This window comes from Streptomyces sp. NPDC001843 (assembly GCF_042891955.1).
Lineage (GTDB): Bacteria > Actinomycetota > Actinomycetes > Streptomycetales > Streptomycetaceae > Streptomyces.
Genome location: NZ_JBIATQ010000009.1, coordinates 318,486 through 372,892 on the forward strand (window position 1 = coordinate 318,486; position 54,407 = coordinate 372,892).

At 70.9% G+C, this 54,407-nt stretch carries 56 protein-coding genes (2 of these 56 cut by a window edge); 35 read left to right on the plus strand and 21 right to left on the minus strand.

Going from position 1 to position 54,407, the window contains the following annotated elements:
- The 3 genes in view from ACFYZQ_RS24050 to hutI are tightly spaced (at most 41 nt apart) and all read left to right on the plus strand, a layout consistent with a single transcriptional unit that may run on beyond the window.
- A protein-coding gene (locus ACFYZQ_RS24050) for an allantoate amidohydrolase (RefSeq protein WP_389151187.1) crosses the window boundary here: on the plus strand, positions 1-775 show its 3' portion. Its footprint begins 428 nt before the window's first position; 775 of the gene's 1,203 nt are visible here — the last part of the coding sequence; the start codon falls outside the window, past its left edge; the stop codon is at positions 773-775.
- Positions 772-2,121: a formimidoylglutamate deiminase gene (locus ACFYZQ_RS24055; RefSeq protein ID WP_389151190.1), complete on the plus strand. Its 1,350-nt coding sequence runs from the start codon at positions 772-774 to the stop codon at positions 2,119-2,121. The genes ACFYZQ_RS24050 and ACFYZQ_RS24055 overlap by 4 nt, the downstream gene beginning before the upstream one ends.
- A 41-nt stretch (positions 2,122-2,162) precedes the next feature.
- Positions 2,163-3,338, plus strand: a complete 1,176-nt coding sequence (hutI, locus tag ACFYZQ_RS24060; protein ID WP_389151192.1) for an imidazolonepropionase — start codon at positions 2,163-2,165, stop codon at positions 3,336-3,338.
- A gap of 68 nt (positions 3,339-3,406) precedes the next feature.
- Here hutI and ACFYZQ_RS24065 read toward each other — a convergent pair whose 3' ends face one another.
- On the minus strand, positions 3,407-3,958 hold the full coding sequence (locus ACFYZQ_RS24065) for a DUF664 domain-containing protein (RefSeq protein WP_389151195.1): 552 nt from the start codon (positions 3,956-3,958) through the stop codon (positions 3,407-3,409).
- A 177-nt stretch (positions 3,959-4,135) separates the two neighbouring features.
- Here ACFYZQ_RS24065 and ACFYZQ_RS24070 point away from each other — a divergent pair, with 177 nt between their 5' ends.
- Both ACFYZQ_RS24070 and ACFYZQ_RS24075 read left to right on the plus strand, forming a co-directional pair.
- A complete protein-coding gene (locus ACFYZQ_RS24070; protein ID WP_389151197.1) occupies positions 4,136-4,609 on the plus strand; it encodes a carboxymuconolactone decarboxylase family protein in 474 nt (157 codons plus the stop codon).
- Positions 4,610-4,679: 70 nt separating this feature from the next.
- Positions 4,680-5,603 (plus strand): RNA polymerase sigma-70 factor, encoded by a 924-nt coding sequence (locus ACFYZQ_RS24075; protein ID WP_389151200.1) that lies wholly within the window; start codon positions 4,680-4,682, stop codon positions 5,601-5,603.
- Here ACFYZQ_RS24075 and ACFYZQ_RS24080 read toward each other — a convergent pair.
- Positions 5,596-6,330 carry a helix-turn-helix domain-containing protein gene (locus ACFYZQ_RS24080; RefSeq protein ID WP_389151203.1) on the minus strand — a complete coding sequence of 245 codons (735 nt, stop codon included), beginning with the start codon at positions 6,328-6,330 and terminating at the stop codon, positions 5,596-5,598. The genes ACFYZQ_RS24075 and ACFYZQ_RS24080 overlap by 8 nt on opposite strands.
- 223 nt (positions 6,331-6,553) lie before the next feature.
- Here ACFYZQ_RS24080 and ACFYZQ_RS24085 point away from each other — a divergent pair, with 223 nt between their 5' ends.
- From ACFYZQ_RS24085 to ACFYZQ_RS24100, 4 genes are all read left to right on the plus strand, one after another.
- Positions 6,554-7,225: a DUF4097 family beta strand repeat-containing protein gene (locus ACFYZQ_RS24085; protein WP_389151206.1), complete on the plus strand. Its 672-nt coding sequence runs from the start codon at positions 6,554-6,556 to the stop codon at positions 7,223-7,225.
- A gap of 183 nt (positions 7,226-7,408) precedes the next feature.
- Positions 7,409-7,621, plus strand: coding sequence for a DUF4287 domain-containing protein (locus ACFYZQ_RS24090; RefSeq protein ID WP_389151378.1), 213 nt, complete (start codon positions 7,409-7,411; stop codon positions 7,619-7,621).
- A 204-nt stretch (positions 7,622-7,825) separates the two neighbouring features.
- The gene (locus ACFYZQ_RS24095; RefSeq protein WP_389151208.1) at positions 7,826-8,323 is read left to right on the plus strand and encodes an SRPBCC family protein; all 498 of its coding nucleotides are present in this window, start codon (positions 7,826-7,828) and stop codon (positions 8,321-8,323) included.
- Positions 8,320-8,829 (plus strand): DinB family protein, encoded by a 510-nt coding sequence (locus ACFYZQ_RS24100; RefSeq protein WP_389151211.1) that lies wholly within the window; start codon positions 8,320-8,322, stop codon positions 8,827-8,829. The genes ACFYZQ_RS24095 and ACFYZQ_RS24100 overlap by 4 nt, the downstream gene beginning before the upstream one ends.
- Positions 8,830-8,851: 22 nt before the next feature.
- On the opposite strand, the gene ACFYZQ_RS24105 is transcribed toward ACFYZQ_RS24100, so the two are convergent.
- From ACFYZQ_RS24105 to ACFYZQ_RS24115, 3 genes are read right to left on the minus strand one after another with little or no spacing between them, the layout of a single operon-like run.
- Positions 8,852-9,262, minus strand: a complete 411-nt coding sequence (locus ACFYZQ_RS24105; RefSeq protein ID WP_389151213.1) for a DUF6234 family protein — start codon at positions 9,260-9,262, stop codon at positions 8,852-8,854.
- A gap of 48 nt (positions 9,263-9,310) precedes the next feature.
- A complete protein-coding gene (locus ACFYZQ_RS24110) occupies positions 9,311-9,508 on the minus strand; it encodes a DUF397 domain-containing protein (RefSeq protein ID WP_389151216.1) in 198 nt (65 codons plus the stop codon).
- A gap of 7 nt (positions 9,509-9,515) precedes the next feature.
- Positions 9,516-10,334, minus strand: coding sequence for a helix-turn-helix domain-containing protein (locus tag ACFYZQ_RS24115; RefSeq protein ID WP_389151218.1), 819 nt, complete (start codon positions 10,332-10,334; stop codon positions 9,516-9,518).
- A 237-nt stretch (positions 10,335-10,571) separates the two neighbouring features.
- On the opposite strand from ACFYZQ_RS24115, the gene ACFYZQ_RS24120 reads away from it, so the two are divergent.
- Both ACFYZQ_RS24120 and ACFYZQ_RS24125 read left to right on the plus strand, forming a co-directional pair.
- Positions 10,572-10,973 carry an ATP-binding protein gene (locus ACFYZQ_RS24120; protein ID WP_389151221.1) on the plus strand — a complete coding sequence of 134 codons (402 nt, stop codon included), beginning with the start codon at positions 10,572-10,574 and terminating at the stop codon, positions 10,971-10,973.
- Between the two features lie 33 nt (positions 10,974-11,006).
- Positions 11,007-11,894 (plus strand): hypothetical protein, encoded by an 888-nt coding sequence (locus ACFYZQ_RS24125; RefSeq protein WP_389151223.1) that lies wholly within the window; start codon positions 11,007-11,009, stop codon positions 11,892-11,894.
- A gap of 54 nt (positions 11,895-11,948) precedes the next feature.
- Here the strand turns inward: ACFYZQ_RS24125 and ACFYZQ_RS24130 are convergent, their stop codons facing one another.
- On the minus strand, positions 11,949-12,842 hold the full coding sequence (locus tag ACFYZQ_RS24130) for an RNA polymerase sigma factor SigF (RefSeq protein ID WP_389151226.1): 894 nt from the start codon (positions 12,840-12,842) through the stop codon (positions 11,949-11,951).
- Between the two features lie 281 nt (positions 12,843-13,123).
- Here ACFYZQ_RS24130 and ACFYZQ_RS24135 point away from each other — a divergent pair, with 281 nt between their 5' ends.
- From ACFYZQ_RS24135 to ACFYZQ_RS24160, 6 genes are all read left to right on the plus strand, one after another.
- Positions 13,124-13,501 (plus strand): STAS domain-containing protein, encoded by a 378-nt coding sequence (locus ACFYZQ_RS24135; protein WP_389151228.1) that lies wholly within the window; start codon positions 13,124-13,126, stop codon positions 13,499-13,501.
- A gap of 374 nt (positions 13,502-13,875) precedes the next feature.
- A complete protein-coding gene (locus ACFYZQ_RS24140; RefSeq protein ID WP_389151231.1) occupies positions 13,876-14,430 on the plus strand; it encodes an ATP-binding protein in 555 nt (184 codons plus the stop codon).
- A gap of 268 nt (positions 14,431-14,698) precedes the next feature.
- Positions 14,699-15,394 (plus strand): LPXTG cell wall anchor domain-containing protein, encoded by a 696-nt coding sequence (locus ACFYZQ_RS24145; RefSeq protein ID WP_389151234.1) that lies wholly within the window; start codon positions 14,699-14,701, stop codon positions 15,392-15,394.
- A gap of 28 nt (positions 15,395-15,422) precedes the next feature.
- On the plus strand, positions 15,423-16,292 hold the full coding sequence (locus ACFYZQ_RS24150) for a hypothetical protein (RefSeq protein WP_389151237.1): 870 nt from the start codon (positions 15,423-15,425) through the stop codon (positions 16,290-16,292).
- Positions 16,289-17,416 (plus strand): hypothetical protein, encoded by a 1,128-nt coding sequence (locus tag ACFYZQ_RS24155; protein WP_389151240.1) that lies wholly within the window; start codon positions 16,289-16,291, stop codon positions 17,414-17,416. Before ACFYZQ_RS24150 ends, ACFYZQ_RS24155 begins: the two co-directional genes overlap by 4 nt.
- A gap of 71 nt (positions 17,417-17,487) precedes the next feature.
- The gene (locus ACFYZQ_RS24160; protein ID WP_389151381.1) at positions 17,488-18,690 is read left to right on the plus strand and encodes a hypothetical protein; all 1,203 of its coding nucleotides are present in this window, start codon (positions 17,488-17,490) and stop codon (positions 18,688-18,690) included.
- An 80-nt stretch (positions 18,691-18,770) separates the two neighbouring features.
- On the opposite strand, the gene ACFYZQ_RS24165 is transcribed toward ACFYZQ_RS24160, so the two are convergent.
- Positions 18,771-20,267: an oligopeptide:H+ symporter gene (locus ACFYZQ_RS24165; protein WP_389151243.1), complete on the minus strand. Its 1,497-nt coding sequence runs from the start codon at positions 20,265-20,267 to the stop codon at positions 18,771-18,773.
- A gap of 412 nt (positions 20,268-20,679) precedes the next feature.
- On the opposite strand from ACFYZQ_RS24165, the gene ACFYZQ_RS24170 reads away from it, so the two are divergent.
- Complete coding sequence (locus ACFYZQ_RS24170; RefSeq protein ID WP_361443697.1) at positions 20,680-21,357, plus strand: response regulator transcription factor; 678 nt, start codon at positions 20,680-20,682, stop codon at positions 21,355-21,357.
- A 161-nt stretch (positions 21,358-21,518) separates the two neighbouring features.
- On the plus strand, positions 21,519-22,790 hold the full coding sequence (locus ACFYZQ_RS24175) for an ATP-binding protein (protein ID WP_389151246.1): 1,272 nt from the start codon (positions 21,519-21,521) through the stop codon (positions 22,788-22,790).
- Positions 22,791-22,975: 185 nt separating this feature from the next.
- Here ACFYZQ_RS24175 and ACFYZQ_RS24180 read toward each other — a convergent pair whose 3' ends face one another.
- Complete coding sequence (locus tag ACFYZQ_RS24180; RefSeq protein WP_389151248.1) at positions 22,976-23,479, minus strand: GtrA family protein; 504 nt, start codon at positions 23,477-23,479, stop codon at positions 22,976-22,978.
- A 162-nt stretch (positions 23,480-23,641) separates the two neighbouring features.
- On the opposite strand from ACFYZQ_RS24180, the gene ACFYZQ_RS24185 reads away from it, so the two are divergent.
- Genes ACFYZQ_RS24185 through ACFYZQ_RS24195 form a run of 3 tightly spaced genes read left to right on the plus strand, consistent with a single transcriptional unit; the run spans position 23,642 to position 26,483 of the window.
- Positions 23,642-24,781 carry a 5-(carboxyamino)imidazole ribonucleotide synthase gene (locus ACFYZQ_RS24185; RefSeq protein WP_389151251.1) on the plus strand — a complete coding sequence of 380 codons (1,140 nt, stop codon included), beginning with the start codon at positions 23,642-23,644 and terminating at the stop codon, positions 24,779-24,781.
- Positions 24,778-25,299 (plus strand): 5-(carboxyamino)imidazole ribonucleotide mutase, encoded by a 522-nt coding sequence (gene purE / locus ACFYZQ_RS24190; RefSeq protein ID WP_389151254.1) that lies wholly within the window; start codon positions 24,778-24,780, stop codon positions 25,297-25,299. The genes ACFYZQ_RS24185 and purE overlap by 4 nt, the downstream gene beginning before the upstream one ends.
- 5 nt (positions 25,300-25,304) lie before the next feature.
- Positions 25,305-26,483: a dipeptidase gene (locus ACFYZQ_RS24195; RefSeq protein WP_389151383.1), complete on the plus strand. Its 1,179-nt coding sequence runs from the start codon at positions 25,305-25,307 to the stop codon at positions 26,481-26,483.
- 6 nt (positions 26,484-26,489) lie between these two features.
- Here the strand turns inward: ACFYZQ_RS24195 and ACFYZQ_RS24200 are convergent, their stop codons facing one another.
- Together ACFYZQ_RS24200 and ACFYZQ_RS24205 are read right to left on the minus strand one after the other, a co-directional pair.
- The gene (locus ACFYZQ_RS24200) at positions 26,490-26,894 is read right to left on the minus strand and encodes a VOC family protein (RefSeq protein WP_389151257.1); all 405 of its coding nucleotides are present in this window, start codon (positions 26,892-26,894) and stop codon (positions 26,490-26,492) included.
- 14 nt (positions 26,895-26,908) lie between these two features.
- Positions 26,909-27,268, minus strand: a complete 360-nt coding sequence (locus ACFYZQ_RS24205; protein WP_389151260.1) for a VOC family protein — start codon at positions 27,266-27,268, stop codon at positions 26,909-26,911.
- A gap of 106 nt (positions 27,269-27,374) precedes the next feature.
- Between ACFYZQ_RS24205 and ACFYZQ_RS24210 the strand changes: the two genes are divergently transcribed.
- On the plus strand, positions 27,375-27,881 hold the full coding sequence (locus tag ACFYZQ_RS24210) for a CGNR zinc finger domain-containing protein (protein ID WP_389151263.1): 507 nt from the start codon (positions 27,375-27,377) through the stop codon (positions 27,879-27,881).
- Between the two features lie 126 nt (positions 27,882-28,007).
- On the opposite strand, the gene ACFYZQ_RS24215 is transcribed toward ACFYZQ_RS24210, so the two are convergent.
- The gene (locus tag ACFYZQ_RS24215; RefSeq protein ID WP_389151266.1) at positions 28,008-29,351 is read right to left on the minus strand and encodes a UDP-glucose dehydrogenase family protein; all 1,344 of its coding nucleotides are present in this window, start codon (positions 29,349-29,351) and stop codon (positions 28,008-28,010) included.
- Positions 29,352-29,532: 181 nt separating this feature from the next.
- Here ACFYZQ_RS24215 and ACFYZQ_RS24220 point away from each other — a divergent pair, with 181 nt between their 5' ends.
- The 3 genes from ACFYZQ_RS24220 (at position 29,533) to ACFYZQ_RS24230 (ending at position 32,081) form a co-directional block, all read left to right on the plus strand.
- Positions 29,533-30,690 (plus strand): acyl-CoA dehydrogenase, encoded by a 1,158-nt coding sequence (locus ACFYZQ_RS24220; RefSeq protein ID WP_389151268.1) that lies wholly within the window; start codon positions 29,533-29,535, stop codon positions 30,688-30,690.
- A gap of 112 nt (positions 30,691-30,802) precedes the next feature.
- Positions 30,803-31,624, plus strand: a complete 822-nt coding sequence (locus ACFYZQ_RS24225; protein ID WP_389151270.1) for an SAM-dependent methyltransferase — start codon at positions 30,803-30,805, stop codon at positions 31,622-31,624.
- A gap of 85 nt (positions 31,625-31,709) precedes the next feature.
- Positions 31,710-32,081, plus strand: a complete 372-nt coding sequence (locus tag ACFYZQ_RS24230) for a four-helix bundle copper-binding protein (protein ID WP_389151273.1) — start codon at positions 31,710-31,712, stop codon at positions 32,079-32,081.
- Between the two features lie 73 nt (positions 32,082-32,154).
- Here the strand turns inward: ACFYZQ_RS24230 and ACFYZQ_RS24235 are convergent, their stop codons facing one another.
- Positions 32,155-33,465, minus strand: a complete 1,311-nt coding sequence (locus ACFYZQ_RS24235; RefSeq protein WP_389151276.1) for an LCP family protein — start codon at positions 33,463-33,465, stop codon at positions 32,155-32,157.
- A gap of 119 nt (positions 33,466-33,584) precedes the next feature.
- Between ACFYZQ_RS24235 and ACFYZQ_RS24240 the strand changes: the two genes are divergently transcribed.
- Positions 33,585-34,142 carry an acyl-CoA thioesterase gene (locus ACFYZQ_RS24240; protein ID WP_389151278.1) on the plus strand — a complete coding sequence of 186 codons (558 nt, stop codon included), beginning with the start codon at positions 33,585-33,587 and terminating at the stop codon, positions 34,140-34,142.
- Positions 34,143-34,233: 91 nt separating this feature from the next.
- Here ACFYZQ_RS24240 and ACFYZQ_RS24245 read toward each other — a convergent pair whose 3' ends face one another.
- Positions 34,234-35,601, minus strand: a complete 1,368-nt coding sequence (locus ACFYZQ_RS24245) for an LCP family protein (RefSeq protein ID WP_389151281.1) — start codon at positions 35,599-35,601, stop codon at positions 34,234-34,236.
- 215 nt (positions 35,602-35,816) lie between these two features.
- Here ACFYZQ_RS24245 and ACFYZQ_RS24250 point away from each other — a divergent pair, with 215 nt between their 5' ends.
- On the plus strand, positions 35,817-36,845 hold the full coding sequence (locus tag ACFYZQ_RS24250) for a glycosyltransferase family 2 protein (protein WP_389151283.1): 1,029 nt from the start codon (positions 35,817-35,819) through the stop codon (positions 36,843-36,845).
- A gap of 28 nt (positions 36,846-36,873) precedes the next feature.
- Here ACFYZQ_RS24250 and ACFYZQ_RS24255 read toward each other — a convergent pair whose 3' ends face one another.
- From ACFYZQ_RS24255 to ACFYZQ_RS24270, 4 genes are all read right to left on the minus strand, one after another.
- Positions 36,874-38,460 (minus strand): LCP family protein, encoded by a 1,587-nt coding sequence (locus tag ACFYZQ_RS24255; protein WP_389151386.1) that lies wholly within the window; start codon positions 38,458-38,460, stop codon positions 36,874-36,876.
- Positions 38,461-38,871: 411 nt separating this feature from the next.
- On the minus strand, positions 38,872-40,638 hold the full coding sequence (locus tag ACFYZQ_RS24260; RefSeq protein WP_389151286.1) for an LCP family protein: 1,767 nt from the start codon (positions 40,636-40,638) through the stop codon (positions 38,872-38,874).
- A 231-nt stretch (positions 40,639-40,869) separates the two neighbouring features.
- Complete coding sequence (locus ACFYZQ_RS24265; RefSeq protein ID WP_389151289.1) at positions 40,870-42,081, minus strand: LCP family protein; 1,212 nt, start codon at positions 42,079-42,081, stop codon at positions 40,870-40,872.
- A gap of 138 nt (positions 42,082-42,219) precedes the next feature.
- Positions 42,220-42,975, minus strand: a complete 756-nt coding sequence (locus ACFYZQ_RS24270; RefSeq protein WP_389151292.1) for a TIGR03089 family protein — start codon at positions 42,973-42,975, stop codon at positions 42,220-42,222.
- Positions 42,976-43,086: 111 nt separating this feature from the next.
- Here ACFYZQ_RS24270 and ACFYZQ_RS24275 point away from each other — a divergent pair, with 111 nt between their 5' ends.
- The 5 genes from ACFYZQ_RS24275 (at position 43,087) to ACFYZQ_RS24295 (ending at position 48,303) form a co-directional block, all read left to right on the plus strand.
- Positions 43,087-44,490 (plus strand): peptidoglycan recognition protein, encoded by a 1,404-nt coding sequence (locus tag ACFYZQ_RS24275; protein WP_389151389.1) that lies wholly within the window; start codon positions 43,087-43,089, stop codon positions 44,488-44,490.
- Positions 44,491-44,660: 170 nt separating this feature from the next.
- A complete protein-coding gene (locus tag ACFYZQ_RS24280) occupies positions 44,661-45,743 on the plus strand; it encodes a sugar phosphate nucleotidyltransferase (RefSeq protein ID WP_389151295.1) in 1,083 nt (360 codons plus the stop codon).
- A gap of 107 nt (positions 45,744-45,850) precedes the next feature.
- Positions 45,851-46,675, plus strand: a complete 825-nt coding sequence (locus tag ACFYZQ_RS24285; protein ID WP_389151298.1) for an NmrA family NAD(P)-binding protein — start codon at positions 45,851-45,853, stop codon at positions 46,673-46,675.
- Between the two features lie 68 nt (positions 46,676-46,743).
- A complete protein-coding gene (locus ACFYZQ_RS24290) occupies positions 46,744-47,745 on the plus strand; it encodes an AraC family transcriptional regulator (protein ID WP_389151300.1) in 1,002 nt (333 codons plus the stop codon).
- Between the two features lie 15 nt (positions 47,746-47,760).
- Positions 47,761-48,303 (plus strand): DUF1772 domain-containing protein, encoded by a 543-nt coding sequence (locus ACFYZQ_RS24295; RefSeq protein WP_389151303.1) that lies wholly within the window; start codon positions 47,761-47,763, stop codon positions 48,301-48,303.
- A gap of 3 nt (positions 48,304-48,306) precedes the next feature.
- On the opposite strand, the gene ACFYZQ_RS24300 is transcribed toward ACFYZQ_RS24295, so the two are convergent.
- From ACFYZQ_RS24300 to ACFYZQ_RS24315, 4 genes are read right to left on the minus strand one after another with little or no spacing between them, the layout of a single operon-like run.
- The gene (locus tag ACFYZQ_RS24300) at positions 48,307-49,317 is read right to left on the minus strand and encodes a DNA-3-methyladenine glycosylase family protein (protein WP_389151306.1); all 1,011 of its coding nucleotides are present in this window, start codon (positions 49,315-49,317) and stop codon (positions 48,307-48,309) included.
- 60 nt (positions 49,318-49,377) lie between these two features.
- On the minus strand, positions 49,378-50,688 hold the full coding sequence (locus ACFYZQ_RS24305; protein ID WP_389151308.1) for a coenzyme F420-0:L-glutamate ligase: 1,311 nt from the start codon (positions 50,686-50,688) through the stop codon (positions 49,378-49,380).
- Positions 50,685-51,644, minus strand: coding sequence for a 2-phospho-L-lactate transferase (gene cofD / locus ACFYZQ_RS24310; RefSeq protein ID WP_389151311.1), 960 nt, complete (start codon positions 51,642-51,644; stop codon positions 50,685-50,687). Before cofD ends, ACFYZQ_RS24305 begins: the two co-directional genes overlap by 4 nt.
- Before the next feature lie 33 nt (positions 51,645-51,677).
- On the minus strand, positions 51,678-52,184 hold the full coding sequence (locus tag ACFYZQ_RS24315) for a cysteine dioxygenase (protein WP_389151314.1): 507 nt from the start codon (positions 52,182-52,184) through the stop codon (positions 51,678-51,680).
- Positions 52,185-52,794: 610 nt separating this feature from the next.
- Between ACFYZQ_RS24315 and ACFYZQ_RS24320 the strand changes: the two genes are divergently transcribed.
- A complete protein-coding gene (locus ACFYZQ_RS24320; protein WP_003975777.1) occupies positions 52,795-53,058 on the plus strand; it encodes a WhiB family transcriptional regulator in 264 nt (87 codons plus the stop codon).
- A 233-nt stretch (positions 53,059-53,291) separates the two neighbouring features.
- Positions 53,292-54,407, plus strand: the start of a protein-coding gene (locus ACFYZQ_RS24325; protein WP_389151317.1) for a glycosyltransferase. 2,586 nt of this gene lie beyond the right edge of the window; 1,116 of the gene's 3,702 nt are visible here — the first part of the coding sequence; it begins with the start codon at positions 53,292-53,294; its stop codon lies beyond the right edge, outside the window.

Consider the following 54,407-nt stretch of genomic DNA (forward strand, 5'->3'; position numbering starts at 1 on the left):
CGACGGCGACGGCATCACGCTGCCGCAGGCCATGGAGGCCGCCGGGTACGACCCCGACGCCGTCGGACCCGACCCGGAGCGGCTCGCCCGGATCGGCGCCTTCGTCGAACTGCATGTCGAGCAGGGCCGGGCGCTGGACCTGTCCGGCGACCGGGTCGGCATCGCCAGTGCCATCTGGCCGCACGGACGCTGGCGCTTCGACTTCCGCGGCGAAGCCAACCACGCCGGCACCACCCGGCTGGTGGACCGCCGCGACCCGATGCTGTCGTACGCCGAGACCGTGCTCGCCGCCCGTCGGGAGGCCGAACTCGCCGGCGCCGTGGCCACCTTCGGCAAGATCGCGGTGGAGCCCAACGGGGTCAACGCCATCCCCTCCCTGGTGCGCGGCTGGCTCGACTCCCGCGCCGCCGACCAGGAGACCCTCGACACCGTGGTCACGGGCGTGGAGACGGCCGCGCGCGAGTACGCCGCCGCGCACGGGGTCGACCTCGACGTCGTTCGCGAGTCCTTCACGCCGGTCGTCGAGTTCGACCACGCCCTGCGTGACGAACTCGCCCGCATCCTGGGCCGGGACACGGACCTGCGGGTACCCGTGCTGGGCACCGGCGCCGGACACGACGCCGGAATCCTCTCCGGGCACATCCCGACCGCCATGCTGTTCGTACGCAACCCCACCGGCGTCTCGCACTCCCCGGCCGAGTTCGCCGCCGAGGACGACTGCGTGGCCGGGGTGACCGCGCTCGCCGACGTACTGGAAGGGCTGGCCTGCACGTGACGACGACCGATCCGACGCGGACGTACTGGCTGGAGCACGCCTGGCTCGACACCCACGTCGAGCCCGGGGTGCTGCTGGAGGTGGCGGACGGCCGGATCACGGCCGTCCGCACGCAGACCCCCGCCCCGCCCCCGGGCGCGGAGATCCTCCGGGGCCTGACCCTGCCGGGCCTGGCGAACGCCCACAGCCACGCCTTCCACCGCGCCCTGCGCGGCACCGTCCAGGTCGGCTCGGGCACCTTCTGGACCTGGCGCGAGGTGATGTACTCCTTCGCGGACCGGCTCACCCCGGACACGTACCACGCCCTGGCCCGCGCCGTGTACGCCGAGATGGCGCTGGCCGGCGTCACCGCGGTCGGCGAGTTCCACTACGTGCACCACGCCCCCGGCGGCACCCCGTACGCCGACCCCAACGCCATGGGCGAAGCCCTGATCGCGGCCGCCGCCGAAGCCGGGATCCGCATCACCCTCCTCGACACCTGCTACCTGTCCTCCGGCTTCGGACAGCCGCCCGACAACCACCAGCTCCGGTTCTCCGACGGGACCGCCGAGGCCTGGGCCGAACGCTGTTCAGTTCTCAAGGAGCGGGATCACGCGCGGATCGGGGCGGCGATTCACTCCGTACGGGCCGTGCCCGCGGACCAGTTGGCGACGGTGGCACGGTGGGCCGAGGAGCGGCGGGCCCCGCTGCACGTGCACCTGTCGGAGCAGACCGCCGAGAACGACGCCTGCCTCGCGGCACACGGCCGCACCCCCGCCCGGCTGCTCGCCGACCACGGCGTCCTCGGCCCGCGGACCACCGGCGTGCACAACACCCACCTCACCGACGAGGACATCGCCCTGATCGGCGGCTCGCGCACCGGCACCTGCATGTGCCCGACGACGGAACGCGACCTCGCCGACGGCATCGGCCCCGCCGCGGCCCTCCAGCGCGCCGGCTCCCCGCTCTCCCTCGGCTCCGACAGCCACGCCGTCATCGACCTGCTCGAGGAGGCGCGCGCGATGGAACTGAACGAGCGGCTGCGCACCCGCGCGCGGGGCCACTGGACCGCCGCCGCCCTGCTGCGCGCGGCCTCCGCGGACGGTCACGCGGCGCTGGGCTGGGACGGGGCGGGCACCCTCGAGGCCGGGGCGCTCGCCGACCTCACGACGATCGCCCTCGACTCCGTCAGGACAGCAGGGCCGCTGCCCCGGCTGGGCGCCGAGACGGCCGTATTCGCCGCGACGGCAGCGGACGTACGGCACACGATCGTGGCGGGACGGCACGTCGTACGGGACGGCGTCCACGCCCTCGTACCCGATGTGCCGTCGGCGCTGGCAGAGGCGATCGAAGCCCTGCGGGGCTGAGGCCGGGCAGCCGTCGGACCCCCACCACCCACGAGGACGCCATGAGCAGCAGCACCGTCATCACCAACATCGCCACGCTGGTCACCAACGACCCCTCCCTCGGTGACAACTCTCCCCTCGGCCTGATCCAGGACGCGGCAGTCGTCATCGACGGCGACCGTGTCGCGTGGACCGGTGAATCCAGCAAAGCACCCGCCACTGACAACCGGGTCGACGCGAGCGGCCGGGCAGTGCTGCCGGGCTTCGTCGACTCCCACTCGCACCTGGTCTTCGCGGGCGACCGCACCGCCGAGTTCAACGCGCGGATGTCGGGGCGGGCGTACAGCGCCGGCGGCATCCGCACGACGGTCGCTGCGACACGGGCGGCGACGGACGCGGAACTGGAGGCCAACCTCACGCGTTATCTCACCGAGGCCCTCCGCCAGGGCACCACCACCTTCGAGACGAAGTCCGGCTACGGCCTGACGGTCGAGGACGAGTCCCGCGCCCTGCGCATCGCGGCCGCGCACACGGACGAGGTCACCTACCTCGGCGCGCACATCGTGTCGCCCGACTACGCCGAGGACCCGGCGGGGTACGTCGCCCTGGTCACCGGCGAGATGCTCGACGCCTGCGCCCCGCACGCCCGCTGGATCGACGTCTTCTGCGAGAAGGGCGCCTTCGACGGCGACCAGGCCCGCGCGATCCTCACCGCCGGCAAGGCGAAGGGCCTCCACCCCCGCATCCACGCCAACCAGCTCTCCTACGGCCCCGGCGTGCAACTGGCGGTCGAACTCGACGCGGCCAGCGCCGACCACTGCACCCACCTCACGGACGCGGACGTCGACGCCCTGGCGAGCGGCCGCACGGTGGCCACACTGCTGCCCGGCGCCGAGTTCTCCACCCGCGCGCAGTGGCCCGACGCCCGCCGCCTCCTGGACGCGGGCGTCACGGTGGCCCTGTCCACGGACTGCAACCCCGGCTCCTCCTTCACCTCCTCGGTCCCCTTCTGCATCGCCCTCGCGGTACGGGACATGGGAATGACCCCGGACGAGGCGGTGTGGTCCGCGACGGCGGGCGGGGCGGCGGCGTTGCGCCGCGAGGACATCGGCCGCGTCAGCCCGGGCGCGTACGCCGACCTGACTCTGCTGGACGCGCCGAGTCACGTGCACCTCGCCTACCGGCCGGGGGTGCCGCTGGTCAGCGGGGTGTGGCGGAGGGGCGTGCGGGTGGTCTGAGGGCGGTGGTCCGAGGGCGGTGGTCTGAGGGCGGTGGTCTGAGGACGGTGGTCCGAGGGCCGCCGCGATCACACCCCGACCGCTCCGTCGATTCGCTCGCGGATCAGGTCGGCGTGTCCGTTGTGACGGGCGTACTCCTCGATCATGTGGATGAGGACCCAGCGCAACGACACCGTGCCCCGCCAGGCGTCGTGACCCTCGATGTCGAGATGCGGGGCCTCGGCGACGAACGCTTCCGCGAAGGCGACTTCCGCGTGCCAGGCCGCCCAGGACGCCTCGACGACCTCGGGGTCGGGACCAGCGCCGTCGAAGTCGCCCTCGGGGACTTCCGTGGAGGAGAAGCGCAGCTCGACGTCCTGTCCGGCGAGCACGGCCCGGAACCAGCGGCGTTCCACGTCGGCGAGGTGCCGGACCAGGCCGAGCAGGGAGAGCGAGGACGGTGACACGGACCGCAGGGCCAACTCCGCTCCCAGTCCGGCGCACTTCAGCCGCAGGGTGGCGCGCTGGGCGTCGAGCATCGCCACCAGCATGCTCCGTTCGTCACCGGTGGCGGGCCCGCTGAACCGGTGCTCGCTGCCGGTCCCGGTGAACAGTTCGATCCGTCGGTCGGGAATCTTCATACCCACATCATGGGTTCGGAGCGACCGCCCCCGGAACCCTCGCTGGAGTCACGGGACTTGAGCAGGTTCCGACTCGGCCGACACAGTGCGACGCGGGTCACATTCCCCCATGTCACAGGAGGCCGGGCTGTCTCGTCTCGGGGGTGTAGCCACTCACGAGCAATCGAGGAGCCCCTCATGGACGCGCGACTGAACTACTTCGCCAGCCCCACCGCCGGCAAGATCCTCAAGCACTTCATGTCGGCGGGCAAGGCCCTCAAGGACTCGCCGCTGCCGGCCGCGACGCAGGAGCTGGTGGCGTTGCGCGTCAGCCAGATCAACGGCTGCGCCGTCTGCATCGACATGCACACCAAGGATGCCGCCGCGGCCGGTGAGACACCGGTGCGGCTGAACCTGGTGGCGGCATGGCGGGAGGCCACCGTCTTCACCGAGGCCGAACGGGCGGCGCTGGCGCTGGCGGAGGAGGGGACCAGGGTCGCGGACGCGGCCAAGGGGGTCAGCGACGAGGTGTGGGCGCACGCCGCCAAGCACTACGACGAGGAACAGCTCGCCGCCCTGGTGATCCTGGTCTCCTTCATGAACACGGCGAACCGGCTGAACATCATCGCCCAGCAGCCGGCCGGCGACTACGAGCCCGGACAGTTCCACTGAGACGGCGCCACTGAAGCGGCGTGAGCTCAGCACGGCCGGGTGAGAAGGTGCCAAGGGGAGGGGATTCGGCGTGAACAAGGTGGAGGAGTTCGAGGAGCTGCGGTCGCTGCTGTTCTCGATCGCCTACCGGATTCTGGGCAGCGTGAGCGAGGCCGAGGACGCGGTGCAGGAGACATGGCTGCGCTTCGACGGCTCGTCGACCCCGCCCACGTCGGCCAAGGCCTTTCTGTCCGCCACGGTGACACGGGTCTCGATCGACGTGCTGCGCTCCGCGCGCGTGCGGCGGGAGGCGTACGTGGGCCCGTGGTTCCCCGAGCCGCTGCTGAGCGACCCGTACCAGGATCCGGCGCGCTCGGCGGAGCTGGCCGACTCGGTGTCGATGGCGGCGCTCCTGCTGCTGGAGCGGCTCAGCCCGCTGGAGCGGTCGGTGTTCGTGCTGCGGGAGGTGTTCGCCTTCGGCTTCGACGAGGTCGCCGCGGCGGTGGGGCGTTCCGAGGACGCGTGCCGGCAGCTGCTGGTGCGGGCACGGCGGCACATGCAGGCCGGACGGCCACGGTTCGAAGCGGACCGCCGGGAGCGGCAGGAGCTGGCGGCGCGGTTCTTCGACGCGTTGAGGGACGGCGACGTGGGCGCGCTGCAGAACCTGCTGGCCGCCGACGTCCAACTCGTCGGCGACGGCGGCGGCAAGGCCCCGCAGCTTGCCAAGGCCGTCAACGGGGCGGAGAACGTGGCCCGGCTGCTCGCCTCCGTCTTCCCCTGGCTGGCCCGGATCGACGTGACGTTCGAGCCGTGCGAGGTCAACGGCCAGCCCGGCGCGGTCTTCCGCGACCGGGACGGCAGAGTCCTGCACACGCTGACCCTCGATGTGCTCGACGGACAGATCCAGACCATCCGCACGGTCATCAACCCCGACAAGCTCGGCCACCTCGGCCCGGTCGCCGACGCCTGGGCCGTCGACCGGGAGCTGAAGCGGGCCCGCCGGTCGCTCAGGTAGCGCTGTCCGAGGTCGTTTCGGGCTTCGTGTAGAGGACCTCGCGGGCCTGTTCGGCCGCACGGATCATGCTCTCGCCGACGAAGTCGACGAAGCGGGCGATGTTCTCGAGGCGGGCGGCGGCGGGGGAGTCACGGCCGAGGATGCTGACGCCCCGCCGTGCGGTCTCGGCGAGCTGTGCGTGGGACCGGGCGGCGGCGATCATGCCCTGGTACCAGACGTCGTTGTCGGCGACGTAGCGCTCGCGGCGGTGTTCGTCGCGTTCCCGGCGGACGAGGCCCTGGCCGTCGAGGAACGTGACCGCCTTGGAGACGGACGCCGGGCTGACCTGGAGGCGCTGGACGAGTTCGGACGCCGTGAGACTGCCCGCGTCGCTGGTGTAGAGGGACACCAGCACACGGGACATCATCTTGGGCAGGCCCTGCTGCATGAGGAGGGTCGTGAACGCCTCCTCGTACTCGCGCACGGCCTCCATGTCGTGTCCCTGGTCCTGCGCACGGCCCTGAGGCCCTCGGGGCGCGGCCTGCCTGCGCCGGTGGGCGCGGCGCTCGGTGGCGCGGTGGGCCAGGTCGGCGCGGTAGGCGGTGGGGCCGCCGTTGCGTATCACCTCGCGCGTGATCGTCGAGGTGGGGCGCTCCAGACGTCTGGCGATCTCCGCGTAGGCGAGGCCGTCGGCCAGCCCCAGCGCGATCTGCTGGCGTTCCTGCTGGGTGAGCCTGCCTCCCGGCATCGCGGTCTCCTTTTGGTGCGTGGTGCCTTCAGAATAGCGTTCACTATCGACTCATTGCAACGCATGAAAGGGTGGACGTTGCGTTGAATCCAGAGCCGTTGCAACGATTTAAAGCCTCTGAGCTGTATTTTCTTCACTTAAGAGCAACAAGCTTGTTGCCGTACTCATGAACGCAACGTAGCGTTTCCAACGTCAGAAACAACGACGAACGCAGGAGACCACGATGCAGAAGTTCGACACCCCCGCCCCGATCGCCGCCGTCCTCGACATCCCCGCCGGGAGCATCCGGTTCATCGCCGCAGACCGGACCGACACCACGGTCGAGATCCTCCCCGCGGACGCCGCGAAGGGCCGCGACGTGAAGGCGGCGGAGCAGACCGAGGTCGCTTACGCCGACGGCGTCCTGCGCATCGAGGTCCCGGCGGCGAAGAGCCGGGTCCTCGGCCCTTCCGGATCCATCGAGGTGACGGTCCAGCTGCCCGCCGGCTCGAGCATCGAGGCGAAGGCGGCCAGCGCCGAGCTCCGCGGCGTCGGGCGGCTCGGCGACGTCGTCTTCGACGGCCAGCAGGCCACCGTCAAGCTCGACGAGACCGCCGGTGCCCGTCTCAGCGTCCTGTCGGGCGACATCTCGGTCGGCCGCCTGGGCGGTCCCGCGCAGATCAGCACCCAGAAGGGTGACCTCCGCATCGCCGAGGCCGTGCAAGGCACGGTCACCCTGCGCACCGAACACGGCGAGATCTCGATCGGCGCCGCTCACGGAGTCTCCGCCTCCCTGGACGCCGGCACCACCTACGGCCGCATCCACAACGCGCTCAAGAACTCCGACGGCGCCGACGCCGCCCTGAACATCAGCGCGACCACCGCCTACGGCGACATCACCGCCCGCAGCCTCTGAGAGAGGGGCCTCGCGGTGCTGCTCTCCTGGCGCCCCAGCGGCGTACTCCGACACCATGTCGGAGTACGCCGCCTCGCAAGCCGCGGCTGTGATGCAGCACACTCCAAGCGGCCGATGACATGGGCCGTGTCCACCAGTCATACGAGCGACAACACCGCCTCGTACAGACGGGACACCGCCGACATGACCGACACCACCAAGGGCCCTGCCAGCTACTTCCCTTCCATCGAGAAGAAGTACGGTCGCCCGATAGCGGAGTGGAAGGACCTCATCCGCTCCTCGGCGCTCACCAGACACATGGAGCTCGTGAACTGGCTCAAGGCCGTGCACGGGCTGGGCCATGGCCACGCCAACGCCCTTGTCGCACACACCCTTGCTGAGACTCACGGCGAGTAGAAGCGGGGCTCGAAAGTCGTCGCGGGCAATGGCGTTGCGGTCCGGCTTGCGCGGCGAGCAATTCGGAGGGTCCCCCTGCCGCCCGACGGGGGGCCTGATCGACCCGCAGTGGACTGGCGAGTCGGCCACTCGGCCGCGTCGGCGAACGGCGAAGCGTCCGGGTCATAGTCGGGTTCATGCTCTGCGGTTGACGGAGGCGCGCGGATGACGAGTACGACAGGTGAGCCCGTGGTGATGATGTCCCGGCGCATCGGCGCCCCGGCGGAGGAGATATTCCGGATCCTGGCCGACCCTCGACGGCATCCGGATTTCGACGGCTCGGGGATGCTGCGCGGTGGCATCTCCGGCGCCGTGGTCTCGGGCGTCGGGGACGTCTTCGTGATGCGGATGCACTACGAGCGTTACGGCGACTATGAGATGAACAACCACGTCGTCGAGTACGAGCCGGACCGCCGCATCGGATGGGAGCCGAGGCCCGGTCGCGGGCACCCGGACGCCACCGCGCCCGCGGCCGCGTGGGGCCACCGTTGGATCTTCGACCTGGTCCCGGACGGGGCCGGGGCGACGGTCGTGACCGAGATCTTCGACGGTTCGCGCATGCCGGAGGACAAGCGCGCGGAAATGGACAGCGGACGCGCCTGGTGGCAGACGCAGATCGCGGGCACCCTGGATCGCCTCGCTGAACTGTGCACCGCCCGGTGAACGCGGAACTCGAAGCCCTCAAGGGCGCTCTGGACCGTCAGCGCGAGCATGTCCTCGGAGTGCTGGAAGGACTCTCGGAGGAGGATCTGCGGAGGCCTGTGCTGCCCAGCGGCTGGAGCTGTCTCGCATTGCTGCGCCACCTCACCCTGGATGTCGAACGCTTCTGGTTCCCCGGGGTGATCGCGGGCGAACCGGACATGGCCGGACAGCTCGCGGCAGGCGCGGAGGCGCACTGGTACGTACCCGAGGGAATGAGCACCGGGGAGGTCTTCGCCAACTACCGGACGGCCATCGCGCGCGCGGACGCCGTGCTCGTCGTCGCCGAGCCCGAGCAGGAGCCCGCCGCCTGGCCGGTGGAGATCTGGCCGGACTGGCGGCTGCCAGACGTGCGACACATCCTGATCCATGTGCTCACCGAAGTTGCTTGCCACAGTGGCCACTTGGACGCGGCGCGCGAAATGATCGACGGCACCACCTGGCTCGGCGGGAACCCCTACGGCGGATAGTTCTGTGACATGCGGTAGGGCACTAGCCGTTGCACCCCGACGCCGTCGGTATGTCACGGCACAACCTGTCCTGGTGGGACTGCGCCGCGGCCCCGCCGAAGAGGATGACGCAGATCAGGGCCGCCATAACGCCCTGGCTGGCGACGGTCGCGACGGCTCCGGCCCGGGCGGCGACCCCGTCCGCCGCGACGGCGAGGACCGCGACTCCACCGGCGGCGGCCAGGTATCCCCATAGGGAGTCGGTGTGCACGGTCTTGGCGGGGTCGAGGTTGAACCCGGACAGGAACCAGAGCCCGAAGATCACCACCAGGGCGATCAGCTCTAGGAGCACGAGACCGCACCCGGCTCCGATGTCGGCTCCCCGGTCGGCATGGTCGCTTCGTTGAGGGCCTGTGGTGGCGTCGAAGGCCGGCGGGGCTACGGGCAGGTTCATAGCGCCACCCTCGCTGCGCGGGCGAGGTGGGCGCATGAGTACGGGTACCTAACGCATGCTCAACCGGCCCGACTTCAGGCAGCGTATGAGGTGGGCCAGCGGTGCGGGCGTCGTGATGAGTTCGGTGGTGGTGTCGTCGCTCTCGCGGAGGTGGAGGGTGGTATGGGTGGCGGCCAGTTCGACGCAGGTGTTGCCGTCTCCACCATCGGAGAATGTGGACTTCTGCCAGCGCAGGGTGCGGTCCATGGGGTTCTCACAGCTCCTTCGTGAGGCGGTGGATGAAGTCCCGTGAGGCAACGGGGTCCAGCGCCGCCTTCTCCACCTTACGGAAGAGCGTTCGAAGCTGGGCCAGTTGGGGCTCGGCGTCGATGAATGCGGTTCCGGTGGGAGCGTCCCGCAGGCCGGTATCCAATCGAGGCACCACTCCACCCGCGTACATCATCGAAGCCCCGGCTCCGGCGAAGCCGTCCTGGTCGGTGGGGATGACGCGGACGGTGGCGTGTTCCTGCTCGATCTGGTCCAGAATTCTGAGCAGTTGAGCGCGGGACGCCTGGCGGTCGGCTACGCGGATACGCAGGGCGAACTCGTGGACGATCGTCTCGTAGGGGGTGGCGTTGTCACCTTCGATGACGGCGCGTCGTCGCATGCGGTGTTCGACGCGAGGCGTCAACTCGGTCTCGGGCAGGCCCGGCATCATGAATGCGTACACGGCTCGTGCATAGTCGGCGGTCTGCAGGAGTCCGGGCACGTGTGTGATCACGACCTCCCGAAGGAACGTCGCGTGGTGTTCGACCTCGGCGGTGTCCAGGAACACGGGTGGGAGGACGCCTCGGTACTCCTCCCACCAACCCCGTGTGCGGTCGGTGGCCATGGCCACCAGGGCCTCGACCAACGCCTCATCAGTACAGGCGTAGTGGGCTGCCAGGCGGCGTACGCGTTCCGCGCTCACGCCTGCCACTCCGGACTCGATCTGGCTTATCTGTACTGCGTCAGCACCGAGCAGTGCTGCGGCTTCCCGGGCTTTCATGCCCGTCGCCTCACGCAGTTTGCGCAGTTCAGCGCCCAGTCGCATCCTGCGGGCCGTGAGATGCCTCTTTGGCGGCAAGTGGCACCTCCTCGTCTCAACTGCCCTCATGACGTAGCTCGTTCGAGGGTCAGGATAAGGCAACGGCTTGCATCTTCCTAATGTTAGGAAATACCGTCGGTGACGCATCGCACACGCAGCGGAAGTGCACCACTCCGTCCTGCCAAGACGGCTGCGGCATGCCACCGCCCGCGATCCCACCCCTCACCGCCCTGGAGCTGACGCATGTCCGAACCCTGGGAGTACTGCCTCTCCATCCCCAACGACCCCCGAGCCGTCCCCGTCTGCCGCCGCACCCTGCGCCTGATCCTGACCATCCACGGCCTGATCCGCCTCGCGGACACCGCCGAGCTCATCGCCTCGGAGCTGGTCTCGAACGCCGTACTCCACACCAAGGGGCCCGCCGACCTGAGGGTGCGTTGGGCCGACGGCGTGCTGCGGGTGGGCGCATGGGACGCCGACCCGGCGCCACCCCACCCTCCGGGCCGGCTGGAGGAGCTCACCGACGCCGAGAACGGTCGCGGCATGGCGCTCACGCGCGCGTGCGCCGACCTGTGGGGCTGGCAGCCACTGTCCCGGCACGGGAGCCGGGGGAAGTACGTGTGGTGTGACCTGGCGTCGGCGTAGCTCGTTGATCACATCGGACAGAAAGGAGAGCCGATGGTCGGCTCGTCGCACGAGGCGCTGCATCGCATCTTCCAGAAGGACCCTGCATTGCTGACCAGGGCCATCCAGGATGTCTTAGGCGTTCCCTTCCCCGAGCCGCGCGAGTTCGCCGGGATGAACGTGGACCTCACCGAGATCGAGCCGATCGAGCGACGCGTGGACACGCTGATGCGGGCGGACACCGATGAGGGCACGTATCTCATCGTTGTGGAGTCGCAGGGGAAGAAGGACGAGGACAAGCGGGGCAGCTGGCCGTACTACCTCAGCTACCTGTACGCCAAGTACCGCTGCGAGCCGGTGCTCATCGTCATTACTCAGAGCGTCGCCACCGCTCGCTGGGCGGCGGAGCCCATTCATCTCGGTGTCCGGGAGTTCCCCTCGTTGACCGTACGCCCGCTCGTGCTCAGCCCGGACAACGTGCCCCTGATCGTCGACGCGGGGGAGGCCGAGCGGGACGTACCCCTTGCGGTGCTCTCGGCGATGACACACGGGCGGGGGCCGCAGGCCGGCGCCATACTGGAATCCCTGGCGACCGCTCTGCGGACCATTGACGCGGACAGCGCCGCGGCCTTCGTGCAGTTCGTCGACTCATGCCTGGGTGATACCCAGGCGCAGCAGATGTGGAGGGACCTGATGACGGCGATGCAGTACTTCTGGCGGCACCCGCTGGCCGAGCAGGTACGCCAAGAAGGTCGGGAAGAGGGCATCGAACAGGAACGCGCGTCCATGGTTCTCCGCATCCTCCAGTGGCGCGGCATCGACGTGTCGGAGTCCGTCCGCGACAGGGTCACCTCCTGCACCGATCTGGACCGTCTCGAGGTGTGGGCCCAGAGGGCCGTCCACGCGTCCTCCGCGAAGGATCTCTTCGGCGACGACGTGTGACGGGGAAAGAGGTGAACGAGGTCTCTCCGGGCACCCGGAGAAACCTCGCGGACCTCACTCCTCGACGGTCAGCCCCTTGCGCAGCTTCACCAGCGTGCGCGACAGCAGTCGTGACACGTGCATCTGCGAGATGCCGAGTTCCTCGCCGATCTCCGACTGGGTCATGTTGGCCACGAACCGGAGGGAGAGGATCTTCCGGTCCCGGGCCGGGAGTTCGGCGATCAGCGGCTTGAGCGACTCCACGTACTCGATGCCTTCGATCCCGTGGTCCTCGTAGCCGATGCGGTCCGCGAGCGCACCCTCGGTGTCGTCCTCCTCGGGCTGGGCGTCCAGCGAGGAGGCGGTGTACGCGTTCGAGGCGGCCATGCCCTCGATGACCTCGTCGGTGGAGATGCCCAGCCGCTCGGCGAGTTCGACCGGTGTCGGCGCGCGGTCGAGCTTCTGGGCCAGCTCGTCACCGGCCTTCGCCAGGTCGAGCCGGAGCTCCTGGAGTCGGCGCGGGACGCGCACCGACCACGACGTGTCGCGGAAGAAGCGCTTGATCTCGCCGATGATGGTTGGCATCGCGAACGTGGGGAACTCCACGCCACGGGAGAGTTCGAAGCGGTCGATCGCCTTGATCAGGCCGATGGTGCCGACCTGGATGATGTCCTCCATCGGCTCGCTGCGGGAGCGGAAACGGGAGGCGGCGAACTTGACCAGGGCGAGGTTGAGTTCGACGAGGGTGTTGCGGACGTACGAGTACTCGGGCGTCCCTTCCTCGAGCGACTCCAGTCGCTCGAACAGGGTCTTGGAGAGGGCGCGTGCGTCGAGAGGGGCGATCTCGTCGTACGGGGGGATCTCCGGGAGCCCGTCGATGGGATCCGCGGGATCGATGGGATCCAGTTGTTCCGGTGGGGGTGTCGACGTCGCCGTCCGGGTATGCGATGCGTCGAGCCGGGGTGACATGGGTGTCCTCCATCGTTCTCGGCATAAGGCTGCCGAAGCCGTGCGTGCACTGCGGTGTGCGGCGCCTCCAAAGCCGGCCGTGTCGGGTACGTGTCCTTACTAGCCCTACCCGCTTCCGCATGACTGTCGCAAGTGCATTTTGGTAGGTTATGTCCGTTTGTGTGGGGTTGTTCGGGTGTCGGAGTGCGTGTAGAAGGCGTAGTGTTCGAGGGCATCAACCTGGCTCCGGCCGGGTGTCAGCAGGGCAACAGGCAGCACCACGACCTCGGGAGAGACACGGCATGGACCGCGGGACGGTCGGCAGCGCACAGTCGGGCCGGCTTCTGGTGGAGGTGCGGGAAGAGGGTTCCAGCGCCGTAGTGACACCGGCGGGTGAGCTCGATCACCACACCGCCGATCTGTTGCGTGAACCCCTCGACGACCTCCTCGACAAGGGCTTCTCGCGCCTCGTCGTGGACTGCTCACGACTGGAGTTCTGTGACTCCACGGGGCTCAACGTGCTGCTCGGCGCGCGGCTGCGGGCGGAGGCCGCCGGGGGCGGCGTGCATCTGGCGGGCATGCTGCCGGTCGTTGCGCGTGTGTTCGAGATCACGGGGGCGGAGGCGGTCTTCACCGTCCACGCCTCCGTCGAGGAGGCCCTGGCGGACGAGTCCGGCTGAACGCCGTCGCCCGCGGCGCCACGCCCAACGGAGGGGTGTCGCCCCGGCTCGCCCGGGCAGGAGACATCCTGAACCTGTCGGTTCCGGGGTGCGGGAACATCGGGGAACCGGCGAACGGCCCGCGTGCGACGTACGTACCGAAAGGCATCGGCGGACACGGTGGGTCGCCGGTGGGGTCCGGTGGGTGCGGGCGGGAACCGAGCGGGAACCGAGCGGAACCGGCTGGAATACGTCGGTGCTCACGGTACTGATGGGGATCGGTTGGTATCGGTCGGCCTCGACGGGTGACCCGTTGGTATGTACAGGGATGGGTAACAAGATCTATATGAACGACTTCTGAATCGTGAACGGTGAATCGGTGAGGTGAAGCGCTGATGAGCACCACCCGGCCTTACTCGCCGGGCGACCGCGGCCCGGAGCCCAGCGGCGCTTCCGGGGCGTCCGAGGGGGGTACGCCGGAGGCGGGCGTGTCCGCGAAGGCAGCGGTGCCGTCCGTGCCGGCGGAGGAGGCCCGCATGCCCCGCCAGGAGCGACGGCTGCGTCTTGACGGCGAGAGCGGCGTCGTGCCGCTCGCCCGTGACTTCACCCGCCAGGCGTTGTACGCGTGGGGCTGGCTGCCCGCCGCGTCCGCCGATCAGCGGGCCGCCGCCGAGGACGTACTGCTGGTCGTCTCCGAGCTGGTCACCAACGCCTGTCTGCATGCGGAGGGGCCCGACGAGCTGGTTCTGACCTGCGACAACAAGGTGATCCGGATAGAGGTCACCGACCGTGGCACCGGTCAGCCCGCGCCGCGCACGCCGCACCGTGCCGGACGGCCGGGTGGTCATGGCATGTTCATCGTGCAGCGGCTGTGCCTGGACTGGGGGGTGGTCCGTACGCCGGGGGCGTCGGGCAAGACGGTGTGGGCGGAGCTGGGCGCTCCGGCGTAGGCCTTCCGGGGCGGGGCCGAGGGTTTTCCGCCCCGCCGCCCTTACCCGTTCCCATGCCCAGGGGCTCTGCCCCTTCGACCTCGCTGGGGGCTGCCGCCCCCGGACCCCCGTTTTCGGCCTGGACGGCCTCGTCCTCAAACGCCGGACAGGCTGAGTGATGCCGCACGCCGGATCGTCACAACTCCGCTGTGCGCCGTCTCTTCCTTCCTCACGACCCCGGGCGTACCTTGACGGCCCATCTGATGCGCCGTCAGGAAAGAGGTGGGCCGTGTACCCGAAACGAACCGCCGCGTTCACGTCCGCCGCTGCCCTGGCCGGTTCCGCGGTGCTGTTGGCCGCACCCATGGCCCACGCCGACGTCGTGAACGTCAACTACCAGTGCAAGACGCCTATCGGTGACAAGAGCGCCGTATCGCCCATCGACATCAAGGGCGTCAGGAGCGGCAACGGCTACAAGATCACCATGAGCTGGCAGAAGGGCGTCTCCTCCAGCCCCGTCGAGCTCGGCAAGGGCGCGATGAACCCGAGCGCCACCATCAGGCTCGGCGGCGCCGACAGCGGCACGCTCGCGGTGTCCGGCCCCGCCAACCAGGCCGCGATACCCGCCAACACCCCCATCAAGATCAGCGACCTGAGCGGCACCTACACCCCGGAGAAGTCCGGCAAGGTCACCTTCACGGCGGGCGTGCTCACCATCAAGGCGCTCGGTACGACGACCACCTGCACCCCGACCAACAGCCCCGAACCGTCCCTGACCCTGGACGTCACGGGTGCGGGCGGCGGCTCCGGCGGCTCCGGTTCCCCGTCGTCATCGGGCGGCGGCGCCGACTCCGGCGGGCAGTTGCCCCGGACCGGCCCCGAGGACTCCGCGATAGCGCTGGGCACGCTCGGCGGCACCGTCCTCCTCACGGGTGCGGCGGGTGCGCTGTGGCTGACCCGCCGGAACCAGGCCGTACGCCGCTGAACCCCGGGTACGAGCGCTGGAGCCGCCCATGCCGTCCGCCACCCGCGTCAGCCGCCTGTGCCTGCCGCCGGCCGCCCTCCTGAGCCTGCTCGTCGCCGCCCCGACCGCCTCGGCCGCCGACGCCTGGACCCTCGCTCCCCTGGGCGGTGACCGCCCCTACGTCTACGCCGAAGGCGCCCCCGGGGCGGTCCTGCGGGACACGGTGTCCGTGACCAACCCCGGCGGAAAGCCGCTCGCGGTACGCCTCGTCGGCACCGGCGTCCGCGTGGCCTTCGCCGAGACCCGGGTCCGCGTCCCCGCCCGCACCCGCGCCGACGTGCCCTTCACGGTGACCGTCCCACCCGTCACCGCGCCCGGCGACCGCGCCGGCACCATCGTCGCGCGGGACGGCGAGGGCCGTACGGCGACCGTGGGCGTACGCCTGAGGGCCGTCGTACCGGCGCTGTCCGCGCTGACCGTCGAGCACGTCGCCGTGCACGGCGACCGCATCTCGTACGAGCTGGTCAACCGCGGTACGACCGCCCTCGTGCCGACGCTCGCGGTGCGCGCCGACGGCGTCTTCGGCCGCCGGGTCCTGGACCGGGCCCCGCGCATCCTGCCCGTCCGGCTGCCCCCGGGCGAGCGGCTGCGGCTCGACGAGTCGTGGCCCGACCGGCCCGCGCTGGACGCGGTCGACGTACGGCTGACGGTGACGGCGTCCGGCGGGGCGCACGCCACGGCCGGCGCGTCGGCGCGGTTCGTCCCGTGGGGTGCGGTGACGGGCACGGGGGCGGGGGCCGCGGCCGTGTCGGCCACCGCTGTGGTCGTACGGCGGCGCAGGCGTCGCACGCCGCAGATCGAACCCTCGCTCGAACAGATCCGGTCGACGCACCAGGGACAGGCAGGAGCGGTGCGATGAGCGGCAAGAGGCGGATCCCGGCACTGGTGGCGGTCCTCGCGCTGCTCCTGCTGCCCCTCGCGGGCGGCGCGTCGGCGGCCTCCGGGCCCACCGTCGAGCTGTCCGCGTCGCAGGCGGGCACCGGCGGCTCGATCACCGTCAGCGGCAGCGGCTGGCGGCCGCACGCACTGCTGATGGTGCTGGTCTGCGGACGGGCCACCCCCGCCCGGGGAGTGATCGGCGGCACCAACTCCTGCGCCAACGGGGACGGCCGGGCCGTCACCACCGACGCGAAGGGCGGCTTCAGCAGGAAGCTGCCGGTCGCCGAGCCACCGGTGCCGTGCCCGTGCGTGGTGCACGTGGCCACCGTCACCGGGGCGAAGGCGAACGCCGACGCGGCGCTGAAGGTCGCCGGGCACCCGGTCGAGCCGCTGCCCACCGAGTCCTCCGGCGGCCGGCTCTCCCTCCTCAGCGACACCCGGCTGGCCGGGTCGAGCGGGCTGCTCACCTGGTTCGGGGCGCCGCCGTCCCGCACCCTGGTCTTCACCGTCGGCAACACCGGCCCGGGCGACATCAAGAACCCCGTGTTCAAGGTCGGCACCGCGCACGGTGTCTTCGCCCCCGAATGGGACGACCAGCAGTGGCGCGGCACCCTGGCGCCCGGCGGGAAGGCGCGGATCGAGCTGCCCGTCGAGCTCGCCGCCGGAGCACACGGCGACTACACCGTCTCCGTGGAGTACGGCGGCAAGGTGCTCGCCGAGCAGCCCTGGGGTGTGGGCCGCCCCTGGGGCGTGACCCTGTTCTGGCTGCTGCTGTGCCTCGTCGTACCGGCCGCGCTGTTCCGCGTCGGCATGGCGGTGGTGGACCGGATACGGCCGCGCCGGGCGGGCGGCGGGCGGCGCGGGCCCCGCCGCGCACCGCCGACCCTGCGACTGCCCGGCTCCCGTACCCCTCAGGCACCGCCCGCCCCCGACTCGACCCTGCCGTGGTTCACCCCGGACTCCGCTCCGGGCGCGGCCGGCCGGCTCTCCGCACCGCACGACGACAGCCCGACGAGTCCTGCGACTCCCACCAGCCCCACGACTCCCACGAGTCCGACGGCTCCGACGAGTCCGACGACTCCCACGTGGAAAGGACCCAAGTGAGCAAGCGAAGGAGAGTGACACCGACCGGCGGACCTGTCGTGCGGCGAGCGGGTGCGGCGGCTGCCGCGCTGGTGCTCTGCTCGGCCGGCGTGCTGCTCGGCATGAGCGCCGGCTCCGCCGAGGCCGCCGAGGTCTCGTACGCCACCCACTGCGTGCCGCCCGCCGGCATCGACCCCGTCGACGGCACCACGAAGGTCGAGATCACCGCACCGGCCACGGCGAAGGTCGGCGACACCGTGGACGTGGTGTGGAAGTTCACCCAGGCCGCGGCGAAGAACCCGGACATCATCGACCTGCCCGCGAACTCGGTGCAGCCGTCCGGCACCCTCAAGGCGTCCGGGGCGCAGACCGCGGACATCGCGATGCAGGGACCGCGCGAGAACCCGGCGATCCCCAAGGGCGGCGCGATGGTGCTGTCCGACATGAAGGGCGCACTGAAACTGACCACGGTCGGTGAGGTGAAGCTGACACCGGACGCCTACACCGTCAACGCCATGTCGACGGACACCAAGTGCACGCCGACCGAGACGGTGCAGCCCTCGGCGACCATCCAGGTGTCGGCGGGCGACGGCACCCCCACCAAGTCCTCCACGCCCACCAAGTCCTCCAGCCCGACCGTGACCTCGAGCGCCAGCCACGGCACCGGCCAGACGGACTTCACCGGCAAGGAGGTCCAGATCCCGTACAAGTGCCAGACGCCCCTCGGCCCCAAGAGCGCGACCTCGCCGGTGCAGATCAACGCGAAGAAGAACGGCGGGAGCTTCGATCTCACCGTGCAGTTCAAGAAGTCGGTGATGGACAGCCCGGCGCCCATCCCCAAGGGCTCCGTGAAACCGTCGATGGACATCACGCTGGGCGGCGCGGACAAGGGCACGGTGCACGTCGAGGGCCCGACGAACTCCTCCGACATCAAGACCGGCGACCCGATAGCGATCCCGGACCTGACCGGCACCTACAAGCCGGGCGCGAGCGGCAAGTCGACCCTGTCCCCGGGCGTGCTGACGGTCAAGGCCCTCGGTACGACGACGACCTGCACGCCGACGAAGACGGAGGTCTCCCTGACCCTGGACACCAGCGGGCAGCCGGGCGGCGCCTCCGGGGGGTCCTCGACCTCCGGCGGCACCTCCTCCTCCGGCGGCAGCGGCAGCGGCGGCCTGGCCGAGACGGGTGCGAGCGACCACGGCGCCCTGAAGGCCCTCGGCCTGGTCTCGGGCACGGCGATCCTGCTGGGCGGGGCCGTGTTCACGTTCCTGCCGGGCCGGCGGACCCGCTGAAACGGCCGTGCTGGAACGGCCGGAGGGCCGTCGCGTCCCGTTCGGGATGCGACGGCCCTCCGCGGAGCCTTCGGCGTGCGTCAGCGCACGTTGCCCATGAGCTCCTTCACCTTCTTGCGGTACATCCATACCGCGAGACCGGCGAGGACGGCGAGGGCGGCCTCCAGGGCCACGATGCCCGCCTTGTTGAGGTCGACGTTGGCGACACCCAGCAGACCGGTGGTGGCGTCACCGGCGGTGACGGCCAGGAACCAGACGCCCATCATCTGCGAGGCGTACTTGGCGGGCGCCATCTTCGTGGTGACGGACAGGCCGACCGGGGAGAGCAGCAGCTCGCCGACGGTCTGCACGAAGTAGATCGCCACCATCCACATCGCGGCCGCCTTGTGACCGCCGTCGGCGATCGCGAGCGGGGCGAGGAAGAGGAAGAAGGACGCGCCGATCAGGACCAGGCCGCCGGCGAACTTGGTCGCCGTGCTCGGCTCCTTGCCGCGCCGGTTCAGGGCGAGCCACAGCGCGGCGAAGACCGGCGCGAACGCCATGATCATGACCGGGTTGACCGACTGGTACCAGGAGACCGGGAACTTCCAGCCGAGGATGGAGTTCTCGGCGCTGTTGTCGGCGAAGATCGACACGGTCGAGCCGCCCTGGTCGTAGATCATCCAGAACACGGCCGCCGCGACGAAGAACCAGATGTACGCCGACATCCGCGACTGCTCGGTGCGGTCCAGGTCCCGGTCCCGCTTGATCCGGGCCAGCACGACGACCGGGATGAGCAGACCGGCGATGATGATCGGGACCATCACCCAGTTCAGGGTGTAGGCGCCGGAGAAGCCGACGACGGCGTAGAAGACCACCGCGACGCCCGCCCACAGGGCCGCCTTGCGCAGGGTGGCCGCCTTCTCCTCGGCGGACAGCGGGGTGGGCACGACGTCCGAGCGGGAGTCCAGGTGACGCGTGCCGAGCAGGAACTGGGCCAGACCGAGCGCCATGCCGAGCGCGGCGAGCGCGAAGCCGAGGTGCCAGTTGACCTCCTGGCCGACGGTACCGATGATCAGCGGAGCGGCGAAGGCGCCGACGTTGATGCCGATGTAGAAGAGCGTGAAGCCACCGTCACGGCGCGGGTCGTCCGGACCGTCGTACAGGTGGCCGACCATCGTGGAGATGTTGGCCTTCAGCAGACCGGAGCCGATGGCGACCAGACCGAGGCCCGCGTAGAAGGTGCCGGAGTTCGGCAGCGCCAGGGTCAGGTGGCCGAGCATGATGACCACGCCGGCCACCGCGACCGTCTTGCGGGGGCCGAGGACGCGGTCCGCGAACCAGCCGCCGGGCAGGGTGAGCAGGTACACGAGGGACAGGTACACCGAGTAGATCGCGGTCGCGGTGGCCGCGCCCAGGTGCAGCCCGGCCGGCGCCACCAGGTACAGCGGGAGCAGCGCCTTCATGCCGTAGAAGGAGAACCTCTCCCACATCTCGGTCATGAAGAGGGTGGCCAGTCCGCGGGGGTGGCCGAAGAAGGTCTTGTCGGAGCCGGGGGAGCCCCGGCGGACCGAGTCCTTCGTCAGGCTGGACGCCATGGTCGTTCCTTGCTGGTCGGGACGCGCCGCGATGAGCGGGTGCGCGCCCGGTTGGGGGGAGCGGGGGTTCCACGCCTCTGCACGGGTTGACGCGCGTAGCGGCCCCGGCCCTGGGGTGGTCCTCTGGCCGACAGCGGTCGGCGAACGCACAAAAGAGACCTTCAGCGTCGAACGAGCGCCGAAGGTCTGCCGCGTGCCACAGGCGTTCAACTCACCATACGGCAGGACACCGCCTGATATGGAAGGACTTGAGACACGGATCACAGGTGTCGGCATGACTGGACACCGGTTTCGAAGGTATCTCCTACGATCGCACCTATCGGCCATAGGTTCGTACCACTGTGCCCAAAGGTAAGAATCCCGGAGTCCGATCACACCCCAGCAGAACGCGCGGGCGGACTACCATCAGCTCATGACCCGTGTACTGCTCGCCGAGGACGACGCGTCCATCTCGGAGCCGCTGGCCCGCGCCCTGCGCCGGGAAGGTTACGAGGTCGAGGTGCGCGAGGACGGACCCACCGCGCTCGACGCCGGACTGCAGGGCGGCATCGACCTGCTCGTGCTCGACCTGGGCCTGCCCGGCATGGACGGCCTGGAGGTCGCCCGCCGGCTCCGCGCCGAGGGCCACACCGTGCCGGTCCTCATCCTGACCGCGCGCGCCGACGAGGTGGACACCGTCGTCGGCCTGGACGCGGGCGCCGACGACTACGTCACCAAGCCCTTCCGGCTCGCCGAACTGCTCGCCCGGGTCCGGGCCCTGCTGCGGCGCGGCGCCGCCGAGCCGCAGCAGCCGCCGGCCACGCACGGCGTGCGGATCGACGTCGAGTCGCACCGGGCGTGGATGGGCGACGAGGAGCTCCAGCTCACCGCGAAGGAGTTCGACCTGCTGCGGGTGCTGGTCAGGGACGCCGGCCGGGTGGTCACGCGGGACCAGCTGATGCGCGAGGTCTGGGACACGACGTGGTGGTCGTCCACCAAGACGCTGGACATGCACATCTCGTGGCTGCGGAAGAAACTCGGCGACGACGCCGCGAATCCCCGGTACATCGCCACGGTGCGGGGGGTTGGCTTCCGGTTCGAGAAGAGCTGAGCGGGTCGCCGGTTCGTCTTCGAGCTCGAGGGTTCGGGTTCGTCGGCGACTGGGGGTGTTCCGTGACTGGTCGCGCCCCGCGGCGGAGCCGCAGGTCGATGCGGGCCCGCGCCCCTTGGCGGGTTCACTCGCCCCAGTCGTAGAGTCCCCCGGAGGGTCCCGTGCGTCGTCGTCTCATTCAGTCCACCCTTGCCGTCGTCCTGGTCGTGATCGCCGTCTTCGGTGTGTCGCTCGTCATCGTCGAGACCCGGACGATCAGCAACAGCGCCCAGGAACGGGTGGACTCCGAGGCCGTCCGGCTGGCCAGCATCGTCGACAGCCGGATCCTCGGCTCGCAGGACGTCACCGCCGAGGTCCTGCAGAAACAGGTCGCCAAGGACCAGTACGCGGTCATCCGCATGCCCGGCCACAAGCCGATCGAGGTCGGCGACAGGCCGCAGGGCGACGTGATCCACGCCACGCAGAAGGGCGAGGAGGGCGAGCTGGTCACCGTCCAGGAGCCCCGCTCCGCCGTGACCCGGGAAGTCGGCCGCACGCTGCTGATCATCGGGCTGGTGGCGCTGCTCGCGGTGGTCGCCGCCGTGCTGCTCGCGGTGCGCCAGGCCAACCGGCTCGCGTCCCCGCTGACCGACCTCGCGGAGACCGCCGAACGCCTCGGCTCCGGTGATCCGCGCCCCCGGCACAAGCGGTACGGTGTCCCCGAGCTGGACCGGGTCGCCGATGTGCTGGACTCCTCCGCCGAGCGCATCGCCCGCATGCTCACCGCCGAGCGCAGGCTGGCCGCCGACGCCTCGCACCAGCTGCGCACGCCGCTGACCGCGCTGTCCATGCGCCTGGAGGAGATCACCCTCACCGACGACCCGGACACGGTGAAGGAGGAGGCGAACGTCGCGCTCACGCAGGTGGAACGCCTGACGGACGTGGTGCAGCGGCTGCTGACGAACTCCCGCGACCCGCGCACCGGCTCCGCCGTCACCTTCGACCTCGACGAGGTCATCCAGCAGCAGCTCGCCGAGTGGCGCCCCGCCTACCGCGGCATGGGCCGGGCGATCGTCAGCTCGGGCAAGCGGCACTTGCAGGCGGTCGGCACCCCGGGCGCCGTGGCTCAGGTGCTCGCCGCGCTGATCGAGAACTCCCTGATGCACGGGGGCGGCACGGTCGCCCTGCGCACTCGCGTCACCGGCAACCAGGCCGTCGTGGAGGTCACCGACGAGGGACCCGGAGTCCCGGCCGACCTCGGCGCCCGCATCTTCGAGCGGACGATCAGCGGGCGGAACTCGACGGGGATCGGCCTGGCGGTGGCCCGCGACCTCGCGGAGGCCGACGGCGGCCGGCTGGAACTCCTGCAGGCCCAGCCCCCGGTCTTCGGCCTGTTCCTCTCCCGGACCCCGCCCGCCCGGAAACCCACCGAGGACAGCCCGACGGTCCGCTAGACAGCGTCGGCCTTTTCAGCCCGGGTCGGCATGACTCAGCCCGTCCGGGAGCGCCCCCTCTGGGGGAGTTCGAGGACGAGGCCGTTCAGGCCGATGCGGGGATCTGGGGGCGCCGGCCCCCAGCAGTGCGGCACCCGAGACCTGCCCGGCCTCCAGCCCTACGAGACAGCCCGGCCTCCCGGGCCCTACGGCACCCGCTGGCTGGGGCGCGGCTTCTTGGACTCCGCCACGAGAATCGATTCCGCGCCGGTCACGGCCTCGCCGGCCGGGAGGGCCTTGAACACCCAGGTGCGGTAGGACCAGAAGCGGAAGAGGGTCGCGACGCCGATGCCGACGAACTTGAAGACGTTGCTCTGCAGCGGGCTGTCCCAGCCGAAACCGTACGTGGCCAGGTAGAGAACACCGTTCTCGATCACCAGGCCCACCGCGCTGAACAGCAGGAACAGCGTGAGTTCACGGGTGCGGCCGCCTTTGTCGCGGTCGCGGTAGGCGAAGTAGCGGAAGCCCACGTAGTTGAACGCGATCGCCACCACGGTGGCTATCACGCTCGCCCGGACGACCTGCAGATCGGTGACGTGCCGTACGAGGTTGAACACGCCGAGGTTGACGAGGATGCCGGCGCCGCCGACGGCGCCGAACTTGGCCACCTCGCGTACGAGCCTTTGCAGCCCCGAGGAACGATGTTCCATGGTCGTGCAGGCTCCCGTCGCTAGGTTGCGTCAACTCCGCCATGCTATCCGGCGCCCCGCTGGGTTTCCTGCGGACGGGCTATCAGGTCGGAAAGAACCCGGAAAGTACCGGGTAAGAGGAGCGGAATCCGGCCGCCCTGGCGCGGCCGATACCCTGGGGGCGTGACGTTCCCGGTAGTCGGCATGGTCGGCGGTGGTCAGCTCGCGCGTATGACGCACGAGGCGGGCATCCCGCTGGGCATCAGGTTCAAGCTCCTCAGTGACACCCCGCAGGACTCCGCGGCGCAGGTCGTGAACGATGTCGTCGTCGGCGACTATCGCGACCTGGAGACGCTGCGAGCCTTCGCGCAGGGCTGCGACGTGATCACCTTCGATCACGAACACGTACCCACCGAGCACCTCAGGGCGCTGGAGGCGGACGGCATCCCCGTGCGCCCCGGGCCCGACGCGCTGGTGCACGCCCAGGACAAGGGGGTGATGCGCGCGAAGCTCACCGAGATCGGCGTGCCCTGCCCACGGCACCGCATCGTGGCCGACCCGCACGACGTGGTCGCCTTCGCCGCGGAGGGCGACGGCTTCCCGGTCGTCCTGAAGACCGTGCGCGGCGGCTACGACGGCAAGGGCGTGTGGGTGGTCGAGTCCGCCGAGGAGGCCGCCGAGCCGTTCCGCGCGGGCGTCCCGGTCCTCGCCGAGGAGATGGTCGACTACGTCCGCGAGCTCGCCGCGAACGTCGTACGCTCCCCGCACGGCCAGGCGGTCGCCTACCCGGTGGTGGAGTCCCGGCAGGTGAACGGGGTCTGCGACACGGTGATCGCGCCCGCCCCCCGCCTGGACGAGGACCTCGCGCTGCAGGCCGAGCGGCTGGCCCTGACCATCGCCAAGGAACTCGGCGTCGTCGGCCACCTGGCCGTCGAGCTGTTCCAGACCCGCGACGGCCGCATCCTCGTCAACGAGCTGGCGATGCGCCCGCACAACTCCGGTCACTGGACCCAGGACGGCGCGATCACCAGCCAGTTCGCCAACCACGTACGGGCCGTGCTCGACCTCCCCCTCGGCGACCCGCGCCCGCGCGCCAAGTGGACGGTCATGGTCAACGTCCTCGGCGGCGACTACCCGGACATGTACTCCGCGTACCTGCACTGCATGGCCCGCGACCCCAAGCTGAAGATCCACATGTACGGCAAGGACGTGAAGCCCGGCCGCAAGGTGGGCCACGTCAACACCTACGGCGACGACCTGGACGACGTTCTCGAGCGCGCACGTCACGCTGCCGGTTACCTGAGAGGCACGATCACCGAATGAGCCCCGTTGTTGGCATCGTCATGGGTTCCGACTCCGACTGGCCCGTCATGGAGGCCGCGGCCAAGGCCCTCGACGAGTTCGAGGTCGCGTACGAGGTCGACGTCGTCTCCGCGCACCGTATGCCGCGCGAGATGATCACGTACGGCGAGCAGGCCGCCGACCGCGGGCTCAAGGTGATCATCGCGGGCGCGGGCGGCGCCGCCCACCTGCCCGGCATGCTCGCCTCGGTGACCCCGCTGCCGGTCATCGGCGTACCCGTGCCGCTGAAGTACCTCGACGGCATGGACTCCCTGCTGTCGATCGTGCAGATGCCGGCCGGTGTCCCGGTCGCCACCGTCTCCGTCGCCGGGGCCCGCAACGCGGGCCTGCTCGCCGCCCGGATCCTCGCCGCGCACGACGAGGACCTGCTGGCACGGATGCGCGACTTCCAGCAGGACCTGAACGATCAGGCCACGGAGAAGGGCAAGCGGCTGCGCTCCAAGGTCGAGGGGTCCGGCGGCTTCGGTTTCGGGAAGTGACCGCGGTGAGCCCGGTGGAGGCGGCCCGGGAGCTGCTGCGCGAGTTCCCGGTCGTCGACGGGCACAACGACCTGCCGTGGGCGTTGCGCGAGCAGGTCCGCTACGACCTCGCCGCCCGCGACATCGCCCGGCCCCAGAACGCCCACCTGCACACCGACATCCCGCGGCTGCGCGCGGGCGGCGTCGGCGCGCAGTACTGGTCGGTGTACGTCCGGTCCGACCTGCCCGACCCCGTCCCGGCGACGCTGGAGCAGATCGACTGCGTACGGCAGCTCCTGGCCCGCTACCCGGCGGACCTGGCCCCCGCGCTGACCGCCGCCGACATGGAGACGGCACGCCGGGAGGGCCGTATCGCCTCCCTCATGGGCGCGGAGGGCGGCCACTCGATCGCGAACTCTCTCGGCACCCTGCGCGGCCTGTACGCGCTCGGCGTCCGCTACATGACGCTCACTCACAACGACAACGTGGCGTGGGCGGACTCCGCGACGGACGAGCCGAACGTCGGCGGCCTGTCGGCCTTCGGCCGTGAGGTGGTCCGGGAGATGAACCGGCTCGGCATGCTGGTCGACCTCTCCCACGTGGCGGCGACGACCATGCGGGACGCGCTGGACACGTCGTCCGCGCCGGTGATCTTCTCCCATTCCTCCGCCCGGGCCGTGTGCGACCACCCGCGCAACATCCCGGACGACGTCCTGGAGCGGCTGCCCGCGAACGGCGGGGTGGCGATGGTGACGTTCGTACCGAAGTTCGTGCTCCGGGCGGCCGTGGACTGGACGGCCGCCGCCGACGAGAACATGCGCGCGCACGGCTTCCACCACCTCGACACCACCGCCAAGGCGATGAAGGCGCACCGCGCCTTCGAGGAGCGCAACCCGCGCCCCGTCGCCACGGCGGCCACGGTGGCCGACCACCTCGACCACATGCGCGAGGTCGCCGGCATCGACCACCTCGGCATCGGCGGTGACTACGACGGCACGGCCTTCACCCCGGCCGGGCTCGACGACGTCTCCGGCTACCCCAACCTCCTCGCCGAACTCCTGGACCGCGGCTGGTCGAAGTCCGACCTGGCCAAGCTGACCTGGAAGAACGCGGTACGGGTACTGGGCGCGGCGGAGGACGTGGCGCGCGGCGTCCAGGCGACGCGGGGGCCGTCCAACGCGAGCATCGAGGAGCTCGACCGGTAGGACCTGTCAGGTGTGCTCGATCCGGCACAGGCAGAAAGGATGCCCGGCCGGGTCGGCGTACACCTGGAAGTCCTTCTTCTCCCGGTCCTCCAGATCCAGCGGCCGCGCGCCCAGCGCCAGCACCTTCTCGTGGACCGCGTCGACCTCCTCCCAGGTGGACCCGGCGTCGAGGTCGATGTGGAACTGCTGCGCGTTGCGGTCGCCCCGCGGCCACTCCGGCGGTGTGAGGTCGTCCACCCGCTGGAAGGCGAGCCGGAGCCCGCCCGGTACGTCCAGGACGAGCCAGTCGTTCTCGTCGTCCCCCTCGTCGGTGTGCAGGGTGCCGCCCACCACCGCCTGGTAGAAGGCGGCGAGCTTGCTCGGGGCGGGACAGTCGATCACGACGGAACGCAAACGTGCGACGCCAGGCATGAGCCCTCCCTGTGTCAGCAGGCGCAGAGGCAGAACGGGTGCCCGGCCGGATCGGCGTAAACCCGGAAGCTGCGGGAACGGTCGGCGGCGTCCAGCGGCTTCGCGCCGAGCGCGAGCACGCCCTTCTCGGCCGCGTCCAGGTCCTCCACGACCAGGTCCAGGTGGAACTGCTGCGAGTGATCGGCCGCCGGCCACCTCGGCGGTACGAAACCGGGCGCCGCCTGGAACGCCAGCGACGGTCCGCCGGGCACCTTCAGATCCACCCAGTCCCCGTCGCCCTCGACGGCGCCACCGAGCACCTCGGCGTAGAAACCGGCGAGCGCGCGCGGGTCGGGACAGTCCAGCACGACCGAACCGAACTTGGCGAGAGCCATGTCTTCCTCCTCCAGGTCGGAGTTCCTCCAGGCCGGAGTTACCCGTAGAGGCGGGTAACCGGTAACCGTTACTGCATGCTGCCGCATCGGAGGTAACGTCGCAAGCATGAGTGAGAGGTCGGCCGCACCAGGAGGCCTGGCGCTGGTCGAGTCCCTGGTGAACACCCTGGACATCGAATCGGGTGCCGACGCGCTCGACACGGCGGACGGCCGGTCGCGGTTCGGGCTCACGGAGGACGACGTCCCCGCGGCCCGCGAACTGCGCGAAGCGCTGCGCGCCACCCTGCTGGCCCACGCCGGCCACCCCCCGCACCGCGCGGTGACCCCCCTGGGCGAGTTGCTGGCCCGGGCCCCGCTGCTGGTGGCGGTCGACGAGCGGGACGGCTCGGCGGTCCTCGCCCCGGCCGACCCCGGCCCCCTGCTGTCCCGCATCGCGGCAGCCGTCGCCGAAGCGCTGGTGGCCGGCACCTGGAACCGCCTCAAGGCCTGCGAGGCCGACACCTGCCACTGGGCGTACTACGACCGCAGCCCGGCCGGACGCGGCCGCTGGTGCTCGATGCAGGTGTGCGGGGCACGCGCGAAGATGCGCCGGTACCGGGCCAAGGAAGCGTAAGGCAGCGGCGATCACAGGGAGTTCGTCGGCGGGTGACCGCCCCGTTGGTGCAGAATGTGTGAAGACACCGGTTCGGCCGACTGAGCCTCGGCCGAACCGGTGTCACCTGCCTTCGTCCGCCTTCGTTCAGGCGGTCGGCCGCCCCATCGCGCGGTACGTCCACCCGGCCCGCCGCCACAACTCCGGGTCGAGGGTGTTGCGGCCGTCGAGGACCAGCCGGCCCTTCGTGACCTCGCCCAGCGCGGCCGGGTCCAGCTCGCGGAACTCCCGCCACTCGGTCAGGTGCAGCACCACGTCGGCGCCCCGGACCGCCTCCAGCGCGGAGTCGGCGTACCCGAGCGTCGGGAAGACCCGGCGGGCGTTGTCCATGCCCTTCGGGTCGTACACCGTGACCTGGCCGCCCTGCAGATGGATCTGGCCCGCCACGTTCAGCGCGGGGGAGTCCCGGACGTCGTCCGAGTCGGGCTTGAAGGTCGCGCCGAGCACCGCGACCCGCCGGCCCAGGAAGGAACCGCCGCCGAGGGCATCACGGGTCAGCTCGACCATCTGGCCGCGACGGCGCATGTTGATGGAGTCGATCTCGCGCAGGAAGGTCAGCGCCTGGTCGACGCCCAGCTCACCGGCGCGCGCCATGAACGCCCGGATGTCCTTCGGCAGACAGCCGCCGCCGAAGCCGATCCCGGCGCGCAGGAACTTCCTGCCGATCCGGTCGTCGTACCCGATGGCCTCCGCCAGCCTGGCGACGTCACCGCCCGCTGCCTCGCACACCTCGGCCATGGCGTTGATGAAGGAGATCTTCGTCGCCAGGAAGGAGTTCGCGGCGGTCTTCACCAGCTCCGCCGTCGGGAAGTCGGTGACCACGAACGGCGTGCCCTCGGCGATCGGCGTCGCGTACACCTCCCGCAGCAGCTTCTCCGCCCGCTCACTGCGCACCCCCACCACGAGCCGGTCCGGGTGCAGCGTGTCCTCGACGGCGAAGCCCTCCCTCAGGAACTCCGGGTTCCAGGCCAGCTCGGCGTCCGCGCCGGCCGGGGCGTGCTCGGCCAGGTAGGCCGCGAGGCGGTCGGCGGAGCCGACGGGCACGGTGGACTTGCCCACGACGAGCGCGGGGCCGGCGAGGTGCGGGGCGAGCGAGGCCAGGGCCGCGTTCACGTACGACATGTCGGCCGCGTAGTCCCCGTGCCGCTGCGGAGTGTTGACGCACAGGAAGTGCACGTCGCCGAACGCGCCGGCCTCGGACCAGTCCTGGGTGAAGCGCAGCCGGCCCGAGGAACCCTCGAAGCCCGCCACATGCTTCCTCAGCAGCTCCTCGAGCCCCGGCTCGAACATCGGGGCCTCGCCGCGCTCCAGCTTCTCGATCTTCTCCGGCACGACGTCCAGCCCGAGCACCTCGAAACCGAGCTCGGCCATGGCCGCGGCGTGCGTGGCGCCGAGATAGCCGGTGCCGATCACGGTGATCTTGAGGCTCATGGGTGCTCCAGGGGTACGCGTCAGGTGCGGGCCCGAGCATAGCCAAGGCGCGCCGCGGTGCTTCGGCGGGCGCTTCGATGGGCAGCCTCCCGGCTGTCACGAAGCTCACGTATGCGTGCCGCTGGTGGACCCCTAAACTTTGTGTTACTTAACGGTAATTAGCGTTGGAGCGTGAGAAACCTTGGCCGGATCGGCTGACTTCGACCTGTACCGCCCGTCCGAGGAGCACGACATGCTCCGCGACGCCGTCCGCTCGCTGGCCGAGGCGAAGATCGCGCCGCACGCCGCGGCGGTGGACGAGGAGGCCCGCTTCCCGCAGGAGGCGCTCGACGCCCTCGTCGCGAACGACCTGCACGCCGTGCACGTCCCCGAGGAGTACGGCGGCGCGGGCGCCGACGCGCTCGCCACGGTGATCGTGATCGAGGAGGTGGCGCGGGTCTGCGTGTCCTCCTCCCTGATCCCGGCCGTGAACAAGCTGGGCTCCCTCCCGGTGATCCTCTCCGGCTCCGAGGACCTGAAGAAGAGGTACCTCGCGCCCCTGGCCAAGGGCGACGCGATGTTCTCGTACTGCCTCTCCGAGCCCGAGGCCGGCTCGGACGCGGCCGGTATGAAGACCAAGGCGGTCCGCGACGGCGACCACTGGATCCTCAACGGCGTGAAGCGCTGGATCACCAACGCGGGCGTGTCGGAGTACTACACGGTGATGGCCGTGACGGACCCCTCGAAGCGCTCGAAGGGCATCTCGGCCTTCGTCGTCGAGAAGTCCGACGAGGGCGTCTCCTTCGGCGCCCCCGAGAAGAAGCTCGGCATCAAGGGCTCCCCGACGCGCGAGGTCTACTTCGACAACGTCCGCATCCCCGCCGACCGCATGATCGGCGAGGAGGGCACCGGCTTCGCCACCGCGATGAAGACCCTGGACCACACCCGCATCACCATCGCCGCCCAGGCCCTCGGTGTCGCCCAGGGCGCCCTCGACTACGCCAAGGGTTACGTCCAGGAGCGCAAGCAGTTCGGCAAGCCGATCGCCGACTTCCAGGGCATCCAGTTCATGCTCGCCGACATGGCCATGAAGATCGCCGCCGCCCGCGCCCTCACCTACCAGGCCGCGGCCGCCTCCGAGCGCGGCGACAGCGACCTCACCTTCCAGGGCGCGGCCGCCAAGTGCTTCGCCTCGGACGTGGCGATGGAGGTCACCACGGACGCGGTCCAGCTGCTGGGCGGTTACGGCTACACCCGTGACTACCCGGTGGAGCGGATGATGCGCGACGCGAAGATCACGCAGATATACGAGGGCACGAACCAGGTCCAGCGGATCGTGATGGCCCGTAACCTGCCGTAGTCATCGGGTAGTTGCCGACCGCGAGGTTTCGGAAGAAGGCGTCCTGAGGGGCGCCTTCTGTCTATTTTGGTGCGCATCGTGTCGGTGATCGCCCGAAGGAGAACAGACCGCCATGTCCGAAACCCAAGCCGCCGGTGACGAAGGCGTCGCGCGCATGTCCCGGATGCGGACCGACGTGTCCCACTCGGCCCGCATCTGGAACTACTGGCTGGGCGGCAAGGACCACTACCCGGTGGACGAGGAGGTCGGCGAGCAGATCCTCGGCTTCGTGCCGGCGCTGCCCCGCTCCGCCGTGGCCGACCGGGCGTTCCTCGCGCGGGCCGTGCGCTATCTGGCCGGGGAGGCGGGGATCCGGCAGTTCCTGGACATCGGCACGGGCCTGCCGACCGCCGACAACACCCACGAGGTCGCCCAGCGCGTCGACCCCACGTCCCGGATCGTGTACGTCGACAACGACCCCCTCGTCCTGACCCACGCCCACGCGTTGCTCACCAGCACGCCGGAGGGGGCCACCGACTACATCGATGCGGACGCGCACGACCCGGAGAGGATCCTGGCGGGCGCGGCGCGGACGCTGGACTTCGACCGGCCGGTCGCCATCACCATGCTGGGCATCCTGAACTTCGTCATGGACACGGACGAGGCGGTCTCCATCGTCCACCGGCTCCTGGACGCCGTACCCTCCGGCAGCCACCTGGTGATCTCCCACCCCACCACGGAGGTGGACGGCGAGGCGATGACCCAGGCCGTGGAGTACTGGAACAGTCAGGGCTCGGCACCCATGACCCTGCGCAGCCGTGCCGACCTGGTACGCCTCTTCGACCGGGTGGACGTACTCGAACCGGGCATCGTCTCCTGCTCCCACTGGCGTCCGGAGGAGGGCCCGGAACCCGTCGCGGTCACCCACTTCGGCGGTGTCGGCAGGAAGCCGTAACAGGAATGGCAGTACCCGCGGGTCGGGCGTAGGACGGAAGCACACGGAGCCCGTCCCTGGGCACCCATGCCTCCGAGGAGGAACCATGACCGCACCCCGAACCCAGCCCGCCATGGGAGCGATGAGCAAGGAGATGCAGGACTGTGTCGAGGCGTGCATGGCGGCGCACACCATGTGCGAGCAGGCCATGAGCTCCTGCATGCAGCTGGGCGGCCAGGCCCAGATGCAGATCATGCGCGCGCTCATGGACTGCTCGGAGATGACCCGCATGTGCGCCGACATGATGATGCGGCGCTCGCCCATGGCCCAGGAGATGTGCGCGATGTGCGCCAAGGCGTGCGACATGTGCGCCGAGGCGTGTATGTCCATGCCGGACGACCAGCAGATGATGCGCTGCGCGGAGGCGTGTCGCCGCTGCGCGGAGATGTGCCGCTCGATGGCCGGCGCCACGATGTGACCCGGGCCTGAGCCCACTCCCCGAGGGCACCCGCTCCCCTGGTGGGTGCCCTCGGCCGTGTCCGCAGACCGGCCTAGTTGCCGGAGACGGTGACCTTCTCGTCGTTGTTCAGCTCGTTCACCAGCGTCTTGACCTTCGCCTTGTCCCAGACGAGGTTGCCGCCCGTCGAGCCGGAGACCGGCATGTTCATGGACGTGCCGTCACCGCCGCTGACGCCCTTCATCGCCCAGAACATGGACGCCAGGTCCCACAGGCTCATGTCCTTGTCGACGGTGAGCGAGTCCAGGCCGGCGCTCATCGTCGGGTAGAACTTGAAGGGGTTCAGGACCGTCGACGGGGTGGCCACCTGGTGCGCGAGGGCTGACAGGAACTTCTGCTGGTTCTTGGTGCGCTGCAGGTCGGAGGTGGCGAAGGCGTGCCGGGTGCGGACGAAGGCGAGGGCCTGCTCGCCGTTCAGCTTCTGCTTGCCCGCCTTGAAGTCGGCTCCCGAGTACTTGTCCTTGAAGCCCTTGTCGATGTTGATCTCTACACCGCCGACCGCATCCACGATCTTCGCGAAGCCGGCGAAGCCTATCTCGACGTAGTGGTCTATGTGCAGGCCGGTGTTGTACTCGACCGTACGAACGAGGAGCGTCGGGCCGTCGAACGCGTATGCCGCGTTCAGTTTGTTCGGTCCGAGGGGGCCCTTGATCTTGCCGGACTCCGAGCCCTTGAACGTCGGAATCGTCACGTTCGAGTCGCGCGGCAGCGAGATCAGTGTGTCGCCGCTGCTTCCGACGTGCAGGATCATCATCGAGTCGGTGCGCTGCCCCTCGGCGGAACCGGTGTGCAGCCTCTTCTTCTCCTCGGCCGACATGCCCTTGCGGCTGTCGGAGCCGACGATCAGGTAGTTGGTGCCGTCGCCCGTCGCCGGCCGGTCGATGACCGTGGACAGGTCGACGTCGCGGTGGAGCTTGGAGTCGGCCCAGAAGTAGGTCGCCACCGAGGTGACGACCAGCACGGTGGCCACGGTGATCGCGGTCCACTTGATGCGTCTCCGCCAGTTCGGCGCGGGCCGTGGGCCGCGGGTGCCGGCGCCCGCCGGTCCGCCCGGGCCGCCGCCGGGGTTGCCGTAGACCTGGCCCGTGTTGTAGCCGCTGTCGTACCCGTAGCCGTCGTCGTGGCCCTGGCCGTCGACGTACGACGGCTGCTGCGGGACCCCGCTGCTGTACGGCGGCGGCGCCGCCGGGCCGGGCGTGCCGTACCCGCCCTGCCCCGGCGGGGACCCGGGACCGCGCCGGACCTGGCGCATCACGCGTGCGCCCTCAGGCTGCGCGCCGGCACTGCCGCGTCCGTAGCGCGGGCCGCGGTTCTCGTCGGACCATCCCTCGGGCCAGTCATTCATGGGCCCCAGTGTGCCGGGCACGACCAGGTGCCTTACAAGGCCTGTCGGGAAATCAGGGCGCCGCTGTTGCGAACCCCATACAAATTCCGCGAATGTCACCTCGGCATATGGTGGGGGTCATGACAGACCAGGCCACCGCGGCGGAGTCGGGTACGCCGGACATCCCCGGCAAGCCGACGTCCGCGTCCCGGACCACGCTCAGCCACATCATGACCCACAACGACACCAACCTGCTGGGCACGGTCCACGGCGGTGTGATCATGAAGCTGGTCGACGACGCCGCGGGCGCGGTGGCCGGCCGGCACAGCGGGGGCCCCGCCGTCACCGCGTCCATGGACGAGATGGTCTTCCTCGAGCCGGTCCGCGTCGGCGACCTGGTCCATGTGAAGGCCCAGGTCAACTGGACCGGCCGGACCTCGATGGAGATCGGCGTCCGTGTCCTCGCCGAACGCTGGAACGAATCCACCCCGCCCACCCATGTCGGCTCCGCCTACCTGGTGTTCGCCGCGGTCGACGCCGACGGCAAACCCCGCCGTGTCCCGCCCGTCGTCCCGGAGACCGAGCGCGACGAGCGCCGCTGCCAGGAAGCCCAGATCCGCCGCACCCACCGTCTCGCCCGCCGCCGGGCGATCCGGGAGCTGAGGGAGAGGCGTGCGGCGGAGGGGTACGAGGACTAGGCCCCTCTGCTGGGCCTCCTGGGACTCCTGGGCCTCCTGGGCCTCCTGGGCCTCCTGGGACTCCTGGGACGATGGTCACGGCCCCGGCTCATCAGCACCGCACCTCGTCGCCCCGCAGCACCGTCGTGTCCGCCTGGCCGGCCGGGGCCTCGGCCCGGACCTTTCGTACGTTCCTGAAGTCCGACCCGGCGATCACCTTCAGCATCGGTCCCTGACCGGGCACCGCCCGCAGCTCGCTGCCGGGCAGGGCCGCGGCCAGGGACTTGGCGGAGCGGTCCCAGCGGGGGTCGAAGAGGACCACCGTGCGGCGCACGTCGTGGACGGGGGCGTCCACCGGCAGGTGGGTGGTGGCGAAGCCGGTCGCCGCCAGCGCCGCGTCGACCCGCCTGCCCAGGCCCACGGTCCGGGTGCCGTTCTGCACCTGCACGCGGATCCGCTGCGGCGCGACCTCGACGGGGGCGACCGGGTCCCGCCGGGGCGGGCGGGGGGTGGCCAGGGGACGGTCGTCGCGCAGGGCCTGGAACAGCTGCTCGGCCTTCGGCCCGTCCCACTTCAGCGTCGAGCCGATGCCCTTCACCGGGTAGGCCATCTGCCCGATGGGGACGGTCGTGAACTCGGACGAGGAAGGGGAGAAGTTCCGCATCGCCCGGCCCAGGTCCAGCAGCTCGTCCGTGCCGAAGCCCTCGTCCGCCCGGACCGAGCCCAGCACCGCCCGGGTCACGTCCCGGAACCGCATCGGGTTCAGCAGCACCCCGGAGGAGGTCGACCGCTCGACCAGCGCCGCGAGGAACCGCTGCTGGCGTCTCATCCGGCCGAGGTCACTGGCCGCGTCGACGTGCCGGGCGCGGACGTACTGCAGGGCCTGCCCGCCCATCAGGGTGTGCGTACCGGCCGGGAGGTCCAGCCCGGTGTACGCGTCCCTCAGCGGCAGCGGGGTGCAGACCCGGACGCCGCCGAGTACGTCCACGGTTCGCATGAAGCTGGTGAAGTCGACCTCCAGATAGTGGTCGATCTTCACATGGGTCATGTTCTCGACCGTGCGCACGGTGAGCTGCGGCCCGCCCTCCGCGTACGCCGCGTTGAGCTTGAGGGGGTGCGGGGCGTGGCGCTGCCCGGTGATCGCGTCGACGTGCGCGGGCGCCTCGGCGTAGGAGTCACGCGGCAGGCTCACCACGCTCGCCCGCTCCCGGTCGTCCGAGATGTGCACGATCATGATCGTGTCGGTGCAGTGGCAGGGCGCCCCGCCCAGCCGGTACTTCCGCCGCGCCTCCTCGTCGACCTTGTCCCGGCCGTCGGTGCCGACCAGCAGGACGTTCATGCCGTGGCCCGCCCGCGGGCGGTTCTTCATGTCCTTGAAGGCGTCGACCCGGGCGATCCCCGCGTCCAGGCTGCTGACCACCGCGTGCCCGATCCCGGCCGAGGCGAGCACCACCACCGAGAGCGTGGTCACGGCCCGCATGGCCCAGCGCGGTCGTCTCCGCCGGGCGGGCGGCCGCGGCATCCGCTGCGGCCGGGGCGGTCGCGGGCGCTGCCGGGGTCGGGCGGGAGAGCCTGGCTGCGTGACGGGCATGGGGACACCTCCGTGAGCACCGTAGGCCCATACGATCTCCAGCCCGGGGCAGCGACCCGGCGGCGCGCAAAGGCATCCCCCGTTCGCGGTAACGTGAGGCCCCTATGAACGCCAACCCCGACGTGCGGCCTCCCGCCGTTTCTGTGATCATGCCCGTCCTCAACGAGGAACGGCATCTGCGCGGGGCCGTCCGAGCCATCCTCGCGCAGGAGTACGCAGGCGAGATGGAGGTGGTGATCGCCCTCGGCCCGTCCACGGACCGCACGGACGAGATCGCCGCCGAACTGGTCGCCGAAGACCCCCGCGTGCACACCGTCCCGAACCCGACCGGCCGTACGCCCGCCGCGCTGAACGCCGCGATCAAGGCCTCCCGCCATCCGATCGTGGTGCGCGTCGACGGGCACGGCATGCTGTCGCCGAACTACATCGCCACCGCCGTGCGGCTGCTGGAGGAGACCGGCGCGCAGAACGTCGGCGGCATCATGCACGCCGAGGGCGAGAACGACTGGGAGCACGCGGTCGCCGCCGCGATGACCTCGAAGATCGGTGTCGGCAACGCCGCCTTCCACACCGGCGGCGAGGCCGCGCCGGCAGACACCGTCTACCTGGGCGTCTTCCGGCGCGAGGCGCTGGAGCGGCAGGGCGGCTACAACGAGGAGTTCATCCGCGCCCAGGACTGGGAACTGAACTTCCGCATCCGTGAGGCGGGCGGGCTGATCTGGTTCTCGCCGGAGCTGCGGGTGTCGTACCGGCCCCGGCCGAACGTGCGGGCGCTGGCCAGGCAGTACAAGGACTACGGCCGCTGGCGGCACGTGGTCGCCCGCTACCACGAGGGCTCCATCAACCTGCGCTACCTCGCCCCGCCGACCGCGGTGTGCGCGATAGCGGCGGGGATCGTGGTGGGCGTGGCCCTGACCCCCTGGGGCTTCGTGGTCCCCGGCGGTTATCTCGCGGCGATCGTCGCCGGTTCGGTGCCCGCGGGCAAGGGCCTGCCGGTGAAGGCCCGGCTGCAGATCCCGCTGGCCCTCGCCACCATGCACATGTCGTGGGGCTGGGGCTTCCTGACCAGCCCCCGCTCCCTGGCCAAGAAGGTCATCGCCTCACGCCGCCCCGCGGTGCTCGTCACCGACTGAGGCCGCGCGAGGCACCCGTCGGCCCGGGCTACCAGGTGTAGCCCGGGTTGACGTGCATGCACTGCTTCTTGTCCGCGCCGTTGATGACCTGCGCCGAATCAGGGGTGGAGTCGTCCTCCTTGGGCGCGGTGTACTTGGTGCCCGACCGCCAGTCGGCGCCGACCACCAGCGTGATCCCGGAGACGTCCGTGGACTTCTTCACCGCGGCCACCGGGATGCCGAGCGCCTTGGCCACCCGCTGGGCGTCGCCCTCCAGATCCGCGCTCGGGTAGCGGATCACCGTCGTGGCCTCGCTCAGCGCGGCGGAACGATCCGCCACCGCCTGTGTGAACCCCTTGCCGAGGAGAAGCTGGGCGACCGTGTTGGCCCGCCCGCGGACCGGCGCCAGGGTCTCGGACCGCGTGCCGTTCTCCACCTGCACGGCGATCTTGTCGTCGGCCGCGGCCGGGTCGGAGCTCGCCTTCGCGGCGGTGGACTCCTTCCTCTGGCTCTTGCCGTCCAGGGCGATGTCCTCGCGGACCAGCCGGAACAGCTTCGCGGCGTCACCCGGCTTGGGCACCACCCGGCCATCGGTGGCCGAGACGTACTGCCACGGCATCGTCGTCATGGTGATGCGCTTGGTGGGGACCTTCTTGAGTTCCTTGCTCAGGTCGTACAGCTTCGCCACCGTGCCGAGCCCGTCGTCCACCGTCAGAGCCTTGGTGGCCGTCTCGGCGAGAGACTGCAGCTTGCCCGGGTTGCTCAGCGTGGCGTTCTCACGCAACTGGCGGACCATCGCGTTCATGTACTGGTGCTGGGCCTTGGCCCGGGCTATGTCGGTGTTGTCCTCGAAGCCGTACCGGGTGCGCAGCCACTGCAGGGCCTGGACGCCCTTGATGTCGGTGGTGCCCTTCTTGAGCTTCAGGCCCGAGCCGTGACCCAGACGGTCCTTGGAGTGGATGTTGGCGTCCACGCAGACCGGCACACCGCCGATCGCATCGGCCATGGACACCACCCCCGCGAAGTCGATCATCATGAAGTGGTCGATGTGGATGTCGGTGAGCTTCTCCCAGGTCGCCACCGTGCAGCCGGGGCCGCCGCGGCCCAGCGAGTCGTTGGTCATGGTGAACGTGGTGGCCTGGTACACCTTGCCGCTGTCCGGGTCCGTGCACTTGGGCATGTCCAAGCGGGTGTCGCGCGGCATGCTGACCACCGACATGTTGGTGCGGTCCGCCGAGAGGTGCAGCAGCATCTGGACGTCCGCGCGCGGCGCGGTGTTGAACGTGTCCTTGGCGCCGCCGAGCTTCTGGTCCTCTTTGTTGTTCCGCCCGTCCGACCCGATCAGCAGAATGTTCAGCGGCGTCTGGCCGGCCGCGTTCGCCTGGGACGCCGCCGCCCTGTCCTTGGCGTCCCCGATGTTCAGGGGGTCCTTCCTGATGTTGCCGTTCAGGTGCTGGTAGTAGAGGTAGCCCGCTCCCGCGGTGCCGAGTATGACCACCGCCAGCACCGTCGCCGACCAGCGCAGCGCACGTCGTCTGCGCCGTGGTGGGTTCTCCTGCGTACCGTCCCGGCCTCTCCCGCCACCGTGCCGGCCCTGTCCGGCCGACGCGTCCGCCCCCTGCGGCTCGAGCGACATCGTGTCCTTCACCGCGGGACCCTCCCCATGCATGCTGCTCCGCACCAACTCCCTGCCCCTCCCCACCCTGCGCCCTCACCTGGATACGTACGTCCTTGCCCCTTGTCAGACGCACGAGGGGCCCATTGGGTTACCTGCCGGGCGCACACCATGTCGTCCGCCGCGGACAACACACCCGGTTACGCCCGCCTCCCGGACCTGAGCGCGCCTCATCATTCTGCAGCCAGTCAGGAGACTGCCGGGGGTTCCCGGCGGGAACCGGAGGCCTCGGTTTCCAGGTGCGACACGGTGCGTACCCGTCCGGGCACCGACCGGTGCCGGAGCCGTCCAGGGACAGCCGTGTCACACGGAACGGGCCTGTCCCACGCCCTCTCGGGCGTGGGACAGGCCCGTCCGGTGGCCCTCAGCGGCTCAGCCGGCGCACTTGACCTGGTTGGCCGTGGTCTTGTCGACGTTCGGGGCCTTGCTAGGAGCGGTGAAGGACACTCCCGCACCCTTGAAGTCCTTGCCCAGCGTCAGCGTCATGGCGGGCAGGCCCTGGGAGTTGATCACGCTCTTGCCGGGCTTCATCGCGGATCCGGACAGCCCCAGGATGGCGGCCAGCCGACGTGCCTGGGGCGCCTGGTCGGGCGCGTACTCGAGCGTCGTCTTGCTCAGTGCGGCGGGTGCGTTGCCCGCGTTGTCCGACTTGAGCACGCCCGCGTCGTTCTGCAGGTAGCTGAGTTCCGCCTGTGCGCTGCCGCCCGGGGCCCCGCCGTTGTAGATGCGCACCCGGACCTCGGAGGGGGCGGACTTGGTGCCCTTGAGAAGGGCCGCCTGCGCGTCCTTGGCCGCCTTCTGCTTCTTCTTCACGTCGGAGAAGGAGACGTCGTTCTTGATCGCGTCGAAGACCGCCGGGGCGGCGTTGGGCTTGACGATCACCGTCTTGTGGATGGCACCGTCGGCCGGGTTGTCGACCACCGGCACGGTGGTGAAGGTCAGGTTCTTCGGGTTGAGCTTGCCCAGCTCCAGCCCCAGGTCCTTCAGTTTGCCGATGCTGTCGAGCTGCGAGTCGACGGTCAGCGCCTTGGTGCCGGCCTCGGCCAGCTTCAGCATCTTCGTCGGACTGGTGAGCGTCGAGTTGGAGCTCAGCTTGCGCATCAGCGCGCTGAGGAACTGCTGCTGCAGCTCGATCCGGCTCAGGTCGCCGCCGAGACCGACCGAGTGCCGGGTACGCACGAACGCAAGCGCCTGCTCGCCCGAGATGTTGTGCGGGCCCTTGGACAGGTTCAGGTGCGAATCCTTGTCGTTGATGTCCTTCGCCAGGCAGACATCGACCCCGCCGACCGCGCTGGTCAGCGTCTTGACCGCGTTGAAGTCGGCGACCATGAAGTCGTCCGGTTTGATCCCGGTCACCTCGGTGACCGTGCGCATGGTGCAGCTCGGCGTCCGGCCGTCCTGGCCGAGGCTGGTGTTGAACCGTTGGTTCTGGGTACCAGGGATGACCTTCATGGAGCCGTCGGCCTGCTTGGTCGGGCAGTCCGGCACGTTCACGATCAGGTCGCGCGGGATGCTCAGCGCCGTGGCGTTGGAGCGGTCCTTGGAGATGTGCAGCAGGATGTTGGTGTCGGCGTGCCCGACGCTGCCCGCGTCGCCGTACCCCTCGTTGCCCTTGCCGGTGCGCTTGTCGGTGCCGATCAGCAGGATGTTGATCGCCTTGTCCTTGCGGAAGCCACCGGTGCTCGCGCCGTCGTCGGAGACGGAGGTGATGTTGTCGTTGAGGTGCTTGATGTAGAGGTAGCCGGCCGCGCTGACGGCGACCAGCACGAACGCCATGCCGCCACCGGTCCACAGCAGGATCTTCTTGGCCTTCGACTTCTTCTTCACCGGCCGCCGGTTGCGCCGCCCCGGCGGAGGCTCGGGAGGGCCGCCCCGGCGCCGTCGCTGCGCCGGGAACTCGGGCCCGGACATGTCCCGGCTGCCGAGGTCCGGCGTCCCGCGCCCGGGCGCGGCGGCCCGGCCGCCGGCCCCGCCTCCCGCCGCGCCCGCACGGGGCGAGGTGGATCTGCGTGGTCCCGGTACCGTCGACTGCGGTGCGGAAGCGCTCAGTCGCAGTTCGTATTCGCCGGTGTTCGGATTGAGCACCCACTGGTCTGCGGGATCGATGTTGTCCGCCCGCCCACGTCCTTGCGCGTCCACGGTTGTCCGAATCCTCCGTTGGGGCCACGCGGCGCCCTTCCCCCCACCAGGCGCACGGGTCTCGGTCAATCAGTGCACGACCCCAGGACAGACCTCGCGGCCGGGTGCACCGGATCGCTCACACTATCCGCCCAGTTCAGCGTCCAACGACGCTCGTGACAAATTCCACCTTCCTACAACTGGGCAATCCGTCGCATTCTCCTGAACACAGGTACGGCTTTGGCGGTCGCTTTACTCACAGCTGTCCTCTGCTGCGGTGTTCCCGCGGAAGGTCGGGGTGGGGGAGGGAGCGTTCCGCCGGTCGTCGGAAGGGTCGTCAGGGCGGTCGTCGCCGAGGTCGCCCGCGTGAGATTCCGGTGTGACTTCCCGGGCCACCGCGACCGGCTGGTCCGCGCGCAACCGTGCGAAGAGTCTCTCGGCGTCCGGTTCCACCAGCTGGTCACGATTGGAGTTGTAAACGTACGACTCCCGCGGAACGGTCATGAATCGCATCTGGTCGGTGGGTATGTTCCGCAAGCCGCGCACCAGTTGGTAGAGGCCGCTCAGGCTCGCCAGTCCCGGGTCCGTGGTGAGCGAGGAGGTGGCCGCGTCCAGCACCGGGTAGAGCTTGACCGGGTTCAGCAGGACGTCGTCGCTGCGTACCTTGCTGACCAGTGCCCCGAGGAACCGCTGCTGACGGCCCATCCGGTCGGTGTCGCTGCCGTCGCCCAGGGACTTGCGGGCCCGCACGTAGCCGAGTGCCTGCTCGCCGTCGAGCGTGACCTTGCCCGCGGGCAGTCGCAGCTTGGCGGCCTTGTCGTCGATGGGCCTGCTCAGGCACACCTCGACGCCGTCGACGGCGTCGACCATCTCCTTGAAGCCGCTGAAGTCGACGACGACGTGGTGGTCGATCCGGATGTCCGTCAGCTTCTCGACGGTCCGGATGGTGCAGGCCGACCCGCCCACTTGGAAGGCCTGGTTGAACATCGCGAACATCGGCTCGCTGCGGCTGCCGTCCGCGCGCCGGCAGCTCGGTATGTCCACCATCAGGTCGCGGGGCAGCGACACGGCGGTGGCGCTGCGCCGGTCGGCGGCCAGGTGGAGCAGGATCGTGGTGTCGGACCGCTCACTGCCCAGGTCCCGCCCGTAGGCGTCGTTGCCGTCCCCCGAGCGCGTGTCCGACCCGATCAGCAGGATGTTCTGCGCGTCGTGCACCAGCGCCGTGGGCCGTTCCCGCTCGTACCGGGCGAGCTCGGCGGCGGCCGCGTCGTCGGCCGTGATGTTGGCGCTCAGCTTCGCGTACACCGCCCATCCGCCCCCGGCCGCCGCCAGGAGCAGGACCCCGGCCCCCAGGGCCGCCCCCTTCGCCCACCGCCGCCGGCGCCTGCGTATGCGCCCCTCGGCGGTGGCGGAGGCACCGGAAGGCGGGGTCCGGCCGGAGGGGCTGCCTGCGCTGTCGGTCACGGCCGGCCCCCTCACGGCGTACGAGCGTCACGTTCCTGGTTCTTACGACCATGACGTGAGGGGGAGGTCAGAGAGGGCTCTTGCTACTCCGAACGGGTGACGGCAGCACGCTCCCCCAGGGGCCCGTCCGGCGGGGCCCTAGTGGCGCGCGGCGGTCACCCGTTCGCTCTCGATCCGCCTGGCCAGAGCCTCTCCGTCCAGCCTCTCCAGGTGCCGGCACAGCACCACGGAGCCTCCGGAGGCCAACGGCGCGTACAGCCCCGCGCTCAGCCCCTCCCAGGTGTCGTACGGCAGCCCGGACAGCAGCCGGGACCCGGGCCCCGTCAGATCGAGCGACGGGGCGTCCCGGACCGCCCGCTCCACCACCTCCGCGCCCGTCAGCTCCGCGCCGGCCACGATCAGTGCCGGCTCCTCCGGGTCGACCGGCGAGAACGGCGCGAACCGGTCGCCCTGACTCGGCACTTCCACGGCGTAGTCGACGAAGCCCTCCGGCGTCTGCGGGAACCGCCCGCCGAGCGGCCGCAGCGCGAGCGCGACCCGCTCGCCACGGCACGCGCGCGCCGCGTCCAGCGAGTCCGGTCCGCTCACGACGACGTCGGCCGCCGCCGGGTCGCCGGACACGTCCGCGATCACCCCCACCGACGAGCAGGCCAGCAGCCACACCGCCGTCTGCCAGTGGGCGGGCAGCAGCAGTGCGACCCGGTCGCCGGGCCCGGCGGCGAGGTCGCCCTGGAGGAGGTTGGCGGTCTTGGCCACCCAATTGGCGAAGGTGGCCACGGACAGTTCGACGCGTTCGCCCGTGGCGTCGTCGTAGAAGGTCACCAGGGGGCGTCCGGGATCGGCGGCGAGCGCGGATCCCAGCAGGTCGGCAGGGGTGCGGTCGGTGGCGTTCACCCGCGCAAGGGTACGCGGCGGCGCGGCCGGGGACGGCGCGGCGGGGCCACCGGTTCGGCGGAACGCCAGCCGACGATCCGTCAGTTCCCGGATGGACAGATTTATATGACTATGCCCAAGATCATGGGCATGCACGGATTCCTCACTTCCTCGATCGGCGTCTCCTCGGTCGGTGTCACGTGCGCGGCCGCCCTCACCCTGCCGCTGGCCACGCCCGCAGCCGCCGCCGAGGCGAGACCGGCACCGACCGCGCAGCGGGCCGCGGCCACCGCCACCCGCACCCCCGAGCGGGCCGCCCCCGGCGGCACCCAGTCCCTGCCTCTGGTGCCCCTGACCCGCGACCGCGACGGCGGGGCGGCCCCCGAACAGGGCCTGCACCGCGAGCGGGTACGGCGTTTCTCGCTCCTCGGCGTCGTCTGGAACGACCCCGGCACCGAACTCCACGGCCGCGTCCAGGTCCGCACCCGCGCCGCCGGCACCGGCAGGTGGTCCGGCTGGCAGGACGTCGAGGCGCACGACGCCGACCACGGCGCCGACCCCGGCACGGCGGAGCGCGCCTCGGGACAGGTGCGCGGCGGCACCGCACCGCTGTGGGTGGGCGACTCGGGCGGGGTCGACGTACGCGTCCGGGCGGACGCGGGCCGGGCCGGCGGCGTCCGCCCCCGGCTCCCTTCCGGTCTGCGCCTGGAACTCGTCGCCCCCGGTGACGAGCCGCCGCCCGGCGGGCCCGCGGCCGACCCTCCGAGCAACGCCGGCCTGTCGGAGGCCGAGGCCGCCGCGTCCGCGGTCAACACCGACCTCGCGCCCTTCGCGGCCACCGAGATCCCCGCCCTCGGCAGGGCGGACACCGAGATGCAGCTACTGGCCCTGCGGGGCGACCAGCTGACCGAGGCTCAGCGCAGCAAGCCGTACATCGGGCCGCGCCCGCGCATCGTGACGCGGCGCGGCTGGGGCGCGGACGAATCGCTGCGCGAGAAGGGGTTCGTCTACACCCAGAAGATCAAGGCGGCCTTCGTCCACCACACCGCCTCCGGCAACAACTACAGCTGCTCCCAGGCGTCTTCCGTGATCCGCAGCATCTACCGGTACCACGTCCGCAGCCTGCGCTGGCGCGACATCGGCTACAACTTCCTCATCGACAAGTGCGGAACCATCTACGAGGGCCGCGCCGGGGGAGTGTCCAAGGCGGTCCGCGGCGCGCACACCCTCGGCTTCAACGAGAGCAGCATGGGCATCGCCGTGATCGGCACCTACGGCTCGGGCAAGCCGTCCTCCGCCGCGGTCAAGGCCATCGCCGGGCTCACCGCCTGGAAGCTCGGACTCTACGGGGGCAATCCCCGCGGAAAGACATATCTGAAGTCGGGCGGTGGCAATCTCTACCCGAAGGGGAAGAACGTACGACTCAATGTGATCTCCGGACATCGGGACGGATACGCCACCGACTGCCCAGGCAAACGGCTCTACGCCAAGCTCGGCACGGCACGTTCCACCGCGGCGCGCTACCAGGGGCGCTGACGGACGGAGAGGACACTCGTCGCCGGGGCCCAGCCGGGGAATCCGCTTCCGATGCCGCGGGACACCGCGCGGCCGTCGAGCGCCGTCACACGGTCTGCTTACCGCGGTCTGCATACACTGGCCGGCCGAAACACAGTTCGGCCGGTCCCGGCAGGAAGCAGAGACGACAGGTGACAGAAGCGATCCTCCTGGTCGGCGGCAAAGGCACCCGGCTGCGCCCGCTCACGGTGCACACGCCCAAGCCCATGGTCCCGGCGGCCGGGGTCCCGTTCCTCACCCACCAGCTGGCCCGGGCCAGGGCGGCGGGCGTGGAGCACATCGTGCTCGCGACGAGCTACCTGGCCGAGGTCTTCGAGCCGTACTTCGGGGACGGTGCCGAGCTGGGCCTCCACATCGAGTACGTCACCGAGGAGGAGCCCCTCGGCACCGGCGGAGCCATCCGCAACGTCGCCGCGCGCCTGCGCTCCGGCCCCGACGAGCCGGTGCTGATCTTCAACGGCGACATCCTGACCGGCCTGGACATCAGGGCGCTGGTGCGTACGCACGAGGAGACGTCCGCGGACGTGTCCCTGCACCTCACCAAGGTGACCGACCCCCGCGCCTACGGCCTGGTCCCCACCGACGACAACGGCCGTGTGCTCGCCTTCCTGGAGAAGCCGCAGACCGCCGAGGAGATCGTCACCGACCAGATCAACGCCGGGGCGTACGTCTTCCGCCGCTCGGTCATCGACACGATCCCGGCGGGCCGGCCGGTGTCGGTGGAACGGGAGACGTTTCCGGACCTGCTGGCGGCGGGCGCCCATCTGCAGGGCATGGTGGACTCCACGTACTGGCTCGACCTCGGTACGCCCGCCGCCTTCGTCCGCGGCTCGGCCGACCTGGTCCTCGGGCGGGCGCCGTCCCCGGCCGTCCCCGGCCGCTGCGGCGACCGTCTGATCCTGCCGACCGCCATGGTGGCGTCCGACGCCAAGCTGACCGGCGGCACCGTGGTGGGGGAGGGCGCGTTCGTCGCCGAGGGCGCCCGGGTCTCCGGCAGCACCATCCTGTCCGGCGCCGTCATCGAACCCGGCGCCGTCATCACCGACTCCCTCATCGGGGCCCGCGCCCGCGTCGGCGAACGCTCCGTCCTCACCGGCACGGTGATCGGCGACGGCGCGATCGTCGGCCCCGACAACGAACTCCGCGAAGGGGTCCGGGTGTGGTGCGACGCGCGGATCCCGGCGGGGGCGGTGCGGTTCTCGTCGGACCAGTAGCCGGTGCCCAGGGCAACAGCCGGCCGCGCAGGGGCGGAGACGCCTGCTTATGCGACTGAGCGTTGCGGCTATGGCCGTCGCCCACCAGGCCACAGTTGACTGCTCGTATGACCCGCACACACGGCACCGAGACGACCCTGATCATCGGCGGCACCGGCAAGACCGGGCGGCGTGTCGCCCAGCGGCTGACCGCCCGGGGCCTGCCGGTGCGCATCGGCTCCCGCTCGGGCGAGCCGCCGTTCGACTGGCAGGAGCCCGGCAGTTGGGAGCCGGCGCTCGACGGAGCCACCGCCGTCTACGTCACCTACCACCCGGACCTCGCCTTCCCCGGAGCCGCCGAAGCGGTCGGTGCACTCTCCGAACTGGCCGTAGGCAAAGGCGCGCGCCGACTCGTACTGCTCTCCGGACGCGGCGAGGAGGGCGCGGTGAACAGCGAGAACCGGCTCAAGGACTCGGGCGCGGACTGGACCGTCGTACGGGCCAACTGGTTCAACCAGAACTTCAGCGAGAGCTTCTTCCTGGAGCCGGTCCTGGCCGGGGAGCTGGCGCTGCCGACCGCGGACGCCGTGGAACCGTTCGTCGACGCCGACGACATCGCGGACGTCGTGACCGCCGCCCTCACCGACGACCGGCACATCGGCCGGACCCACGAACTGTCCGGCCCCCGGCCGCTGAGCTTCCACGACGTGGCCGCCGAGCTGTCCAGGGCCACCGGCCGCGAGATCAGGCACACCCCGGTCTCCCTCGACGACTACCGGCTGACATTGCGGGAGCACGGTCTGCCGGTCGAGTTCGCCGATCTCTTCGAGCTCATCCTCGACGGGCGCAACGCCGACGCCACGCACGGCGTACGGGAGGCTCTCGGACGGGAGCCCGTGGACTTCGCCGAGTTCGCCGGGAAAGCCGCAGCCACCGGCGTCTGGACCGCCTGACCCACACACGTCCTGCCCCACACTCGTCCTGACCCCCACCCTCGTCCTCGTCTGCGACAGGTCATCACATGGACGCTCTGGCCGGCCTTCTCGAAGGCCTGAAGGCACGCGGCTCGTTCCTGCTCAAGTCGGTCTTCCGGCCCCCGTGGTCGCTGCGCATCGAGGACCGCGCCCCGGTGTCCCTCGTCACCATGGTCCGCGGCGACGCCTGGGTGCTGCCCGACGGCGGAACACCAGTGCTGCTGAAACCGGGCGACCTGGCCGTGCTGCGCGGCCCCGACCCGTACACCGTCGCCCACGACCCGGCCACCCCCGTGCGCGTCGTCGTGGGGCCCGACCAGCGGTGCAGCACGGTCGACGGCACCGACCTCACCGACTCGATGGCGCTCGGTGTCCGCACCTGGGGGGACACCGGCGGACCGGACACGTCCGTGATGCTCAGCGGCACCTACCAGGCCCCGGGCGCGGTCGGCCGCCGCCTGCTGGACGCCCTCCCCGCCCTTCTCGTGCGCACCGCCGCAGGCGCCGACGACCCGCTGATCCCCCTGCTCGCCCAGGAGATCTCCCGCGACGAGCCGGGGCAGGAAATCGTCCTCGACCGGCTGCTGGACCTGCTCCTCGTCAGCGTGCTGCGGGACTGGCTCGGCGCACGGGAGAACGGAGTCCCCGCCTGGTACCGCGCGCAGTCCGATCCGGTCGTCGGCCCCGCTCTGCGTCTCCTCCACGACAACCCGGCGCGGCCCTGGACCGTGGAGACCCTGGCCCGCAAGGTCGGTGTCTCCCGGGCCGCCCTGGCCCGCCGCTTCACCACGGCCGTGGGGGAGCCGCCGATGGCCTATCTGGCCCAGTGGCGTCTCACCCTCGCCGCGGACCTGCTCCGCGACCCCGACACGACCCTGACCAAAGTGGCCCACCAGGTCGGCTACGGCAGCGCGTTCGCGCTCAGCTCCGCCTTCAAACGCGTGCGCGGCGTGAGCCCCCAGGAACACCGGTCGACGGGCGGGATGCCAGAGCTGCCTTCCCCTCCGCCACCGTCCAGGACGGTCGTCCTGGGCCGACGATCCCACTGAGAAAGAGGCCTGCCCATGTCCGTCACCCCCCTGCCTCGTTCCGGCGGCGCGACCGGCGTGCCGCTCGTCCTGGCCTGCACCGCGATGGGACTCCTGTCCGGCCTGTTCTTCGCGTACGATCTGTCGGTCATGCCGGGCCTGTCCCGTCTGGACGACGCGGCCTATCTCACCGCGATGCGCGACTTCAACGACGAGATCGACAACAGCGGCCCGTTCGCGATCGTCTTCGTCGGCGCGCTGGTGGCCACGGTGTGGGCTGCGGTCGCCGCCTACCGGCAGGAACGCAGGGGCGCGGCCGCGTGGGCCGCCGCCGCCGGTGTGCTCTACCTGGCCGTACTGGTGATCACGGTTTCGGTGAACCTTCCCCTGAACAACGAACTCGCCGGTCTCGGCGACCCGGCCAAGGCCGCGGACCACTCGCTCGTCGACAGGTTCGAGGGGGTCTGGTCGACGGCCAACATCGTGCGCACCGTGCTCACCACGGCCGCGGTGGCCTGCCTGGCGCAGGCGCTGAGGCTGCACGGCCGGACCGGCACCGCGGCCGTGCGGCAGGGCTGAGGCTCACAGCCGGCCGATGTCGCCGACAGGCATGCGCGGAGCCCGCCGCGGTGGCACCCGTCCGCTCAGCAGGATCAGCCGGGCCGCCCGGTGCCGCTGCCCCGCGTACGGCTCCAGCAACTCCAGCATCACGGCGTCGTCCGCGTCTCGGTTCCCGGCCAGCGCCCACCCGATGATCCCCGGCAGATGCAGATCCCCGACCGTCACCGCGTCCGCCGCCCCATGACTGCGCTGCACGGTCTCGGCGGACGTCCACGGTCCGACCCCCGGCACGACCTCCAACCGCGCCTGAGCGAGCGCCGGCTCCATCCCGACCGCCTCCTCCAGCCGCGCGGCGACCCGTACGGCCCGCAGGATCGTCGACGCCCGCTTGTTGTCGACCCCGGCCCGGTGCCACTCCCAGGACGGGATCAGCGCCCACGTCCGCGGTTCCGGCATCACGTACATCCGCCCGGGCGCGGGCCCCGGCGCCGGCTCCCCGAACTTCCGCACCAGCAACCGCCACGCCCGGTACGCCTCGACGGTCGTGACCTTCTGCTCCAGGACCGACGGGATCAACGACTCCAGCACCAGCCCGGTCCGCGTCAGCCGGAGCCCCGGCCGCCGGTGCCGGGCCATCGCCACCACCCGGTGCCGGGGCGCGAACGCGGCGGGATCGTCGTCGGCACCGAGCAGCTGCGGCAACCGCTCCAGCAGCCACTCGGCCCCCGGCCCCCACGCCTGGCCGCGCACCTCGCCGCCGTGCGCCGACACACGCAGCGTCCCCGGCCCGGCGGGCGTCCGGCTGGCCCGCCACACCGCCCCGTCCGGCGCCGCGTGGAAGGTCGGGTCCCCGGGGCCGCGCCTCAGCGGCCCGAGCACCAGCCCGAGATCGAGCGGACCGTCGGGCACCCACGTCCGCCCCCGCCCCGGTCCGGCGGCCTGCCGGGGGATGCCCGCGGGCGCGGGGGGCACGGGGACATGACCGCCGCGTACGGTCGTACGCGTGGGCCGCGGAGCGAAACGTCCTGCCACGATCGAGATCCCTGGGGCCGCCGGAGTGGTGCTACGAGACTAAGTGGTCCTGCCGGCCGCTCAGCGCACCTCGATGAACGCCCCCGCCTCCCGCTCCGGCCGCGGCCTCGGCTCCTCGGCCGGATGACCGATCGCCACCGCCCCCATCGGGTCCCAGTTCTCCGGCAGGTCCAGCACCTCGCGCACCACGTCCCGGCAGAACATCGTCGAGGACACCCAGGCCGAACCCAGCCGCTCCCCGGCCAGGGCGACCAGGAAGTTCTGCACGCCGGCCCCGGTGGCGACGACGAACATCTCGCGTTCGGCGCCGTCCCGTCGCGGGTCCCCGTAGGTGTGCGAGCCGTCCATGACGAGGCAGGGCACGACGAGGTAGGGGGCGCCCCGCAGCACGTCGCCGCGTCGCACCCGCTTGGCGATGGACTCCTCCGTCTTGCCGTCCCGTCGCAGGTCGGTGATCCAGGCATCCCGCATGGCGTCGAGCAGCCGGGTGCGCGAGGCCTGCGACTCCAGCAGCACGAACCGCCACGGCGTCGTGTGGTGCGGTGCCGGTGCCGTCACGGCCGCCGCGACCGCCCTGCGTACGGAGCCCGGATCGACCGGCTCGTCCGTGAAGGCCCGTACCGTACGCCGCTGGGTCACCGCCTCCCGGACCGCCTCGGAGGTGCCCAGCCGGAACATATCGTCGCGCGCGACGCGCACCATGGCACGCGCCCCTTCGCCGTGGTCGTCGGCCACGGTGTGCGGCAGCCCGCGCACCACGGCGACGGGCAGCCCGGCGGCCTTGCCCTTGACCAGATCGCCGGCGGCGGCCAGCTCGTCCGCCGTGGCGACGACGGTGGCGGAGAGCGGATTGCCGTATGCGTCCGTGCCCCCGCGCAGGTCGTCCAGCACGCGCACGCCCGCGGCGCCGATCGCGACGTCCGTGAGGCCCGCGCGCCACGGCCGTCCGAAGGTGTCGGTGATGATCACCCCGACGTTCACGCCGAGCGCGTCCCGCAGCCCGTCCCTGAGGGCCCGCGCGGACGCGTCCGGGTCCTCGGGCAGCAGCAGCACCGTGCCGGACGGCGTGTTGGAGGCGTCGACCCCGGCGGCCGCCATGACCAGGCCCTGCCGGTTCTCGACGATCCGCAGCGGGCCGCGCCGCGCCACCACGCGTACGGTCTCGGCGTCGATCGCGGCCTCCCGGTCGGCGGCCTCTACGACCCGGCCCTCGGCCTTCGACACGATCTTCGACGTGACGAGGAGCACGTCCCCGTCGGCCAGCCCGGGCCCGGCACCGGCGATCAGCTTCGCGAGATCGTCCCCGGGCTGGACCTCGGGCAGGCCCGGGACGGCCCAGACGCGGTAACCATCCGCAGACGCGTCGCTCATGCCTGCCGCACCTCCTCCGCCAGCGTCAGCGCCTCGCCGGCCATCCGCGCCGCCGCGTCGACGTCGGTCATCATCAGCGGCACGGCCCGGCAGCGGATGCCGGCGGCCTCGACCCGCTCGACCGTGCCCGCGTCCACCGTGTCCACCAGCCAGCCGTCCAGCAGCCCCGAGCCGTAGTGCTCGGCCACCGCCGCGGCCGTGGACTCTACGCCGACCGCCGCGAGCACCTTGTCGGCCATCCCGCGCACGGGCGCGTCCCCGACGATGGGGGAGAGGCCCACCACCGGCACCCCGGCGTCGGCGATCGCCTCCCGGATGCCGGGCACGGCGAGGATCGTGCCGATGGAGACGACCGGGTTGGACGGCGGGAAGAGGACGACGTCCGCGGCCGCGATGGCCTCCAGCACCCCGGGTGCCGGCTTGGACTGCTCGGCGCCCACCGGCACGACCGCCTGCGCCGGGACCGAGGCCCGCAACCGCACCCAGTACTCCTGGAAATGGACCGCCTTGCGTTCGCCGTCCACCTCGACCGCCACGTGCGTCTCCACACGGTCGTCGGTCATCGGGATCAGCCGCACCCCCGGCTTCCAGCGGTCGCACAGCGCCTCGGTGACCGCGCTCAGCGGATACCCGGCGCCCAGCATCTGCGTCCGCACTATGTGCGTGGCGAAGTCCCGGTCGCCGAGACCGAACCACTCGGGCCCGACCCCGTACGCCGCGAGCTCCTCCTTGAGGTGGAACGTCTCGTCCGTCCGCCCCCAGCCCTGTTCCTCGTTGATGCCGCCGCCGAGCGTGTACATCACCGTGTCGAGGTCCGGGCAGACCTTCAGCCCGAAGAGGTGGATGTCGTCCCCGGTGTTGCCGATGACCGTGACGTCCGCGTTCGGCACGGCCCGCTTCAGACCGCGCAGGAACCGGGCACCACCGATGCCGCCTGCCAGAACCACAATGCGCATGGGAGAAGTCTCGCAGGCGGGTGCGACATCATGTCAGGCAGTCACCGGACGCGGCTCGGTCCGTGCCTCGCAGTGCGGGGCAGCGTGCATCGGCATCTCCGTCAGGCCCGGGTAGTACACGTGCAGGCTGACCGCCGGCTCCAGCGCGTCGTTGACGACCTCGTGCGCGTACCCCGGCGCGAAGACCCGCTGGCTGCCCTCGGCCAGCACGCGCGTACCCCGCTCGGTCCGCTCGGTCAGCGTGCCCTCCAGGACGGTCAGCACACCGGAGGAGCGGCCGTGGTCGTGCAGGCCGGTGCCCTGGCCCGGGACCCAGGACAGCAGCCACACCTCGTATCCCGGGCCGGTGCGCAGCCGGTGGTACCAGCGGCTCGTCGCGTCGTACTCGACGAGGTGCGCCCACTGGGAGCGGTCGGCGGCGATGTCGCGGGCCAGGCCGACGAACTCGGCGACGGTGGCCGGGTGCTCGCGCGGTGCCTGGAGCAGGTGCGGCACTTCGAGGATGTCGCCGGCGATCTGGAGGTCGTTGTCGCTGTTCATGGGGTTGCGGTGGTCCTCAACGGAAGAGTGGGGCCAGGAGGGGGCAACGCGGCCGAGTCGTGGGACGGACTCGGCGACAGCCGGAGCGGGGGAAGAGGCTCAACAGCTGTGACAGCGACAACAGCGCGCGCGGGCAGCCCCGTGGGACCCGGCGGGCCGGGTCGTGACGAGTGCCAAGTGCGCGAGCATGCCCATAAGGACATCGGTTCACACCTTGCCTGTCAACTCGACGCCCGGTATGTGGGACATGTTTCACCGCATCCGGTTCATTCCTTAGATGAAAGGTTTGCTCATCGGGTTGGCGGGACACATGGCGTCCATCCGGGCGCACGAGCCTCGTCGGAACGCGATCGAACTCTTGGGCCTCCTTCTTCGTACAGGTCTGTGTGCGGGTCGGAAGCCCTCCCCGGGCCCCTTCTGCGCGTCAAGGTTTATGGCGATTTGAACACTTTCCGCTTGACCTTGGTTCCGCAGAGTGAATAACGGGCCCAATAGCAGATCTCGGCTTGACTCCCCCGGAGCGGCACACTTGTAATTTCACTCGTGTCGTTCAGCCGGAACCGCTAACGGCCACGACCACGGGGACGTGAAAGACAGACGAGGGGCGCACATGACCGAGCTGGTGCAGCAACTGCTGGTCGACGACGCGGACGAGGAACTCGGCTGGCAGGAGCGCGCGCTGTGCGCCCAGACCGACCCCGAGTCCTTCTTTCCCGAGAAGGGCGGCTCCACCAGAGAGGCCAAGAAGGTCTGCCTCGCCTGCGAGGTGCGCTCCGAGTGCCTCGAGTACGCCCTCGCCAACGACGAGAGATTCGGTATCTGGGGTGGCCTGTCCGAGCGCGAGCGGCGCCGGCTGAAGAAGGCCGCGGTCTGACCTCGGCTCGTCCGGCCCGGGTTCGACGGCAGGGGTGTGGTCGGCACAAGCGCGGCTGACATGGGTGCATAAGGCGGCAAACGGTGCGAACGGCCCGTCGCGAGTGGGTTGTCCACAGGCGGCGGGCCGCCCTCGTGCCCAGCCGATAGTGTGGTCGCTCGTCCGAGACGCCTCGCCGCCCCCACAGGGCGCGGGCGTCCACCGCAGTCCACCGAACCGGGGCCCGTACCTCGATGTCCGTGCACAGCCACCAGGCAGTCCATCAAGACGCCGCTGCGCCTGAGTTCCCGCGTCATGTCGTCACCGCGGTGCTCGTCTCCCACGACGGCGCCCGCTGGCTGCCCGACGCGCTCGCCGGGCTGCTCGGCCAGGAGCGGCCCGTGCAGAGCGCCGTGGCCGCCGACACCGGCAGCGCGGACGCATCCGCACAGCTGGTCACCGAGGCCCTCGGCGCCGACCGCGTGCTGCACCTCGCCCGGCGCACCGGTTTCGGTCAGGCCGTCGAGGAGGCGACCCGCTCCGCGCCCGTCCTCACCCCGGACGATCTGCCGTACCTCAAGCGTCCCAGCGGCTGGGACCCGGTCACCCGCAGCTGGCGTGACGATGCCTACGACCTGCCGGAACTTCCGCACGGCGAACCCGTCCAGTGGCTCTGGCTGCTGCACGACGACTGCGCCCCCGAACCCGACGCCCTCGCCCAACTGCTGCGCGTGGTGGACAACGAACTGGAGCTGGGCCGCGACGACGTGGCCGTCGTCGGCCCCAAGCTGCGCGGCTGGTACGACCGCCGCCAACTGCTCGAGGTCGGCGTCAGCATCGCCAACTCCGGCCGCCGCTGGACCGGCCTGGACCGCCGGGAACAGGACCAGGGACAGCACGACCACGTCCGGACCGTGCTGTCGGTGTCCACCGCCGGCATGCTGATCCGGCGCGACGTGTTCGAGCAGCTCGGCGGCTTCGACAAGCGGCTGCCGCTGATGCGCGACGACGTGGACCTGTGCTGGCGGGCGCACGCGGCCGGCCACCGTGTCCTCATCGCCCCGGAAGCCGTCGTGCGGCACGCGGAGGCCGCCTCCCGCGAGCGCCGCACCGTCGACTGCCTGGGCCGCACCGCGGCCTCACCGCACAAGGTCGACAAGGCCGGCGCCGTCTACACCCTGCTCGTCAACACACGCACCGCGGCGCTGCCCTGGGTGCTGCTGCGACTCGTGCTCGGCACGCTCCTGAGAACCGTCGCCTACCTCGTCGGCAAGGTCCCCGGACAGGCCGTCGACGAGATCCGCGGCCTGCTGGGCACCCTGTTGCGGCCCGAGCGGATCATCGCCGGACGGCGCAGGCGCGGCCGCCCG

What these genes read in the sequence shown, in the direction of transcription:
- ACFYZQ_RS24105 (WP_389151213.1), bottom strand. Translation starts at nt 9,262, where the DNA reads ATGAACCTGCCCGTAGCCCCGCCGGCCTTCGACGCCACCACAGGCCCT.
- ACFYZQ_RS24070 (WP_389151197.1), top strand. Translation starts at nt 4,136, where the DNA reads ATGGACGCGCGACTGAACTACTTCGCCAGCCCCACCGCCGGCAAGATC.
- ACFYZQ_RS24130 (WP_389151226.1), bottom strand. Translation starts at nt 12,842, where the DNA reads ATGTCACCCCGGCTCGACGCATCGCATACCCGGACGGCGACGTCGACA.
- ACFYZQ_RS24080 (WP_389151203.1), bottom strand. Translation starts at nt 6,330, where the DNA reads ATGCCGGGAGGCAGGCTCACCCAGCAGGAACGCCAGCAGATCGCGCTG.
- hutI (WP_389151192.1), top strand. Translation starts at nt 2,163, where the DNA reads ATGAGCAGCAGCACCGTCATCACCAACATCGCCACGCTGGTCACCAAC.
- ACFYZQ_RS24135 (WP_389151228.1), top strand. Translation starts at nt 13,124, where the DNA reads ATGGACCGCGGGACGGTCGGCAGCGCACAGTCGGGCCGGCTTCTGGTG.
- ACFYZQ_RS24285 (WP_389151298.1), top strand. Translation starts at nt 45,851, where the DNA reads ATGACCCGCACACACGGCACCGAGACGACCCTGATCATCGGCGGCACC.
- ACFYZQ_RS24170 (WP_361443697.1), top strand. Translation starts at nt 20,680, where the DNA reads ATGACCCGTGTACTGCTCGCCGAGGACGACGCGTCCATCTCGGAGCCG.
- ACFYZQ_RS24180 (WP_389151248.1), bottom strand. Translation starts at nt 23,479, where the DNA reads ATGGAACATCGTTCCTCGGGGCTGCAAAGGCTCGTACGCGAGGTGGCC.
- ACFYZQ_RS24245 (WP_389151281.1), bottom strand. Translation starts at nt 35,601, where the DNA reads ATGCGGGCCGTGACCACGCTCTCGGTGGTGGTGCTCGCCTCGGCCGGG.
- purE (WP_389151254.1), top strand. Translation starts at nt 24,778, where the DNA reads ATGAGCCCCGTTGTTGGCATCGTCATGGGTTCCGACTCCGACTGGCCC.
- ACFYZQ_RS24065 (WP_389151195.1), bottom strand. Translation starts at nt 3,958, where the DNA reads ATGAAGATTCCCGACCGACGGATCGAACTGTTCACCGGGACCGGCAGC.
- ACFYZQ_RS24315 (WP_389151314.1), bottom strand. Translation starts at nt 52,184, where the DNA reads ATGAACAGCGACAACGACCTCCAGATCGCCGGCGACATCCTCGAAGTG.
- ACFYZQ_RS24225 (WP_389151270.1), top strand. Translation starts at nt 30,803, where the DNA reads ATGTCCGAAACCCAAGCCGCCGGTGACGAAGGCGTCGCGCGCATGTCC.
- ACFYZQ_RS24320 (WP_003975777.1), top strand. Translation starts at nt 52,795, where the DNA reads ATGACCGAGCTGGTGCAGCAACTGCTGGTCGACGACGCGGACGAGGAA.
- ACFYZQ_RS24230 (WP_389151273.1), top strand. Translation starts at nt 31,710, where the DNA reads ATGACCGCACCCCGAACCCAGCCCGCCATGGGAGCGATGAGCAAGGAG.
- ACFYZQ_RS24155 (WP_389151240.1), top strand. Translation starts at nt 16,289, where the DNA reads ATGAGCGGCAAGAGGCGGATCCCGGCACTGGTGGCGGTCCTCGCGCTG.
- ACFYZQ_RS24140 (WP_389151231.1), top strand. Translation starts at nt 13,876, where the DNA reads ATGAGCACCACCCGGCCTTACTCGCCGGGCGACCGCGGCCCGGAGCCC.
- ACFYZQ_RS24085 (WP_389151206.1), top strand. Translation starts at nt 6,554, where the DNA reads ATGCAGAAGTTCGACACCCCCGCCCCGATCGCCGCCGTCCTCGACATC.
- ACFYZQ_RS24295 (WP_389151303.1), top strand. Translation starts at nt 47,761, where the DNA reads ATGTCCGTCACCCCCCTGCCTCGTTCCGGCGGCGCGACCGGCGTGCCG.
- cofD (WP_389151311.1), bottom strand. Translation starts at nt 51,644, where the DNA reads ATGCGCATTGTGGTTCTGGCAGGCGGCATCGGTGGTGCCCGGTTCCTG.
- ACFYZQ_RS24255 (WP_389151386.1), bottom strand. Translation starts at nt 38,460, where the DNA reads ATGTCGCTCGAGCCGCAGGGGGCGGACGCGTCGGCCGGACAGGGCCGG.
- ACFYZQ_RS24215 (WP_389151266.1), bottom strand. Translation starts at nt 29,351, where the DNA reads ATGAGCCTCAAGATCACCGTGATCGGCACCGGCTATCTCGGCGCCACG.
- ACFYZQ_RS24115 (WP_389151218.1), bottom strand. Translation starts at nt 10,334, where the DNA reads ATGCGACTGGGCGCTGAACTGCGCAAACTGCGTGAGGCGACGGGCATG.
- ACFYZQ_RS24275 (WP_389151389.1), top strand. Translation starts at nt 43,087, where the DNA reads ATGCCCAAGATCATGGGCATGCACGGATTCCTCACTTCCTCGATCGGC.
- ACFYZQ_RS24165 (WP_389151243.1), bottom strand. Translation starts at nt 20,267, where the DNA reads ATGGCGTCCAGCCTGACGAAGGACTCGGTCCGCCGGGGCTCCCCCGGC.
- ACFYZQ_RS24090 (WP_389151378.1), top strand. Translation starts at nt 7,409, where the DNA reads ATGACCGACACCACCAAGGGCCCTGCCAGCTACTTCCCTTCCATCGAG.
- ACFYZQ_RS24205 (WP_389151260.1), bottom strand. Translation starts at nt 27,268, where the DNA reads ATGGCTCTCGCCAAGTTCGGTTCGGTCGTGCTGGACTGTCCCGACCCG.
- ACFYZQ_RS24290 (WP_389151300.1), top strand. Translation starts at nt 46,744, where the DNA reads ATGGACGCTCTGGCCGGCCTTCTCGAAGGCCTGAAGGCACGCGGCTCG.
- ACFYZQ_RS24095 (WP_389151208.1), top strand. Translation starts at nt 7,826, where the DNA reads ATGACGAGTACGACAGGTGAGCCCGTGGTGATGATGTCCCGGCGCATC.
- ACFYZQ_RS24125 (WP_389151223.1), top strand. Translation starts at nt 11,007, where the DNA reads ATGGTCGGCTCGTCGCACGAGGCGCTGCATCGCATCTTCCAGAAGGAC.
- ACFYZQ_RS24210 (WP_389151263.1), top strand. Translation starts at nt 27,375, where the DNA reads ATGAGTGAGAGGTCGGCCGCACCAGGAGGCCTGGCGCTGGTCGAGTCC.
- ACFYZQ_RS24240 (WP_389151278.1), top strand. Translation starts at nt 33,585, where the DNA reads ATGACAGACCAGGCCACCGCGGCGGAGTCGGGTACGCCGGACATCCCC.
- ACFYZQ_RS24250 (WP_389151283.1), top strand. Translation starts at nt 35,817, where the DNA reads ATGAACGCCAACCCCGACGTGCGGCCTCCCGCCGTTTCTGTGATCATG.
- ACFYZQ_RS24120 (WP_389151221.1), top strand. Translation starts at nt 10,572, where the DNA reads ATGTCCGAACCCTGGGAGTACTGCCTCTCCATCCCCAACGACCCCCGA.
- ACFYZQ_RS24110 (WP_389151216.1), bottom strand. Translation starts at nt 9,508, where the DNA reads ATGGACCGCACCCTGCGCTGGCAGAAGTCCACATTCTCCGATGGTGGA.
- ACFYZQ_RS24200 (WP_389151257.1), bottom strand. Translation starts at nt 26,894, where the DNA reads ATGCCTGGCGTCGCACGTTTGCGTTCCGTCGTGATCGACTGTCCCGCC.
- ACFYZQ_RS24235 (WP_389151276.1), bottom strand. Translation starts at nt 33,465, where the DNA reads ATGAATGACTGGCCCGAGGGATGGTCCGACGAGAACCGCGGCCCGCGC.
- ACFYZQ_RS24305 (WP_389151308.1), bottom strand. Translation starts at nt 50,688, where the DNA reads ATGAGCGACGCGTCTGCGGATGGTTACCGCGTCTGGGCCGTCCCGGGC.
- ACFYZQ_RS24150 (WP_389151237.1), top strand. Translation starts at nt 15,423, where the DNA reads ATGCCGTCCGCCACCCGCGTCAGCCGCCTGTGCCTGCCGCCGGCCGCC.